The 57671-nt window shown below is 31.5% G+C and carries 54 protein-coding genes, 1 tRNA gene and 1 pseudogene (1 of these 56 running past the window's edge); 17 read left to right on the top strand and 39 right to left on the bottom strand.

Going from position 1 to position 57671, the window contains the following annotated elements:
• Positions 1–191 precede the first annotated feature (191 nt).
• The 8 genes from KPL50_RS16820 to KPL50_RS16855 all read right to left on the bottom strand — a co-directional run bounded on the left by KPL50_RS16820 (position 192) and on the right by KPL50_RS16855 (position 8454).
• Positions 192–1118, bottom strand: a complete 927-nt coding sequence (locus KPL50_RS16820; protein WP_216299707.1) for a DMT family transporter — start codon at positions 1116–1118, stop codon at positions 192–194.
• Positions 1119–1244: 126 nt separating this feature from the next.
• On the bottom strand, positions 1245–2282 hold the full coding sequence (locus tag KPL50_RS16825) for a DUF362 domain-containing protein (protein ID WP_309245191.1): 1038 nt from the start codon (positions 2280–2282) through the stop codon (positions 1245–1247).
• A 50-nt stretch (positions 2283–2332) separates the two neighbouring features.
• Positions 2333–2761: a MarR family winged helix-turn-helix transcriptional regulator gene (locus KPL50_RS16830; RefSeq protein WP_216299708.1), complete on the bottom strand. Its 429-nt coding sequence runs from the start codon at positions 2759–2761 to the stop codon at positions 2333–2335.
• A gap of 14 nt (positions 2762–2775) precedes the next feature.
• Entirely contained in the window at positions 2776–3552 is a 777-nt protein-coding gene (locus tag KPL50_RS16835) for an EFR1 family ferrodoxin (protein WP_216299709.1), read from the bottom strand.
• Between the two features lie 211 nt (positions 3553–3763).
• The gene (locus KPL50_RS16840; protein WP_216299710.1) at positions 3764–5185 is read right to left on the bottom strand and encodes an amino acid permease; all 1422 of its coding nucleotides are present in this window, start codon (positions 5183–5185) and stop codon (positions 3764–3766) included.
• Between the two features lie 516 nt (positions 5186–5701).
• On the bottom strand, positions 5702–6082 hold the full coding sequence (locus tag KPL50_RS16845) for a VOC family protein (protein WP_216299711.1): 381 nt from the start codon (positions 6080–6082) through the stop codon (positions 5702–5704).
• Positions 6083–6172: 90 nt separating this feature from the next.
• Positions 6173–6850, bottom strand: a complete 678-nt coding sequence (locus KPL50_RS16850) for a YitT family protein (RefSeq protein ID WP_216299712.1) — start codon at positions 6848–6850, stop codon at positions 6173–6175.
• 125 nt (positions 6851–6975) lie between these two features.
• The gene (locus tag KPL50_RS16855) at positions 6976–8454 is read right to left on the bottom strand and encodes an N-acetylmuramoyl-L-alanine amidase (protein ID WP_216299713.1); all 1479 of its coding nucleotides are present in this window, start codon (positions 8452–8454) and stop codon (positions 6976–6978) included.
• A 434-nt stretch (positions 8455–8888) separates the two neighbouring features.
• On the opposite strand from KPL50_RS16855, the gene KPL50_RS16860 reads away from it, so the two are divergent.
• A complete protein-coding gene (locus KPL50_RS16860; protein ID WP_216299714.1) occupies positions 8889–10328 on the top strand; it encodes an amino acid permease in 1440 nt (479 codons plus the stop codon).
• Between the two features lie 169 nt (positions 10329–10497).
• On the opposite strand, the gene pepT is transcribed toward KPL50_RS16860, so the two are convergent.
• The 4 genes from pepT to KPL50_RS16880 all read right to left on the bottom strand — a co-directional run bounded on the left by pepT (position 10498) and on the right by KPL50_RS16880 (position 14962).
• The gene (gene pepT, locus KPL50_RS16865) at positions 10498–11730 is read right to left on the bottom strand and encodes a peptidase T (protein WP_216299715.1); all 1233 of its coding nucleotides are present in this window, start codon (positions 11728–11730) and stop codon (positions 10498–10500) included.
• A 94-nt stretch (positions 11731–11824) separates the two neighbouring features.
• Positions 11825–12901 (bottom strand): Xaa-Pro peptidase family protein, encoded by a 1077-nt coding sequence (locus KPL50_RS16870; RefSeq protein WP_216299716.1) that lies wholly within the window; start codon positions 12899–12901, stop codon positions 11825–11827.
• 127 nt (positions 12902–13028) lie between these two features.
• A complete protein-coding gene (locus KPL50_RS16875; protein WP_216299717.1) occupies positions 13029–14414 on the bottom strand; it encodes a peptide MFS transporter in 1386 nt (461 codons plus the stop codon).
• 386 nt (positions 14415–14800) lie between these two features.
• Positions 14801–14962, bottom strand: coding sequence for a hypothetical protein (locus tag KPL50_RS16880; protein WP_216299718.1), 162 nt, complete (start codon positions 14960–14962; stop codon positions 14801–14803).
• A 242-nt stretch (positions 14963–15204) separates the two neighbouring features.
• On the opposite strand from KPL50_RS16880, the gene KPL50_RS27960 reads away from it, so the two are divergent.
• From KPL50_RS27960 to KPL50_RS27970, 3 genes are read left to right on the top strand one after another with little or no spacing between them, the layout of a single operon-like run.
• Entirely contained in the window at positions 15205–15333 is a 129-nt protein-coding gene (locus KPL50_RS27960; protein WP_375372939.1) for a helix-turn-helix domain-containing protein, read from the top strand.
• Complete coding sequence (locus KPL50_RS27965; protein WP_375372938.1) at positions 15299–15457, top strand: hypothetical protein; 159 nt, start codon at positions 15299–15301, stop codon at positions 15455–15457. Before KPL50_RS27960 ends, KPL50_RS27965 begins: the two co-directional genes overlap by 35 nt.
• Positions 15458–15460: 3 nt before the next feature.
• Positions 15461–15598 (top strand): cupin domain-containing protein, encoded by a 138-nt coding sequence (locus KPL50_RS27970; RefSeq protein ID WP_375372940.1) that lies wholly within the window; start codon positions 15461–15463, stop codon positions 15596–15598.
• 206 nt (positions 15599–15804) lie between these two features.
• Here KPL50_RS27970 and KPL50_RS16890 read toward each other — a convergent pair.
• The 8 genes and pseudogenes from KPL50_RS16890 to gpmA all read right to left on the bottom strand — a co-directional run.
• A pseudogene (locus tag KPL50_RS16890) lies at positions 15805–16264 on the bottom strand (glycine radical domain-containing protein); the annotation flags it as partial.
• A gap of 334 nt (positions 16265–16598) precedes the next feature.
• Positions 16599–17387: an undecaprenyl-diphosphate phosphatase gene (locus KPL50_RS16895; protein WP_216299719.1), complete on the bottom strand. Its 789-nt coding sequence runs from the start codon at positions 17385–17387 to the stop codon at positions 16599–16601.
• Positions 17388–17451: 64 nt separating this feature from the next.
• Positions 17452–18132 carry a VTT domain-containing protein gene (locus KPL50_RS16900; protein ID WP_216299720.1) on the bottom strand — a complete coding sequence of 227 codons (681 nt, stop codon included), beginning with the start codon at positions 18130–18132 and terminating at the stop codon, positions 17452–17454.
• A gap of 155 nt (positions 18133–18287) precedes the next feature.
• Positions 18288–19661: an ATP-binding protein gene (locus KPL50_RS16905; protein WP_216299721.1), complete on the bottom strand. Its 1374-nt coding sequence runs from the start codon at positions 19659–19661 to the stop codon at positions 18288–18290.
• A 2-nt stretch (positions 19662–19663) separates the two neighbouring features.
• On the bottom strand, positions 19664–20344 hold the full coding sequence (locus KPL50_RS16910; protein WP_216299722.1) for a response regulator transcription factor: 681 nt from the start codon (positions 20342–20344) through the stop codon (positions 19664–19666).
• 218 nt (positions 20345–20562) lie between these two features.
• Positions 20563–22050: a pyridoxal-phosphate dependent enzyme gene (locus KPL50_RS16915; protein WP_216299723.1), complete on the bottom strand. Its 1488-nt coding sequence runs from the start codon at positions 22048–22050 to the stop codon at positions 20563–20565.
• Positions 22051–22311: 261 nt separating this feature from the next.
• A complete protein-coding gene (locus tag KPL50_RS16920) occupies positions 22312–24069 on the bottom strand; it encodes a sigma-54-dependent Fis family transcriptional regulator (RefSeq protein ID WP_216299724.1) in 1758 nt (585 codons plus the stop codon).
• Between the two features lie 228 nt (positions 24070–24297).
• Entirely contained in the window at positions 24298–25035 is a 738-nt protein-coding gene (gpmA, locus tag KPL50_RS16925) for a 2,3-diphosphoglycerate-dependent phosphoglycerate mutase (protein WP_216299725.1), read from the bottom strand.
• Positions 25036–25459: 424 nt separating this feature from the next.
• Here gpmA and KPL50_RS16930 point away from each other — a divergent pair, with 424 nt between their 5' ends.
• Complete coding sequence (locus KPL50_RS16930) at positions 25460–26536, top strand: NAD(P)-dependent alcohol dehydrogenase (protein WP_216299726.1); 1077 nt, start codon at positions 25460–25462, stop codon at positions 26534–26536.
• A 162-nt stretch (positions 26537–26698) separates the two neighbouring features.
• Here KPL50_RS16930 and KPL50_RS16935 read toward each other — a convergent pair whose 3' ends face one another.
• Together KPL50_RS16935 and KPL50_RS16940 are read right to left on the bottom strand one after the other, a co-directional pair.
• The gene (locus tag KPL50_RS16935; RefSeq protein WP_216299727.1) at positions 26699–27817 is read right to left on the bottom strand and encodes a hypothetical protein; all 1119 of its coding nucleotides are present in this window, start codon (positions 27815–27817) and stop codon (positions 26699–26701) included.
• A 76-nt stretch (positions 27818–27893) separates the two neighbouring features.
• Complete coding sequence (locus tag KPL50_RS16940) at positions 27894–29027, bottom strand: SPFH domain-containing protein (protein ID WP_216299728.1); 1134 nt, start codon at positions 29025–29027, stop codon at positions 27894–27896.
• A gap of 224 nt (positions 29028–29251) precedes the next feature.
• Here KPL50_RS16940 and KPL50_RS16945 point away from each other — a divergent pair, with 224 nt between their 5' ends.
• On the top strand, positions 29252–29899 hold the full coding sequence (locus tag KPL50_RS16945) for a hypothetical protein (RefSeq protein ID WP_216299729.1): 648 nt from the start codon (positions 29252–29254) through the stop codon (positions 29897–29899).
• A gap of 171 nt (positions 29900–30070) precedes the next feature.
• On the opposite strand, the gene KPL50_RS16950 is transcribed toward KPL50_RS16945, so the two are convergent.
• The 6 genes from KPL50_RS16950 to KPL50_RS16975 all read right to left on the bottom strand — a co-directional run bounded on the left by KPL50_RS16950 (position 30071) and on the right by KPL50_RS16975 (position 36633).
• Positions 30071–31453: a HAMP domain-containing sensor histidine kinase gene (locus tag KPL50_RS16950; protein WP_216299730.1), complete on the bottom strand. Its 1383-nt coding sequence runs from the start codon at positions 31451–31453 to the stop codon at positions 30071–30073.
• Positions 31454–31467: 14 nt separating this feature from the next.
• Positions 31468–32151, bottom strand: a complete 684-nt coding sequence (locus KPL50_RS16955) for a response regulator transcription factor (RefSeq protein WP_216299731.1) — start codon at positions 32149–32151, stop codon at positions 31468–31470.
• Between the two features lie 19 nt (positions 32152–32170).
• The gene (locus KPL50_RS16960) at positions 32171–33358 is read right to left on the bottom strand and encodes a M48 family metallopeptidase (protein WP_216299732.1); all 1188 of its coding nucleotides are present in this window, start codon (positions 33356–33358) and stop codon (positions 32171–32173) included.
• 129 nt (positions 33359–33487) lie between these two features.
• Positions 33488–34978, bottom strand: a complete 1491-nt coding sequence (locus KPL50_RS16965; RefSeq protein WP_216299733.1) for a nicotinate phosphoribosyltransferase — start codon at positions 34976–34978, stop codon at positions 33488–33490.
• 22 nt (positions 34979–35000) lie between these two features.
• Positions 35001–35657, bottom strand: a complete 657-nt coding sequence (locus KPL50_RS16970; RefSeq protein ID WP_253200675.1) for an isochorismatase family cysteine hydrolase — start codon at positions 35655–35657, stop codon at positions 35001–35003.
• A 52-nt stretch (positions 35658–35709) separates the two neighbouring features.
• Positions 35710–36633 (bottom strand): NUDIX domain-containing protein, encoded by a 924-nt coding sequence (locus KPL50_RS16975; RefSeq protein ID WP_216299734.1) that lies wholly within the window; start codon positions 36631–36633, stop codon positions 35710–35712.
• Between the two features lie 418 nt (positions 36634–37051).
• On the opposite strand from KPL50_RS16975, the gene KPL50_RS16980 reads away from it, so the two are divergent.
• The 3 genes from KPL50_RS16980 to KPL50_RS16990 all read left to right on the top strand — a co-directional run bounded on the left by KPL50_RS16980 (position 37052) and on the right by KPL50_RS16990 (position 38882).
• A complete protein-coding gene (locus KPL50_RS16980; RefSeq protein ID WP_216299735.1) occupies positions 37052–37774 on the top strand; it encodes a YARHG domain-containing protein in 723 nt (240 codons plus the stop codon).
• A gap of 139 nt (positions 37775–37913) precedes the next feature.
• Entirely contained in the window at positions 37914–38711 is a 798-nt protein-coding gene (locus KPL50_RS16985) for a hypothetical protein (RefSeq protein WP_216299736.1), read from the top strand.
• A gap of 86 nt (positions 38712–38797) precedes the next feature.
• Positions 38798–38882, top strand: a tRNA-Leu gene (locus tag KPL50_RS16990).
• Between the two features lie 30 nt (positions 38883–38912).
• Here the strand turns inward: KPL50_RS16990 and KPL50_RS16995 are convergent.
• From KPL50_RS16995 to KPL50_RS17015, 5 genes are all read right to left on the bottom strand, one after another.
• Entirely contained in the window at positions 38913–39857 is a 945-nt protein-coding gene (locus tag KPL50_RS16995; protein WP_216299737.1) for an MBL fold metallo-hydrolase, read from the bottom strand.
• A gap of 198 nt (positions 39858–40055) precedes the next feature.
• A complete protein-coding gene (gene ppaX, locus KPL50_RS17000) occupies positions 40056–40703 on the bottom strand; it encodes a pyrophosphatase PpaX (RefSeq protein ID WP_216299738.1) in 648 nt (215 codons plus the stop codon).
• An 81-nt stretch (positions 40704–40784) separates the two neighbouring features.
• A complete protein-coding gene (locus KPL50_RS17005) occupies positions 40785–41744 on the bottom strand; it encodes a P1 family peptidase (protein WP_216299739.1) in 960 nt (319 codons plus the stop codon).
• 33 nt (positions 41745–41777) lie between these two features.
• Positions 41778–42971 carry an SEC-C metal-binding domain-containing protein gene (locus tag KPL50_RS17010; protein ID WP_216299740.1) on the bottom strand — a complete coding sequence of 398 codons (1194 nt, stop codon included), beginning with the start codon at positions 42969–42971 and terminating at the stop codon, positions 41778–41780.
• Positions 42972–43460: 489 nt separating this feature from the next.
• Positions 43461–44057, bottom strand: coding sequence for a TetR/AcrR family transcriptional regulator (locus tag KPL50_RS17015; RefSeq protein WP_216299741.1), 597 nt, complete (start codon positions 44055–44057; stop codon positions 43461–43463).
• Between the two features lie 290 nt (positions 44058–44347).
• Here KPL50_RS17015 and KPL50_RS17020 point away from each other — a divergent pair, with 290 nt between their 5' ends.
• The gene (locus KPL50_RS17020; protein ID WP_216299742.1) at positions 44348–45196 is read left to right on the top strand and encodes a hypothetical protein; all 849 of its coding nucleotides are present in this window, start codon (positions 44348–44350) and stop codon (positions 45194–45196) included.
• Positions 45197–45277: 81 nt separating this feature from the next.
• Positions 45278–46486, top strand: coding sequence for a DUF5692 family protein (locus KPL50_RS27115; RefSeq protein WP_216299743.1), 1209 nt, complete (start codon positions 45278–45280; stop codon positions 46484–46486).
• Positions 46487–46541: 55 nt separating this feature from the next.
• Here the strand turns inward: KPL50_RS27115 and KPL50_RS17030 are convergent, their stop codons facing one another.
• Positions 46542–46838: a DUF2651 family protein gene (locus tag KPL50_RS17030; RefSeq protein ID WP_216299744.1), complete on the bottom strand. Its 297-nt coding sequence runs from the start codon at positions 46836–46838 to the stop codon at positions 46542–46544.
• 442 nt (positions 46839–47280) lie between these two features.
• Here KPL50_RS17030 and KPL50_RS17035 point away from each other — a divergent pair, with 442 nt between their 5' ends.
• The 3 genes from KPL50_RS17035 (at position 47281) to KPL50_RS17045 (ending at position 50044) form a co-directional block, all read left to right on the top strand.
• Positions 47281–47595, top strand: a complete 315-nt coding sequence (locus tag KPL50_RS17035) for a hypothetical protein (protein ID WP_216299745.1) — start codon at positions 47281–47283, stop codon at positions 47593–47595.
• A gap of 69 nt (positions 47596–47664) precedes the next feature.
• On the top strand, positions 47665–48624 hold the full coding sequence (locus tag KPL50_RS17040) for an L-threonine 3-dehydrogenase (RefSeq protein WP_216299746.1): 960 nt from the start codon (positions 47665–47667) through the stop codon (positions 48622–48624).
• Between the two features lie 100 nt (positions 48625–48724).
• Positions 48725–50044, top strand: coding sequence for an APC family permease (locus KPL50_RS17045; protein WP_216299747.1), 1320 nt, complete (start codon positions 48725–48727; stop codon positions 50042–50044).
• 108 nt (positions 50045–50152) lie between these two features.
• Here the strand turns inward: KPL50_RS17045 and KPL50_RS17050 are convergent, their stop codons facing one another.
• Both KPL50_RS17050 and KPL50_RS17055 read right to left on the bottom strand, forming a co-directional pair.
• A complete protein-coding gene (locus KPL50_RS17050; protein WP_216299748.1) occupies positions 50153–51598 on the bottom strand; it encodes a DEAD/DEAH box helicase in 1446 nt (481 codons plus the stop codon).
• A gap of 55 nt (positions 51599–51653) precedes the next feature.
• Positions 51654–52508 carry a DUF1186 domain-containing protein gene (locus KPL50_RS17055; RefSeq protein WP_216299749.1) on the bottom strand — a complete coding sequence of 285 codons (855 nt, stop codon included), beginning with the start codon at positions 52506–52508 and terminating at the stop codon, positions 51654–51656.
• Positions 52509–52746: 238 nt separating this feature from the next.
• On the opposite strand from KPL50_RS17055, the gene KPL50_RS17060 reads away from it, so the two are divergent.
• The 3 genes from KPL50_RS17060 (at position 52747) to KPL50_RS17070 (ending at position 55396) form a co-directional block, all read left to right on the top strand.
• Positions 52747–53625, top strand: coding sequence for a sigma-70 family RNA polymerase sigma factor (locus KPL50_RS17060; RefSeq protein ID WP_216299750.1), 879 nt, complete (start codon positions 52747–52749; stop codon positions 53623–53625).
• Positions 53626–54102, top strand: coding sequence for a zinc ribbon domain-containing protein (locus KPL50_RS17065; protein ID WP_216299751.1), 477 nt, complete (start codon positions 53626–53628; stop codon positions 54100–54102). It begins immediately after the preceding gene.
• A 172-nt stretch (positions 54103–54274) separates the two neighbouring features.
• Positions 54275–55396, top strand: a complete 1122-nt coding sequence (locus KPL50_RS17070; RefSeq protein ID WP_216299752.1) for a serine hydrolase — start codon at positions 54275–54277, stop codon at positions 55394–55396.
• Positions 55397–55501: 105 nt separating this feature from the next.
• On the opposite strand, the gene KPL50_RS17075 is transcribed toward KPL50_RS17070, so the two are convergent.
• The 3 genes from KPL50_RS17075 to KPL50_RS17085 all read right to left on the bottom strand — a co-directional run.
• The gene (locus KPL50_RS17075; protein WP_216299753.1) at positions 55502–55768 is read right to left on the bottom strand and encodes a hypothetical protein; all 267 of its coding nucleotides are present in this window, start codon (positions 55766–55768) and stop codon (positions 55502–55504) included.
• Between the two features lies 1 nt (position 55769).
• Positions 55770–56861: a hypothetical protein gene (locus KPL50_RS17080; protein WP_216299754.1), complete on the bottom strand. Its 1092-nt coding sequence runs from the start codon at positions 56859–56861 to the stop codon at positions 55770–55772.
• A gap of 528 nt (positions 56862–57389) precedes the next feature.
• Positions 57390–57671, bottom strand: partial view of a choline kinase family protein gene (locus tag KPL50_RS17085; protein ID WP_216299755.1) — the 3' portion only. It continues 633 nt past the right edge of the window; 282 of the gene's 915 nt are visible here — the last part of the coding sequence; its start codon lies beyond the right edge, outside the window; the stop codon is at positions 57390–57392.

Here is a 57671-nt window from a genome sequence, read left to right on the forward strand (position 1 = left end):
AATTTATTACTCATTTCAACCCCACCATTTCCTGCTTTTTTTCTATTATACACAAAAATATCCTATAGGGTAGACTTTTTTTAAATTGTCTACTCTATAGGATACATTTTATTAGCTTAATCACCAGTGTTTTTTATAATTTAAGGAATTTCTAATTCGCAAATACCGTCAATCATTTCTGGAGTTTCCATTTACTCTTCCAGACTATCGTTTATACAGTTTAGCTTTTCATCCATATTTCCATTTTTTTCAACAAGAATTACTCCACGTCTATCAAAATTAATTATGAAAATAGAACCTAAAGCCATTATAATACCCAATAGTTTAACTCCTAAAATCACTTCATTAAAAAATAAATATGAAATGATAACAGAAACCACGATTTCTAATGAACATATTATACCTGCTTTTGATGCTTCAACTCCATAAGATAAGCCAGTAATATACAAAATGTATGAAAGTACTGTTGGAATTAACCCGAGTCCTATAATGCTTGCTACTATAGGCAAACTATATTTTACATACAAAAGATTTAATGGGTTAGAAAATGGCACTAAAAATATCCACCCAAACAGAAAACTATATAAAATAATGGTTAATGGGTGGTAATCATTTATAATTGCTTTACTTATAATGGTAACTAAAGCATAAGTAAATCCTGCCCCTATTCCCAGTAAAACACCTACTGAATTGATATTTAAAGTATCCAGTGAGCCCCCGGTAACAGTTAAAAAACAGCCTACAATACATAAAATAAGTGCAGAAATTTTAATTGGTGTTAGAGCTTCTTTATAAAACATCCTACCCATAATTATTAAAAAAATAGGCGCTGTATATAATAAAATAACTGCTGTAGATATAGTAGTCCTTTTGATGGTTTCAAAATATATCAAATTGAAAAGCGCTTGCGAAAAAATACCGATTAAAGCTGTATACTTTAATCCCCTTTTATCAAGTTTTAATAATTTTTTATCTTTAAGTAAAATAAAGATAAACATTATAAGACATCCTACAAATAGTCTACAAAACACCACAAGTTTCGGGTCAAATCCAAAGTTAAAAAATATTTTCCCAAACAAACCTACAGTTCCCCATAAGCTTCCTGCTAATGCAATCATTAAGTACCCCTTTATTTGCTGTATAATAAAACCCCCCTGAATAAAAGTTAATCGACTAACTCAATTTATTATATGCTCTTTTCTTACCTTATGCACTATTTACTTAAGTAATATATAGTAAAGAAGCTATTCCATTTCAACAAGTTCGTATTGTTTACTACCTAAGCCTATTTTTTCTGCATAATCAAGAGTAGCTCTTCCTCTTCTAAATACAGTTTTACCATTGTTTTTATCAAGAACATCAAGACAAGCTTTATCAATGGCTACTGGATCTATAGATGCAAATACTCCAACATCCTTTACTATTGGTTTCATATTATGACCATCACAATCACAGTTTCTAGTTATATTAAAAGCAAAGGTTATATATATATTATGCTTATCCACTGTAGCTGCATAGGCATATTCTGCAAGCCGTTCATTAAAGGACTTAGAAATTGAAGCAAACCAACTATTGGAGATAGCACCATAGGGACATACTGCCATACAAGAAGCACAACCAATACATTTGTCCTTATGGATTTTTGCTTTTTTATCCACAGTTATTGCATTCTCTGGACATATTTTTGCACAGGCATTGCAAGCCTTACACTTAAAAGAGCTTATCTTAGGTATTGAGTTTGCATGTTGTGCAAGTTTTCCACCTCTTGATGCACAGCCCATTCCAAGTTGTTTTATAGCGCCACCAAATCCAGCAAGTGCATGCCCTTTAAAATGACTTATAACAATTAGTTGTTTTTTATTAGCAATTTCTTTTCCTATTTTACACTTATTAAAATTCTTTTTATTAATCTCAATCTCTTCAAACGCTTCTCCATGTTCTCCATCTGCTATTATTATAGGAATCTCTATAAAGCCATGCTCCTTAGCAAGCTTTAAATGCTTTTCTTTTGTAGTTCTTTCTCCTCTATATAGAACATTGGTCTCTATATATGCGCTATCTATATTTTTTTCTTTTAAATAATTTACTATTCCAGAAAAGTTTTTAGGTCCTATAAAAGTCTTATTTCCCTTTTCCCCAAAATGAACTTTAAGTGGTATAAACTTTTCAAGACCTATACTTTCTTCTTCTACAAGCTTTTTTAATAGTTTACTAGCAGCATTACTTATCTCTTCAGTTTTGGAATACGAATCGATAGCCTTAAAATAAACCTTATTCACCACGAATACCCGCCCCTCTTTAATTTAAAATTATTCCCTAATAAATTAAATTTTCATTTCTTTTCTTTATTTAAAATTGAGCTAAGCTCCTCTAATACCGAAATCATTCTCTCCGCCTTTTGGGGCTCCAGTCCCCCAACAACTACAGCCTCAAATCTATCATTAATACCAGCTACATCAATGCATTTTAAGCACTTCGTAGATATAGATAAATTAACCATTCTTCTGTTTTCTTTTGGAATTTCCCGGGCAACATATTCTCTATTTACAAGTCCTTCTACTATCCTTGAAACTGAGCTTTTAGGTAGCTCTATTTTTTCACTAAGTTCATTCAAAGACAGCGTTTTATTTTCATACAACTCAAGCATTATCATCATTTCAGGAATTGTAAGTTCAAATTCTTGTGAAATTAATTTTAAACATCCCTGAATGGATTTAAATAGTGAAATTAGTTTTTCCGCACAACCACCTGAATAGCACATAATCACACTTCCCTTTACTTATGAAATATTTCCGTTACCAATATATCTGGATGATGATACCGACCTCTATTTATTGTTACTTTTTTATATTGTATTGATTTTTGTGGACACCACTGCATACAGGCAACGCATTGTTCACATTTATGTAGCCATTGAGGTTTACCCTCATTCATTTTTATATTATTAGCAGGACACACCTTTGAACATATACCACAACCATTACATTTCTCGTCTGTCCAGAAATTTTTATCTTTTTCATAAGGTTTAAAGCTAGTATAAAGCACACCACCAACAGCTTTCATTATACTTTCGCCTACCCCGGTGAATTTTACTATTTCATTATTGTTAATACTTCTAACAATTTCAGTGATTTTTCCACCTTCATTTTTAAAATCCTTCTTTTGTTTTTCCTCTGAGTAAGGTGGATACATTACTTGATAATTTCCTGGCATCTTAACTTTAAACGCTGCTGAAAGCTTGATCCCCTTGTGATTTAACAACTTTTCTAATTGGAAAATAGATGCGCCTGCTGCCAGACCAAATGTTACAATTATAAAAACATAGGCATCTTTTGGAATTTCAATTTTTTCAACAAACTCTTTAACTAGGAGAGGCATTCCAGAATTATATACAGGAAAGACAATTCCAATTTTATTCCCCGCTACGTGATTATTCACCACAGAATTTCTGCAAATTTGTATAATCTCTGTATCTTTTAATTTAGCTGAAATATCCTTTGTTACCTTTAAAGAATTCCCCGTACCACTAAAATAGTAAATTGTTGTCTTCATAGAAAAAACACCCCTATACACAATATTATTTTCATAAAAAAATAGTTCCATTTGGAACTATTCCATTGTATATAATATTATTGTAAATCATTATCACTGTCAAGTAATTAGCAAAATAAAAAAACGTATTTGATTTTTCAAATACGTTTTCTATTTGTTAAAGCATGCACTCCCACTTATAGAAATGGGAGACTTCCCTTCTAAAATGTCGTTAAACTTTGATCTTACCAGTAACTGCTGCTACTGTCATAACTATTGCCAATATAATCATTGCTGTCATTGCTACCTTTTCTCTATGAGTAATAGCTTCATTTTTTTCTCTTTTGGCTCTTAAATAAAAACCTATACCAATTGCATAAATTATGGATGCTAGCCCTAAATACCCAATTCCTACTGCATATATAACATAAATTGAATATATACATGCAAGTATCGCTATAAGTTTTTCCTTAAAATAACCACGTTCTTTACTATATACCTTAAATGCAAACATAGAAGATAATAAATATGGTATTAATATATTAGTTGTACCTATATGTGTGGCAACATAATAAGCCTTTTGTAGTGCTGGTGAAAGCATTGCAAGCATTCCTACTTGTGTTGCTATCATTGAAAATAAAAAAGCATTAATAGGTACATTTTTATCATTATTTACTTTAAACCACTTTGGCATTAAGCCATCCTGTGCTGCTGGAATATAGAGAATTTCTGTGGTTAGCAAAAGCCAGCAAAGCAAAGCACCCATAACAGAAATTAAAATTCCAACTTTAACTATAATCCCTCCTGCACTTCCCAATGCAGTTTGTGCGAGTACTGCTGCCAGTGGTGTTTGTGCTGCAATTAAATCCTTAGCTGGTATAATACCCATTGACAAGACAGATATTGCCACATAAAGTATTGCTGTAATAACAAGTGAAATTATTGTTCCTTTACCAACAGATATTTGTGATTCCGCTCTTTGAGACAAAACTACTAAACCTTCTACACCTACGAAGCACCATAAAATCGTTCCCATGGCACCACTTATCTGTTTACCTAAACTAGCGGTCTCACCACTGGATGCTAAAATTGTTTGCCAATTCGTCACATTAAATATTCCTATTTTAAAAGCTGAAAACCCAAAAATTATCACTAAACATAGCGGTATAACTTTAGCGATTGTAACTATTAAATTCAGTATTCCAGCTTGTCTAATGCCTCTTTTTATTACAAAATAGTATATCCACAAAATAATAGAAGCGAGTACAAATGCTAAAATAGGAGGCATAGTATAACCTTCTCCAATTAAACTATTAATAGTCTTGAAAATTAAAATAATAAATGCAATGTTTCCAAGAAAAGAACTTGTAAAGTACCCCCAAGCTGAATTGAAGCCTACGAAATCACCAAACCCTTCTTTGGCATAGGAATAAATTCCACCTTGTAATTCCGGTCTTTTATTTGAAAGCATGTAAAATACCAATCCTATCATTATTACGCCAAAAACTCCAATACCCCACGAAATAAGAACCGCCATAGGATTTGTTGTTGTTATTAGGTCTGTAGGGCTATTAAAAATACCTGATGCAATCATAGTACCTATTCCTAAAGCCACAAGTAACCCAAGTCCTAATTTCTTATTATCTTCTGCCATTATAAAAACTCCTCCTTCAATACGAAACTATTTATTTCAATTTGCTAATTTTTCTCCATATCCAAACCCAAACTTTATTAGCTCCATGACAATAGTCCCTATGATAGTTTCTCCGGTTTAACCTATTTCATTCTAAAAATACAATATCACCTTGACCCCAATGCCAAAACTTTAGCAAGGTTTTAAGCTATTTTTTAATAAAAAAATAATGATCCTCTCTTTCTGAAATAATCGTTGTATCTGAACCAAACAAAATTCAAAGTAAGGCGTCATTATTAGGATTATTATATCATTATTTGTCGAATATATTCAACTAATACTTACTGTATATCTACTTTATATTCCCTCCCACTACTCTTAACCAGAATCTTCACATAAGTCACTATCTCCAATTTGAGGTGTGCTATAGTTTCATGGCTTAACACGGTATATTTTTAAAGCAAAAACAGAGCAACAATAATTGTTGCTCTGCATTTGTAATACTTATATTATTAAAATTATTTTTATGCATATAATTTAAATTTCAAAACCTTCTATTAACTCTATAGCTACGCCATTTGGATCTTTTATAAATAACATTTTAATTCCTTCAGGAGTTTCAATTAATTCTGAAATAAACTCAACATTATTTTCTTTAAGAATACTAACAAGATTCTTCAAGTTATCTACTGCTATACAAACTGCCTTTAGAGCATGAGCTCCAGTTGGAGTTTCTTTTAAAGCATTAGCATTTTCAGCAAGCTGAATAATTCCGCCACCTTCCCCTTGAACAAAAACAAATTTCATTTCTGGATTTGGACTAAACCTCTTGACTTCTTTAAAACACAATATTTTTGTATAGAAATCAACTGATTCCTCTAAATCTTTAACTTCGATAGTAGTAAAAGCAACTTTCATAAAAACCCCTCCATATATTCTAATTATTAGCTTAAGTATAAACCAATATTAAAACATTTGCCACATACAACTCCCTAAATTTATTATACATCAACTAACACTTGAGTCTTTTTTCTTGTATGCTAACTTGTTTTTTATAATTTTTACATAATCATCAATAAATCTATGTTGAACTTTTCTAACATCAAATTTAAATATTTTAAAGGCAAACTGAACAAAGTAGCCTCCCCCAATAACCATAATTAGCGTTCCAAAACCTACAGTTCCCCCTAAGAAATAACCAACAACTAATACTGTAAACTCAATAAAATTTCTAATAAATCTCACAGATTTCCCGGTTTTTTTAGTTAGTGATACCATTAAGCCATCTCTAGGTCCAGAACCGAGCCCTGCGCTAATATAAAAATAACTAGCAATCCCTATAATAAACATTCCAAGGAACATCATTATTACTCTTGCTATTATATTATTAAAAATAGGCAGTAAATGATTAAGCATCAATAAGTCCATAAAGATACCTATAAACAACATATTGAATATAGTGCCCAGTCCAACTTTCTCCCCCAGTACCCAGTCTAATATTACAATCAAGAGTCCAACTATAATACTTGCTTGTCCCATTGTAATATCTGTGAGCTTTGATACTCCTTGGTGAAAAACATCCCAGGGAGATAATCCTAGACTTGCATTAATAGTGAAAACTATACCAACTGCGTATAGAAAAAGACCCATAAATAATCTTACCAAAGTTAATAGTGATTTTTTCATTTGTGAAACCCCCTATTTTAACATAATGCACAATATAATTATAAGACAATTATGTATATTAGCAAAGAAAAAAGAGTGAAATATATCCCTATATATTTCACTCTTTTTTACAATACCAAATAACTTTAAAATACTATTTTAATTATTCCCAAGCTTTTTAGAATACCTTTTGAGATTGCCTGAGCTAACTTAGTTTGATAAGCCAATGTAACTAACAGTTTTTCTTCGGTTGCATTAGAAAGGAAGGATGTTTCTACCAATATAGCCGTAGCACGTGTATTATTTAAAACATAATAACCTGCAGTTTTAATCTTCCTATCTACTCTTCCGGTCGCTTTAATTAACTCAGTTTGAACAGCTTGAGCTAATTTTTGTCCTACTGCACTACCCCTCTTATAAAAAGTCTCAATGCCACTTACTGTGGGAACTGAATAGCTATTGGCATGAATACTTACAAAATAATTTGGTTTAGCGATATTTGAAACATCACATTTAGCTTGAAGACTCTGCGTTTTATCAATTGTTCTTGTGTATACCACGTCAACACCATTCTTAGCTAATATATTTCCTACTTTCAAAGTAATTGCTAGCACTATAGCCTTTTCTTTAGTACCCATTGCTCCTACTGCTCCAGAATCCGCTCCTCCATGACCTGCATCTAAAACTACTTTGTACTTCGCACTAACTGCCTCTTTCACGTTAATTATAACTTTAACTTTCTTGTCATAATTTTCTATAACTCCTTCATAGGTATACGTACCTACCTTAGTAAGAGAAACTATATCTTGAAGCCATTCTACTCCAATCTCTTTTTTTGAGTTATTACTCATAGTAGCCAGTACAGTTTTAGGAAAGGTATATTTGTTACCAACTTCTAAATTAACTATTATATCTCCCACTGAAGATACACTAAAAATCGAATCGTAATTAGTATCCGTATTTGCAAAGCCGGCATATTTCATTAACCCATTAGCTATAGCCTTTGCAACGTTATTTTGATAATCTTCACGAGTTAATAATATCTCTTCTTCTGGATTACTTAGGAACCCTAATTCCAAAACTACCGCCGGACAGCTTGTCTTCTTTAATAATTCAAAACTTCCTTCTTTTATTCCTCTATCACTAGCATCTGTTGCTTTTATAAGTTCGCTTTGCATTAAACCTGCTAACAGCTTATTTTTATTACTAACATCAGATAGGTAATATGTTTCAATTCCATTTGAAGTATTTAGTGAATAGTAATTAGTATTTATACTTAAAAACACATCAGCGTTTGCATTCTTTGCTATTGCAGCTTTTGCATCATCCTCATTAAGACTGTTCCAAGATACTGAATCACTGTCTCTAGTATATACTACTTTGAATCCTCTAGTTTTTAGTATATTACCTAGTTTTAACGCCGTATTTAAATTTATATCCTTAGCCTTAGCACCATTTTCACCAGTAATTTCTTTAAAGTACTGTGCGGGATCAATGCATACAGTGAAATCACTTGGTTTTGTAGGTCCGTCTGTATACGTGCTAGCCTTCACTATTATTTGCATCGGTATACACAATGCAAAGGTTAAAATCATAAATATAAATGCTTTAAAGATATTTTTCATATAGCCCTCCCTGAACACCCCATAGTTTTCATATTTAAAATTAATTTACATAATTTTAAATATGATTGTAAATTTTGGCATCAATTTGAGTTAAGTATACTACACTTTTCTTCTCTTCTCTATGATTTTTAAATGTTTTTTAGTTTTTTTTAAAATAACTTTAAAACATACATTAAATTTAACTTTAGAGTGAAACCTTTGATAAGAATCTCTATTTCTAAGAAAATTAACTGTGCACAAAATATACAAAAAATTTAGTAAGAATTAAAAATGGTATATAATAATTCATATTTCAAAAAAAACGACATGAAATCTTGTAGAAATATGCAAATAATGTTATTCTATACAGGTATCAAGGAAAATTCTGGTGAAATATAGTCCTTGTAATCGATTAAAAGCAATCATTAAATAATTAATTGGAGGGAGTTCATAATATGAACGAGACAGGAGTTAAAAAGCTTACTTGGCAAAATCTTGCCCTGATGGCTTTTGTTATGGTATGGGGATTTGGAAATGTTGTTAATAACTTTGCCAATCAAGGTTTAGCAGTTGTTGGATCATGGGTACTTATTATTTCATTATATTTTATCCCTTATGCCTTAATGGTGGGGGAATTAGGTTCTACATTTAACGATGGAAAAGCAGGAGTTAGTACATGGATCAAATCTACAATGGGACCAACCCTGGCTTATCTCGCAGGCTGGACTTATTGGGTAGTACATGTACCATATTTAGCACAAAAACCCCAGTCAATTTTAATTGCATTAGGCTGGGTAACGACACAAAACGGGAAATTTATTAAAGGTTTTAGCCCACTGGTGCTACAATCAATAACATTATTGCTATTTCTCTTTTTCCTATGGTTTGCTTCAAAAGGTGTTAATTCATTGAAGAAAATAGGAACTATAGCAGGGATATCAGTATTTGTAATGTCAATGCTATACATAGTGATGATGATTGCAGCACCTTCAATTACAGGTGCAAAAATTGCAACAGCAAATATTTCCTTAAAATCATTTATTCCAGATTTTAATTTTGCATACTTTACTACAATATCTATGCTTGTCTTTGCAGTAGGTGGCTGTGAAAAAATAGCACCTTATGTTAACGATACAAAAAATCCCTCAAAAAACTTTCCTAAGGGAATGATTGTTCTTGCAATAATGGTTGCAGTATCAGCACTACTCGGTTCAGTTGCAATGGGAATGATGTTTGATGGAAATAACATTCCTGCAGATTTGAAAATGAATGGACAGTATTACGCATTTAAAACATTGGGGAACTACTATGGAGTAGGAAACTTATTTTTAGTTTTATATGCAATTGCGAATATGCTTGCTCAGATTTCTGCATTAGCATTCTCCATTGATGCTCCACTAAAAATATTATTTGCAGAAGGAGATAAAAAATATATTCCCGCTATTCTAATGAAAACAAATAAACATGGAGCACCAATTAATGGATATAAAATGACTGCAGTTTTAGTTGGAATTATAATAATTGTACCAGCTTTAGGTATTGGAGATATGAATACCTTATACAACTGGTTATTAGATTTAAATTCAATTGTTATGCCAATAAGATATTTGTGGGTGTTTTTAGCATATATGGCTTTAAGGGGCTTTACTAAAAATAAATTCTCTTCTGAATATAAATTTATAAAGAATGATAAGGTTGCATTCGTAATAGGTTTATGGTGTTTTGTATTTACTGCTTTCGCATGTATTATGGGAATGTTCCCAAAAGTAGCACCAAACACACCAGAGTATACTTTCCAACTTATGCTTAATTTATTAACACCATTTGTTCTTTTAGGACTCGGACTTATCTTGCCTTTAATTGCAAAGATATCAAATAAGAAAGAACAAATCTAGAGCTACAGCATTTAAAATATGTAGAACAATTTATTGGCTTGTCACAATAGCTAAGCCAATTTTATACTCATTAATCCTCAATATTGTCTAATAAAAAAGAAGTATCTTAGTTAATTAAGATACTTCTTTCTATTTTATTTAAGATAAATATTACATAAATGAAATTGTTTCAATATGATTTTACAGCATATAGCTCAACTATCTTCAGTAGTACTTCAACAGCCTTTTCCATAGCAAATGTAGGTATGAATTCATATTTGCCATGGAAATTGTGCCCACCTGCGAATATATTTGGTGTAGGCAGTCCCATAAAAGAAAGCCTTGCACCGTCTGTACCACCTCTAAAAGGCACCAATATAGGAGTTATCCCTACTTCCTTCATAGCTAAAAACGCCGTATCTACAATATGTTTAACTGGCTCTATCTTTTCTTTCATATTAAAATATTGATCCTTAACTTCTATCTCAACTGTGCCATTACCATATCTATTATTTAATTTATCTGATATATTTTTGATGAATGCCTTCCTATCTTCAAACCTTTCTTTATTAAAATCCCTTATAATATATTGAAGCTTTGCTTCTTCAACTTCTCCATTAATATTAATCAAATGATAGAATCCTTCATAACCTTCTGTTCTAGCTGGTGTCTCATTTGGTGGCAAAGAATTCATAAATTCATTTGCTATAAGTGAAGAGTGAATCATTCTCCCTTTCGCTGTACCTGGATGAACATTTCTTCCATGAACACAAATCTTTGCTACTGCAGCATTAAAAGTTTCGTACTCTAATTCACCAATAGCACCTCCATCTAGTGTGTATGCAAATTCTGCATCAAATTTTTTCACGTCAAAAAAGTCTGCACCACGGCCTACTTCTTCGTCCGGTGTAAATGCAATTCTAATCCTTCCATGTGGAATATGAGGATTTTCTATTAGATATTCTGCCATAGTCATTATTTCTGAAATTCCAGCTTTATCATCAGCTCCTAATAATGTAGTTCCATCAGTAGTGATAAGAGTTTTCCCTATATAATTCTTTAATTCCGGAAAATCTTTTGGTGATAATACTATATCATTTTCTTTATTTAATATTATGTCTTCCCCATCATAATTTTCAATAAATTTAGGGTTAATATTTTTTCCTGAGATATCTGGAGCAGTATCCATATGAGCTATAAACCCTATAATTGGTACAGCTTTTTCTATATTTGATGGTATTGTAGCCATTACGTATCCATTATTATCTACACTTGCCTCTTGTAGACCCATTGCTTTTAATTCCTTAACTAATTCTGTGGCAAGTTTCATTTGCCCAGCTGTGCTTGGGACAGTGGTGGATTCCTCATCAGATTTAGTATCATAGCTCACATATTTTAAAAACTTTTCTACAACTGTTGACATATACACATCTCCTTAACCTTTATGACGGTGCATTAAAAAAATAATAATCAAGTATGATAGTCAAGTTTTATCAAAATCTACTCTACAGTAATTGTTAGTCTATGCATATAAGGTGTTTTGGAGACTTTGACAATACTTCTATTCCATCTTCAGTAATAACAAGAAGATCCTCTATTCTTACTCCACCAAAACCTGGTATATATATTCCAGGTTCATCTGTGACCACCATACCTGATTTCAGTTGTTCACGGCTTCCATACCCAATACTAGGTGCTTCATGAACTTGTCTTCCTACACCGTGACCAAGTCCGTGTCTAAAGTATTCTCCATAACCTTTTTCTTTAATATAATTTCTTGCAACTTCATCTACTTCAATAGCAGGCATATTAGGCTTAAAAGTTTTTAAAGCTAATTCTTGCGCTTCAAATACAGTATTATAAACCTCAATCATTTTTTCAGAAGGTTTTCCGATTACAATTGTCCTTGTCATATCGGAACAATATCCTTCATAAACACAACCAAAATCAAGAGTTAAAAATTCATCTTTAGTGACAACCTTCTCAGTAGCTTCCCCATGAGGTAAACTTGATCTAACACCGGATGCAATAATTGAAGGAAAGGATAATTCTTGTGCCCCCAATTTTTTCATATGAAATTCAAGCTCAAGCCCTATCTCTCTTTCTGTCATTCCTGGCTTGATAAATTTAACCATATGTTCAAAGGTCTCATCTGTAATTTGCGCTGCTCTTCTTATTAGCTTTAGTTCAGATTCATCCTTTATCGTTCTTATATTCTCAACCATTTTCTCCATAGGTACAAATTCACACTGAACTTTGCTCTTATAAAGGGTATAAGTGCTAAAGGAAAGTACATCTTCTTCAAATCCAAGTCTTTTTATGTTATTGTCCTTAATTAATTCACCTAAAAAATTTGCAAAAGGAAAATTTTTATTGTATTCTAATATTTCATAATCCTTAACCTGTGAGTTTGCCTGTTCAGTAAATCTTGAGTCTGTAATAAAAAATGTCTTATCTTTAGTTATAAGTGAAAAACTCTCATTCCCTGTAAACCCACTTAAATAATTTCTATTATGGTCGCCTACAAGAAGAACAGCATCAATACCCTTATCATTCATTAAAGCCCTTAGCTTTGATACTCTTTCTTTATACATATTAATTCCCCCTATCTATTTTATTGAAAACCCACGTATCTTGGTATATCTAAATTATGAGGGCAAATTTTCATTCCCCCCCTAGAAATTTAGATTAATATTTTAAAAAATCTTTCCTTATTTAGAATTATTCAGTAAGCGCTGAAATTTTCTTGTTACAAGCAAATAATACAATTGCACCTATAAAAAGAATTGCTGATATAATTACAAATACTTCCATAGTTCCTAGTGATGATATTGCTGTTTCTACATAGCCAGATGCTTTATTAGCTATAAATGTAGCGAAGAACCATACACCCATAAGTAATGCTAGATATTTAGGAGGTGCAGTTCTACTTACAACAGATGTTCCTAATGGTGAAAAGCACATTTCACCTATAGTTTGAAATAATGTAAAGCCTAGTACCCAGAATATGCTAGAATTAGCACCAGTATTTCCACCTCTTACAGCCTCTGCTCCTACCATAATTAGAAAGCCTAGACCTAAGAATATATTTCCTAGAGCTATTTTTTGAGTCATAGTAAAATCTCCACCGCTTCTTGTATTAGCAAGCTTCCTCCAAATTATTACCATTATTGGTGCCAAAATTACACAAAGCAATCCATTTAACATGGTTGTACTCCAGGTTGTAGGAACTAAAAAACCACCTATATTATAATTTGTATATTTATCTACATACAACAATAGTGAAGCATCTGACTGTAAATAGAATGTCCAGAAAAAGATTGAGAATAATGCTAAAATAAATATAACAACAACTTTATTTTTTTCTTGTTTAGTTAATGGCCTATTGGCTAATTCTATAGCTGCTTCATCACCAGAGGGTAAGGCGAATTTATTAGGCTTCTTTCCAAGATCACCTAATTCCTTGCAAGTATAAGCGAATACAAGCCCTGAAATCAAAGTAACTATTGCTCCTAATAAGTAACATTCCTTAAAACCATAAGTCAAGACTTGTCCAGCCACATTCCTTGTTGCAAAGGTTGAAGTATAAAAAATACCCATTACAAGGGAACCAACTAACACTCCTCCATTAACAAAGGAATAAGTGATTGAGTAAGCCATATCTTTACGCGGATCATCCTTTTCATACAAATCACCAGTTAAGGTATTTATGTTCCCTTTATAGAAACCTGTACCTATAGATACAACTATAATAAGTGCATTTATCCAGGCGGCACTTGTTGCAAAATAACCTAATGCCCAACCTGCACTCATAAGAACTGAGCCTATCATAACACAATATCTTGAGCCTAACCATTTATCAGCAACGATCCCACCTATTATTGGAGCTAGATAAGTAAATGCGCCTAAGTTTGCAGCTATAATTGCCGCATCTGCTCTAGTAATGCCTAAACCACCTTGAATTATTTGTTTTGATAAGAAAAGTATAAGAAGTGGTTTGCATCCATAGTATGCAAATCTTTCAAAGGCCATGGCTAAACCTATTCCGTAGAGTGCTTTAGGATGCTTTACTTTTGTCGCTAATATCACAGAAGTTTGTTCATTCATAATATCTTCCCCCTTAAAATAATATATAAGATTGAGTTAAAAACTCATATCCTTTCTTGAAAAGGTTTACAAAATATAAATATTGTCAGCGCTAACAATATTATCATAGGATATTATTGCTAAGAAGTCAATAATTATATTCATATTCACAAAAATAATTTCATTCAAGAATAATTTTAATAGTTATTTAGCTTATATATGAGTAATTCGCCATAATTAAAGTGGCCGCACTATAATGTTTTTTACATTCGAATAACTTCCAAAATGTTTTTACCTAAAAATATAGCAGAAAGAATAACCCCAAAGATGGGGATAGCAGTATATATTAAATTAACTATTTGCCACAAAAACATTTATTTTTGGTATAATAGAATTGTCAAAAATTACTAAACCAAAACTAAATGAACTTTTGTTATAAACACATTCATACTTAAAAGATAAACTGAGTTGGCATTATATGTAGAATCGTAACCTTCTGCATATAATTTAATTTCAAGAGTTTCAAGAAAAGATTGATATTCTTTGTGAAAATAATAAACAGTTAGCATAAATAATACCCCTTAAATTGAAACAATATAAAACTTGAATTAATTCTGAGGTAAAGTTGATTTTTGTACAAAAACCAATTAAGACATATTAGTGCCTTGAGAGTTTTCAAGAGTGCACCTAATAACAAAGTGAGGTGGATTATTATGACTTCGGATGTCGGTAAGAAAATAAAGGAATTAAGAATCAAAGGCATATAACCTTAAGGGACTTAAGCGCAAAAATTAATTTATCCATTGGCTATATATCACAACTGGAAAGGGGGTTAACGACTGTAGCCGTTGATTCCTTAATCAACATTGCTAAAGCTCTAGATGTTACATTATCGTATTTTTTAGATGAACCAAAATATAAAGGATTTTATTATCCGTAGTTATGAAAGAGAAGTATTTCAAGTCGAAAACAATCAAATTATACAAATTCAATTGACAAATGACATTGAAAGAAAAGATTTACTTCCAAGGATTTTTGAAATACTTCCAACAATAAACAATTAAGATATAACTTCATATTCACACCTTGCCGAAGAGTTTGTGTATGTTCTAGAAGGAATTCTAACTTTATTAATTAACAATGAAAGACATGAATTATTTCCTGGAGATAGCACCCATCACAGTTCTAACCTTGAACATAGCTGAGCAAACAACACTAATAGAACTGTAAAAATATTAACAGTACATACACCAAATCTTTTTAAAAAATAATTATATAAAAAGTACCTATAGCCAAACACTCTTTTAGTGCCCAGCCTATAGGTACTAGATCAAACCCAGCATAGGCTTTTTTAATTTTTCCATCCTATAACTCCTATTAATTTCTTCATTAGTGTATTTTCATCATTTTTCTAACAGCCACATCCACCAAAGGATTGATCTGTCCTTCCAATTATCTCATCTTGAAGCAATATCTAGGTTATTAAAGTAATCACTGTATCCTGCAACTCTTACTATCAAATCATTATAGTCATCAGGATTTTTTTGTGCAGCGAGTAGAATATCACTACTTACAATATTAAATTGAATATGATGACCATCTAATCTAAAGTATGACCTTACCAAATTTGATAAATTATTTAAGCCATCTTCACCTTCTACAACAGCTGGTGTAAATTTTTGATTGAGTAATGTTCCTCCAGTTTTTAAGTGATCCATTTTCGCTGCAGATTTAAGAACTGCAGTTGGTCCGTTTACATCAGCACCTTTGTCAGGAGAAATACCTTCAGATACAGGCATAAAAGCTTTTCTTCCATTAGGAGTAGCTCCAATAACTGAACCAAAGTAAACGTGACAGGTGGTAGGAAGCATATAATTGCCTTTCAATTTCTGCTTTTAATTCAGCTCTTTCAGGCGATCCCGGCATATAGCCTTTTATAGATTCGTTTTGCGGAAGTTTAATTTGAAAATATGCGTTATTCATATCTATAAATTCCCCCTAAATTTTTCTCTTAACTATAAAGTAATTGTTAATATTCTTAATTTTTGTAATATTACAATTACTATTATAATACGTGAAAACGTTCTTGTATATATATATTATATGTTTATGAAATATATTTCATGATAGTGAAAATTATTGCATATAATAGTATACATTAATCCTTTAACTTTTTTAATAAAACTGAAAATAGGTCAGAGGATATTATTTAAATCTAATAAAATATGTAACTAAAACAAAAGCACCTAAAACAAATCTATATATAGCAAATATTCCAAATCCCTTAGTTTTTAAATAATTCAGTAAAAACTTAATACTTAAAAATCCTACAATTGCTGCTGTTAAAACAGCTACAATAAATGGCGTTTTATCTATTGCAACATTTCCTATTTTTGTTGCATTATATAGTGCATCGCCAATTATTATGGGAGTTGAGAGTAAAAAAGTGAACTTAGCTATAGCTTCTCTTTCTATTCCTAAATAACGACCTGCGGACATGGTAATACCTGATCGTGATACCCCTGGTATTATTGCAAACACTTGAGAAATACCAACTATAAGACTTCTTTTAAGTCCAATATCTTCTAATTTAATTTTTTCCGCACTATTTTTATCAGCATAATATAATATTGCACCTAAAATAATAAGTGTAACTCCAATAAGAGCAGGATTTCTAAAGACTACCATATATTTATCTAATAAAACTCCGAATAAACCACCTGGAATTGTAGCTAAAACCAATAGCCAAAATAACATTCCATCCTTTGATTTCGGCTTCCGAATTCCAGCATTAATTAATTTAATCCAATCTTTCCAAAAGAACATAATTACGGCTGCCGCAGTTCCCAAATGTAATGCTACATCAAAAGCAACCCCTGGATCCTTCCATCCAAAAATCCATGGAATTAATACTAAATGAGCTGTGCTAGATATTGGGAGAAACTCACCAATCCCCTGTACTATTCCGTAAATGATAGCTTGTAAAATATTCATATAATTTCTCCTCTACTTTAAAATTTTATATATTTTTATAAAAAACAACTAATTTTTCATGGAACTATCTACTCTCTGTACTAAGAATATCATTCTTATTATCGTTACCTTTTTTCCTCTTTTCTTTTATAAACATTATAATTCCAGGTAGTAATGAAATAATTATTATAGCTATTAAAACATAAGAAAAATGATTTTTTATAAACGATAGATTACCAAAGAAGTAACCCCCACCTAAGAATAAACTTACCCATAATCCCCCACCAATCAAATTATAAGCTATAAATTTCGAGTAATTCATTTCGGAAATACCAGCTACAAAAGGTGCGAAGGTTCTAATTATAGGAATAAATCTTGCTATCACTATTGTCATTGAACCATGTTTTTCATAGAACTTCTGAGCCTTTATTAAATATTCTTTGTTAATAAACCGCACTTCTTCCTTCGCGAGTATCTTTTTCCCAATCCTTTTACCAATATAATAATTAGCAGTATCTCCAAGTACTGCAGCAAGATATACTACTACTAGAAGTGTAAATATATTCATTGATCCAATTGCTGCCAGGGTTCCCGCTGCAAATAACATTGAATCTCCTGGTAGCATTGGCATAACAACCAAACCTGTTTCAATGAAGATAATACTAAAAAGAATAGCATATGTTAATATGCCATACTGCTGTATTATTAAAGCTAAATATTTATCAATATGCATTAATCCATTTATTAATTTAATTAAAATATCCATAATTTTTCCCCTTTCGTTACAATTGATTCTGCAATCTTCCAATTTCTATATTGTATATATGAAAGATTAAAATTAGATTAAAAGGGTCTGAGATTTAGCTTAAGAATTATTATATCAATAATAAAAAACACCTAAATAACAGATAAATCTGAAATCTAGATGTTTAATATTATGGTTATCTTTGTTCCACTGTCTTCGTCACTTTCTACATTTATAGTTCCCTTATGCATCTCTACAATCCATTTAGCAATCGATAATCCAAGCCCAGTACCACCTTTTTCTTTAGATCGAGATTTATCTACAATATAAAATCTTTCAAATATATTTTGGATTTCGCCTTTTGGTATTCCAACGCCACTATCACTAATCATAATTTTTACCGTTTTATTCACAATCTCTGAACTTATATCAATTTTCCCTTGTTCTGGCGTGAACTTAATACTATTTTCAGTGAATATTCTGAGCATCTGCTTCATCATTTTATAATCTGCAAATATACTTACAGGATCATTTCTGTGGCTTGATATAATATGATTAGAGTCTATAAGTACACTTTCACTTACCACTTCAGAAATGAGCTCATTTAGCCAAAATTCACTTCTCTCTATTATTTGATTCCCACTATCACCCTTTGCAAGAATTAATAGTTTTTCAACTAAATTTTCCATATTACTACTTTCTAGCACAATAGCATGAATAGACTTTTCTAATGCTTCTTTATCATCTTTTCCCCATCTATCAAGTAGGTTTGCATAACCTTGGATAACTGCAATAGGAGTTCTAAGCTCATGGGATGCATCAGATACAAATTGAATTTGCCTATCAAAAGCTCCCTGGAGCCTATCTATCATTTTATTAAAAGTATTCCCTAGTCTTTTAAGTTCATCATCGGGACCTGTGACCTCTATTCTTTCCTTTAAATTATTAATGCTAATATTGTCAGCAGCCTTAGTTATATAGTCTATTGGCTCCAACATTTTTTTGCTTATACTATACCCAAGTAAAATTGAAGCAATAATCCCTATAAAATCTGCTATTGCCATAAGTGCAAATAGGATTTTCAGGAAGTCATATTCATTCTCCATATTCTTCACTATTTGAATATACGCTGGCCCATATTTCACATTTTCAATTTTTAAATTTTTAAATACCAAATGCTTATCATTCTCTTTAATTTTTTTAATTTTATCAAAAGGTTCTTTAATTTTAATACTATAATTAAATTCCCTTGATATATTTAGTACCTTCCCCTCTTCTTTTAGTATTCTTATGGATATATTTTCTTTAGATGGAACATCTGAAATTAATTTTTTATCGGATAGTTCTACTTGTTCTGTCTTTGACATAGCCTTATTTAAAACCATTATTTTAACATCTTCAATTTGCTTATTTGCCTGACTATACAAGTAATATTTTATTCCGTATAAAACTGAGGCATTTAAAATCAGTAAAACTAATGAGAACATCACAGCATAAACTACAGTTAATTTCACAGATACTTTTGCACTTTTGATAATTTTAAAATCCATAACTATTCACCTTTAACAACATATCCAACACCTCTTATAGTAGTTATAAGTTTATCTTCAAATCCATCATCAATTTTACTTCGCAAATACCTTATAAACACATCTACTACATTAGTATCACCTATGTAATCATAACCCCATACCTTCTCAATTAATTGCGATCTTGTGAGCACAACATCTTTATTTATCAGCAGCATCTCTAAAAGGTCATACTCCTTTTTTGTAAGTTCAATTTCCTTGCCATTCCGCTTAACATTATGAGCTCTATTATCCATGACAATATCTTTTACTTTGATTTCATCCCTGTTATTGCTTATGGATTTATTCCTTTCATACACTCTAATTCTTGCTAATAGTTCCTCTATTGCAAAGGGTTTTGTAAGATAATCATTTGCACCTACATCAAGACCCAAGACCTTGTCTGATATATCACCTTTTGCCGTAAGCATAATTATAGGTACCATTGAGGATTGTCTTATTCTTCTGCAAACCTCAATTCCATTAATTCCAGGTATCATAATATCAAGAAGTATTAAATCATATTGATTTTCCTCTGCGCTATTTAGACCTTCTCGTCCATCGTAGGCCAAGTCAACATCATATCCTTCATGATTTAATTCCATTTCAACGAACATTGACATTAGTTTTTCATCTTCAACTAAAAGAATTCTAAAATCCTTCAAATTACCACCTTCTTTTTATAGTAAAATAGTGGGCTAATAACCCACTATTTAATAATATACTCTATTTTTATTACAATTAATAGTTTATTTATTTTTTTACTGAAACTACAGACAGTGTTGGCTTGTCTATATTTTATGTAATCAAAGGGATATACTAATAAACTTTTTATATAAAAATAGAAGCTATTGCATCTAAGCACTAGCTTCTATTTTATAGATTACTTTGTCTTTATAAGACCAGTTCTTTCATTGAATTGTTCAATTAATTTATCTAGTTCTGGTCCCATCTGATGTAACTTTCCCCAATAATTATCATAGTCATACCATTGTGCATTTAACTCATCCAAATCGTACTTTTGTTGTTCAATCCAAGTGTAGTACTTAAGGTTGTGAATGCGTTTTTTACTTTGGTATGTTAACTCTTCCATGCTGTCTGTTCTAACACCTAAAACACTTCTGTTATGGTCTATGGCAGCATCAACTTCTGAATAATCTCTGCCTCTTTGTGTTTGCATTTCTGCTAGTCTTGATCCATACATTTCTGCAGAATCTGTAAGAACAGTCATCACCATATCATTTTCCGTTAACTCATAGTATTTAGCAAATTTAATACAGGTTAGGATATTTGCGGCACCAGATATACCAACATATGAAAGTTTAGAAATTAGCTCGTCAGAAATACCTTGCTCTTTTAAATATGCTTTTCCAGCTGGTTCATTAAATAATTTAAACATAGCCAATGCATCATTATCGTCAATAGCAACAACCATATCTGTATTGCGAACATTATGAATCCAAGGAATATGTTTATCACCAATACCCTCAATTCTATGATCTCCAAAGCCATTATTTAATAGCGTTGGACATTGAAGCGCTTCACCAACTGCAATTTTAGCATTTGGGTATTGATCTTTCATAAAGTCTCCACTTCCAAGTGTACCTGCGGAACCTGAAGTTAAGCATACACCAGCAAGTCTTCCATTTTCACCAGCTTCAGCTTTAACAATGTCGTTCATAGCATTGCCCGTTACTTCATAATGCCATAAATGATTGCCAAGTTCACCAAATTGGTTAAATATAACAACGTTATCTCTAGTATTTCTAAGTTCCCATGTTTTATCATAAATTTCTTTTACATTACTTTCACAACCAGGAGTTGCAATAACTTCTCCAGCTACTTTTGAAAGCCAGTCAAAACGTTCTTTACTCATATTTTCAGGTAATATAGCAACAGCTTTACATCCAAGTAACGCTGAGTTGTATGCTCCACCACGGCAGTAATTGCCTGTTGATGGCCAAACTGCTTCATGAAAAGTAGGGTCAAATTGTCCAGTAACTAAACGTGGAACTAGGCAAGCAAAACTTGCTCCAACCTTATGACATCCAACTGGAAAATACTTTCCAACCATTGCAAAAATTCTTGCTTTAACGCCTGATATTTCTGAAGGGATTTCTATATAGTTTGGCAAATCATTGTATAATCCGCCCTCTTTTACAGGTTGATTTTTCCAAGAAATTCTGAACAAATTAACAGGATCAATATCCCATAAACCAGTAGTCTTCAATTTTTCTTTGATCTCTGCAGGTATCTTACTAGGGTCTTTCATCTGAGCAAAAGTTGGTATAACAACATTTCTCTCTTTAGCACTCTCTACGGTTTTTTTAAGTTGCTCCTCATTGATAGTTAAATCTATTAAGTTTTTCACTTTAACCCCTCCTCTGTGTATATTGTTTTTATTTGTTATCTTCAAAATATTTTATAATCAAATTGTTTTAAACTATAATTCTATATTAGCAATAATTGTGCCAAATTCATTACTGTACTACATAGCCACTGCCAATGATTAGACTACCTATTTTGCTAAAAACTTACATAGTTTTTATCATATTGATAAAAATTATCATTTTGATAAACCAAAACTTTTCTGAATTTTCAATCATTCAAAGTGTAAATAAAATACAAATTATCATTTTGATAATTTGTATTCTTCAATTTTTCTATACAATGTTGCTATTCCTATTCCAAGTTTCATAGCTGCATTTTTTTTTCCTTCAGTACTTTCACCATATTTCTCCAGTGCATTTTTTATTGCGTTCTTTTCAAGATATTTTAACGTATATATTTCATCTTCGTTATTAAAAATATTAGTTTTATTATGAAAAATACTTTTAGGTAAAATCTCTTTTGTTATTATCCCATCAGTACCCATCATGTTAATAATATATTCAACAGTATTCTCTAGTTCTCGTACATTACCTGGCCATTCATAGTTATAAAATATTTGCCATATGTCATCCCCTAATTTTATATCCAAGAAATTTTTATTAAATAAATTGCAATATTTCTGGAGGAAAGTTTCTATAAGTATTTTTATATCTGCCTTTCTTTCTCTTAGAGGCGGTATTTCAAGAGGGATTACATTTAATCTATAGTATAAGTCCTCTCTAAATTTGTTTTCTTTTATGGCTTTTACTAAATCTTTATTTGTTGCTGCAATCACCCTAACATCAATATCTATAATTTTATTTGAGCCTATTCGCACTATGGTTCTTTCTTGAAGCACCCTAAGTAGTTTAGTCTGGAGGTAAAGAGGCATATCTCCTATCTCATCTAATAATATAGTACCTTTATTTGCAAATTCAAATTTGCCCATTTTCCCCATAGGATCTGCCCCTGTAAAAGCGCCTTTTGCATATCCAAAAAGTTCGCTTTCGAGTAGCATGTCTGGTATCGCCCCACAATTTATAGCAATGAAAGATTTCTCCTTTCTGTTACTTTCATCATGTATAGCTCTTGCAAACAACTCTTTTCCGGTACCACTTTCTCCAGTTATAAGTACTGTAGATGATGATATCGCAATTTTCTTAACATTTTGCTTTAATTTTAGAATTTGTTCTGATCTACCAAAAATGTCCTTACTTTTTATTACCTTATTAAAAGCAGCAAAATTTGATAACTTCTCTTTGAATTTTTTTGCATCTTGAAAGAAAAACATCCTATCATATTGAGCTTCATTAAATTTTATAGAATGCACACTTCCAATAACAAAAAAAACCTCTTTATCTACCATTAGCTCATATTCTTGAAGGTCAAAAACATTATCACCGCTTACTTTAATTTGCACTTTATGATTTGTAAAATTTCCTGATAAATTTAATTCTTTTAAACCGTTTTCATTAATCTGAGTAATACAATTATCTTTGTTTATTATAATTACACCTTGCTCAGTTTTATCAACCACAAAATTCAGTAGTTGAAGCAAGGTCTGTGATTTCATTTTTTCTCTTTTTTCATAGGCGGTACTGCTTATAAACTCAGAAATCTGCTGCAGAAAAGCCATATACACATCAAAGTTCGCCATTAGATGTTTTTTTTGATCGTTGTTAATGCATATTAGCCCGATCACGCCAATAGTCTCCTCATTTAATTTTATAGGTGTACTCATTTCAAATTCTTCACCACAAAAATCTCTTTTAGGACAAGGTATGCAAAGTTTATCTTTTCCTGGATCATATATAATCTGGGACTCTCCAGATTTTATAACTTTTTTATAAACGTATCCCTCTTTTGATATATCAACATCTATTTTTTCATTATAAATGCCTGTTCCTGCTATTCTAATTAAATTATCATCTACTATTTCAACTTCTACCTGAAGAATCTGGGATATAATATTTGCATATTTAATTACTGCTTCTTGTATGTTCTTCAATATGGAGTTCAATACTTTTATTCCCCCTTCTAAAACAATGAATTAACTTAATATAATGATAATTCAAACTAATCTAATGCTAATTTTAAGCTTTTTGTATATTTAAGTAAAGAAAATAAAAAAAATCTATATCTTTAATTTTACTAGGTAAATTAAAAAATAAGCTTTTTCATAAAAAAAACTGCTGAAATATATTTAAATATTTCAGCAGTTTTTCGTTGTTATCCTTCACTAATTGTCTTATTCTTTAAATGTTTTTGGGATTGCCTCTTGTGGCATTTTACCATCTCGCTCCAAATAATAGTGCCTAATAGGCTTCAAATTATCATCTAATTCATATACGAGTGGAATTCCTGTAGGTATGTTGAGGCTTACTATATTATCACTAGATATATTATCCAAATATTTCACTAAAGCTCTTAAAGTATTTCCATGTGCAGAAATTATAATCTTCTTGCCCTCTTTAATTTTGGGTGCAATTTCCTGAAACCATTCTTCCATTACCCTTTTTATAGTATCCTCTAAATTTTCAGTCGTAGGAATTTGGTCTTCTCTTAATTCACTATATTTTAACTCCTTACCTGGATATCTGTCATCAGTTTTCAAAAGTTCTGGTGGTCTTACATCCACATACCTTCTCCATTTATGAACTTGCTCATCGCCATATTTTTCTGCAGTTTCCGCCTTGTTTAAACCTTGCAAAGCGCCATAATGTCTTTCATTGAGCTTCCATGACTTATATACAGGAATCCACATTAAATCCATCTCATGCAGTGCAATCCATAGAGTTCTAATTGCCCTTTTTAATACAGAAGTATATGCTATGTCAAAGGTATAGCCATTTTGTTTAAGTATTTCGCCTGCTTTCCTTGCTTCAATTAAACCATTCTCTGATAAATCTACATCTGTCCAACCGGTAAATCTATTTTCTTTATTCCAAAGGCTTTCGCCATGTCTTATTAATACTAACTTAATCAATTTAATCACTCCTTTTATAATTTAAATATTACTATTATATATTTTTAGGTTATTATACTACATTTTCATAAAATTAAAGTGTCTAATTATAATATACTCCAAATCATTATACATATCCATTAAAGCTAAAAACTTCTCTAAAGAAACCCTATTAATATTATTAAATAATTTTATTTACCTTTCAATTATAAGATTGTCTTATTAGTATAATGAGCTTTTAAAGATATTATAGTAAAGACTCTCTATTAGGGCTTAAGCTAATAAAATATAAAACAAAGGAATTAAGACTTGAATCTTAATGTTATTACAAATAATATCATAAAATTAAATATTTACCTTTATAATGCCTTGCAATTGCTATTTTTATGTTAAAGTTGTACAATAGTGGTATTAATAAACAATTATTGAAAGAAGGGATTATATTATGAAAGCATTAGCTTTAATAGAACCAAATAAAATTGCTTGGATAGAAAAAGAAAGACCTATTGCAGGACCATATGACGCAATTATTCGTCCTACTGTAATTGCTCCCTGTTCCTCAGATGTTCACACTGCCTTCGAGGGTGGCGCACAAAAACCTTCTGGTTTTGTACTTGGACATGAAGCACTTGGGGAGATTGTCGAAATTGGCGATTTGGTAAAAGACTTTAAAGTGGGCGACAAAGTTGTTGTTCCTGCTGGAACTCCTGATTGGCGATCAAGAGGAATTCAAGAACATAACTTTAAGCACTCTAGCGGTCCATTCTCAAGTTTTATGTTATCTGGAACACGCGATGGAGTTTTTGCTGAATTATTCATGGTAAATGATGCGGATAATAACATGGCTCTGCTACCAAAAGATGTCTCTGTTGATGATGCTATTATGACCGTTGACATGGTTACTACAGGTTTTAGTGGTGCTGAAATGGCTGACATTAAATTCGGTGATTGTGTTTGTGTTATTGGTATTGGACCTGTTGGTCTAATGGCAATTGCAGGAGCTAAACTTCGTGGTGCTGGTCGTATTTTTGCAGTGGGCACCCGTCCTAATTGTGTAGCTTTAGCTAAAGAATACGGTGCAACAGATATCATAAGCTACAAAGAAGGTAATATTGCCAAACAAATTCTTACTCTTACTGGTGGACGCGGAACTGATGCAACTATCATCGCAGGCGGCGACGCTGAAACCTTTGGTTTAGCAATTGCAATGACACGTTTTGGTGGTGGAAACATCGCAAACATCAACTATTTTACAGGCTCAGACTATTTACCAATTCCTACTTTAGCCTTTGGTCGAGGCATGGCAGGTAAAACCATACGTGGTGATCTTTGCGAGGGTGGACGTGTTCGTATAGAGCGTTTACTTAATATGATTCGCTATGGTCGTATTGAGCCAGGCAAAATGATTACTCATAGGTACTATGACTTTCATAAGCTTGAAGAAGCATTCTACGTTATGAGAGACAAGCCAAGGGATTTAATTAAGCCTGTTGTTTACATTGATTGGAGCAAAGAAAACTAGTATTCCATATAAATAAAATTATCTTAGCATATTTCACCTAAGGTTTTATATTCACCTTTACATTTTTGACCAAGTGCCTGGCACTTTATAAAGGACTATCTCTTTTGAGTTAGTCCTTAATTAATATATAAGTTTATTTTTTCCAGCGAACCTGCACCTCATCTACCTATTTGAAAGATAGAAATATGCTCCCCCACCCACAGCTATAATGGCTAAAATTAGTAACATTACTTTTACAACACTAACTGGAGATTCTCCATCAACTTCACCGGTTTGCCCGTTTATCATAAATCTGTATACTTTAACTTTATAAATATACGCAGAAATCCATACAGGTAGCAAAATATGTTTGAATTTTACTGCATCATAGGAAGTTGAAAAGCTTAAGTTTCGCACTTCATCTCCACCTATTTGCTGCCGAATCTCGTCCCTTAAACTACTTTCTATTTTCTCCTCAGCTAAATTCCAACCTGATTTTAAATCTATGCTATATCTTTCAGCTAAAAAACCGGATAAAAATTCTGGTTTATACTGGACCAGCTCATTTAGATTATAGGGTTCTAGTTTACTTATTATATGTTTATTAATTTGAGATGACGCATTAATTAATATATCATTAAAAAACTTAGAATAATTACCGGATGTATAACTCCATGAAGTTTTTCTAACTTGCTTTGTAACCTGCTTTCTTTCAGCACCCTGCCCAACCCATTCAGTTTCAGTTACATAGTAGTAGGTGCCTCTTTCTGCAGTATAATCTGAAAACGTCTCACTATCATATGTCCAGAAAGGTATATATACGCCATTCATTTTGTTCATGTTATAACTATATTTAAGTGCTCTAGGAGCAAAAAACAATTTCTTTATCCAGTTTGAAAATAATTCTCCCGCTTTATCTTTGGATATAACAAAGGGTATTAGTGATTCAGGGACTATACCTGCTGCTGCTTCAGTTTTTATTATATGTGAAGAACCACAAAAGGCACAAAACTGTGCTGTGCTATTTTCATCTAGTATGGTCTCTGCAGCACAACTTTCACACTTAATTATTCTTTTTTCATTTCCCCAATTCACATTTTCAGTATTCTCTGCAGTATAAAAATCATTTTCAATTATATTTGTTTTTTCAAAATTAACTTCACTTTCATTTGAACAATACAAACATACTAATTTTTGCTTTTTAGGCTCAAATACCATATTACCGCCACAGGTCGTGCAAAGAAAACGTTCTGTTTGTTCCTGCTTAATATCACTATTTTCAGTGCTGGGTGTTTCCACCATAAAATCTCCCCCTAATATATTTCTTAAATAATATTCAGTACACTATCATATTTTTTCATCCTACTATTTGGGAAGCCTAATTATTTGCACTCCCACATTCTGGGCAGAACTTAGCATTTGGAGACATTTTAGCGCTGCACTTTGAGCAGAGTTTTTCTAAATTCTGAGCCTGACCACATTCTGGACAGAATTTTGCATTACTATCAATATCTACTCCACATTTATTACATTTATTCTTTAACTGCTCTAATGGTTTTCCACATTCCGGGCAAAATTTATGATTATTTAACACTTGTGAATGGCAGTGAGGACATTTAACTGTACTATTCACAGAAGTATCTTGCGATGGTGAATTTCCTTTTAGTGACTCTGCCATAATATTTCCAATAGCAGCCCCAGCCCCTATAGAAACTCCTGCTCCAGCAATACCAGAAGTATTTTGAGCTGCATCTCTTATTGCTTCTGCCGCCTGATACTGAGTATACTGATTTAGATTTCCAAGCACCCCCATAGAGGTTCTCTTGTCCAGCACTTTTTCAACCTCTTCTGGAAGAGATAAATTTTCTATTATTAGTGTTTTAAGTTCAAAGCCAAATTCATAGAATTTAGGCTGTAATTTATTTTTAGCTTGCTCGCTTAACTCATCATAATTCATAGCAAGGTCCAGTGCAGGTATTTTAGCTTCACCTAGTAAATCTGTAATACCTGATAGAATAGTACGTTTTAATTGTCCTGAAATGCTTTCGATATCAAACTGCTGATTAGTTCCAAAAAGCTCTTTTAAAAATATCTCAGCATTAGTAACTCCATATGAATAAATACCATACCCTCTTAATCTAAGCATACCAAATTCACTATCACGCATCATTATAGGATTTGAAGTACCCCATTTCTGGTCTGTAAATTGTTTTGAATTAACAAAATACACTTCTGCTTTAAATGGAGAATCAAAGCCAAACTTCCATGATTTTAGCTTAGTAATTATAGGCATATTTTGGGTAGATAAAATATATCTACCTGGGTAAAATACATCTGCTATAACACCCTCGTTAACAAATACAGCAAGTTGAGATTCTCTTACAGTTAATTGTGCTCCCATTTTTATTTCTTTGTTTTCTACTGGAAATCTATATACCATTGTATCTGTAGTGTTATCAGTCCATTCTATTACCTCAATAAATTGATTCTTAATAAAGTCAAATAGTCCCATATTTTCCCCTCCTGTATCACTTTCTCACTTTCAATAAATTCATCTATATTATAATTTTCTATACTCACTTCCAAAATCCCTTTTTTACAATATTATTTATATGCCATATTTACCTTCTTTACACCTTATAAAAACTAGAGTATATTATATATCAACTAAAATTATTTTTGATTTTTGATATTTGGCTCAAAATTATTAAAAAACCATAAAAAGGGGAGATAACCATGGGAAATTTCATTACACCTAAAAATACTAGCTTTGAAGAAATTCAATTTAATATATACGACTCAGAAATTTCATATTATGGTGGCAGTCAGTATTGGTTCCCAAAGAAATTTCATAAACTTAGCGGTTGTGGACCTGTTGCTGCTGCAAATATAACTGCATATTTAGCTCAAACCTTTGCTGATAAATATAATGCACTATATACTTATAAGGGTATTGTAAGTAAGGTAGATTTTACTCTGCATATGATTGAACTCCGAAAATACGTAAAGCCAGGAATCTTTGGACTTACCTCTGTTCGAAAGTTCTCAGATAGTGTTTTGTCTTTTGCAAGTAAAAGAGGCATATCTTTAGCTTCCCATATTCTAGATGATAATGCTTCTACTATTCAAGACGCTATAAACTTTATTTCTAATGCACTATCTCAAAGACTTCCCGTTGCCATCCTAGTTCTTAAACATCCACTAGTTGAATTTAAAGAATATACTTGGCACTGGATGACTATAACTGATTTAAAACTTAATTCTAAAGATAATATATATTATATATCAGTCTCCACCTACGGAGAGCGTCGAGAGATCAATTTAGACTTACTTTGGAATAAAAGGCGTCCAAAAGATATAATTAGGCTAGCATATTTCACGTAAGATTTAACATTCAAGCGCTTCATGTAGCTTAGAATTGAATGGAATAGATTTCATAGTTACCAAGTTTAAAATTAAATATTTTATATATTAAAAGGGAGTTCATAAAGTGAACTCCCTTTTTTCATTAAAGTATTACAATTTAAAACTTCTCATTGAATTTTGGAGATCTGCTTATTTTCTAGGCAATTTCACTTCAACCTTAGTTCCCTTTCCATATTCACTTTCAAAATTTAATTCACCCTTATGTAGTTTTATTATTTCATTTGATATTGCAAGTCCCAGTCCACTTCCTGATTTTTTTGAATTTCCTTTATAAAACTTTTTAGCAATATTTTTTAAATCTTCTTCACTTATTCCTATACCCTTATCCTTAATGGTTATTCCTATATTTTCCTCATTCTCTTTATAGGATATACAAATTGCTTCCCCATCATTTGTAAACTTTAATGCGTTATCTAGTATATTGATAAAAACTTGCTTTAGCCTGTTTTGGTCTCCATCAATAAGTGCAGTTTGCTCAAAGCTTCCAGTTAACATAATTCCACTTTTCTGTGCTCTTGGCTGAAATTCCATAATTATATTTTTTAAAAGTTTGCCTATATCAATTTCATCTATATGAAGAGTAATCCTGCCAGATTGAAATCGTGAAAAGTCTAAAAGCTCCTCAACCATTAATGCTAATCTTTCACTTTCTTCAACTATAATATTAAGTGCTTCTTCTTTTTTAACCTCATCAATAAATTCTTTCCTTTTTAATGTTAAAGCCCAACCTTTTATAGATGTTAATGGTGTCCTAAGTTCATGTGATATTGATGAGATAAATTCATTTTTCAATTTATCATTTTTTAATATTTCCTCAGACATGTAATTTAAAGTATCCGCCATCACACCTACTTCATCATTATATTTTTTATCTACTTTTATTGAAAATTTACCACTGGCCATTTCATTAGCTGCATTTGTTACAACTTTTAAAGGTTCTATAATAGTTTTAGACATAATGAAACTGAGTATTGCTGTGACTAAAATAACAAGTACTCCTATTAACACAAATATGAAAAATATATTTTTAAGCAGTTTATTTACCATTTCCATTGATGTTATAAATCGTATAACTCCAACCTTACTACCATTTGATGTTAAACCTTTTGAAACTGCCATTACACTTTCGCTACTCTCTTTATATTTGCCCTTGAATACTGCTATTTCTCCATTTAGTGCTTCATCAATATCTGGTGATTTTATCTTTATTCCAGTTGATACACCTTTACTATCGCTAATTACTACTCCATTTGTGTCCACTATTTGAATCTGCGAGTTTGTTAAATAAGATAAATTATCCATTATATCATTAGATGCCTTTGAAATATCTGTACCCACAGAGTATTTTTTGAAAAAGTTACTTGATATCTCAGCTTGATTTTTTAATGTACTTTCAATGGTGCCTATATAATATTTTTTTATACTAATCATAAATATAGTCTCAGATGTAACTACAATTAAAATTATAAGTATTAAGTAACTTACTGTAAGCCTTGTCTTAATACTTCTCAATACACAACCTCCCCTCATTTTCCAAACCTATATCCCACTCCCCAAACCGTTTCTATATAAACGGGCTTTGATGGATTATCTTCTATTTTCTCTCTAATTCTCCTTACATGGACATCAACAGTCTTTATTTCTCCAAAAAAGTCCTCTCCCCAGGCCAAATCTAAAAGGTTTTCCCTTGAAAGAGCTTTATTTATATTTTCCATCAATACCTCTATAAGAGAGAACTCTCTAAAGGTGAATTCTATTTCCGCATCATTTTTATAGAACTTTTTTGATGATTTATTAAGTTTCAATTCTATATAAGTGAGAATATCTGAATTATCATTATTTCTTTTTGTTTTTCTTAAATTAGCATTTATTCTTGATATAAGCTCCATTGGATTAAAGGGCTTGACCATGTAATCATCTGCACCGATATCAAGTCCTATTATCTTATCCATATCCTGTGCCTTTGCTGTTAACATAATTATACAGCAATCGTAACCCTTTCCCCTTAATCTTTTACATACCTCATAACCATCTATATTAGGTAGCATTATATCAAGGATTACTACATCAGGTTTTTCAGTTTCATATTTAATCAGTCCTTCCTCCCCAGAGGATGCTTCTATAACTTTAAATTTACTTAAAGATAAATTTAAAGTTATAAAGTCCCTAATATGTTTTTCATCCTCAACAACAAGAACCTTTTCATTCATTAACCCACACCCCGAATTATTATTTTATTTCATTCAGCTCTACATGGTCTTTTACAGTTTCATTTTTAAAATACTCCTTTTTTTCAAGGCTTTTAATTACGTCCAAATATTTTTGATAATATCCCATTCCCTTATCATCTTGTTTTAGTTTATAGTATGATTTTGCAAGTTCCAAATAAATATTTGATAAAGTTTTTTCATCGTTCATATAACTAAAATCATTTTTATCATCTTTAACCATATTATTTGCTTGTAGTTTCTTAAGTTGTTTTGCTGCTACATCTTCCGAAACAATCTTTGCCTCATCATATTTTTTAAGCCCATTTAGTGCCTGTGCCTTTATTAAATAAAATTCAGTGTCAGTAAAAAATTTAAAGGTTCCATTTTTATCATTATTTGCAGCAATACCTATCTTTATAGAATTAATAGCATCATTATACATATTCGCTTTTACCTGTGAATCAGCTAAAAAGTACCAGTGTGCAACATCCTTAGAATTCTTAGCCATTATATCTTTATAGTATTTTACTACACTTTTGAAATATTGTGGATATAAATCTTTAGCATAAGTAAATTTTTCACCATCAAATCTAATTAAGTCAATTCCATAGGATTTATCTGGTCCATATACTGACCATCCTGCAAAAACAAATCCCTTTTTATCATTTTCTAAAGAAGTATTTAGTATCTCCATCTTATTCCATATTCCTAAATCTACTTTATTCATTTCATCATCATTAAACGTAAATAAGTTATATGTCGTCCCTGCATGGGTAGAAATAAGATTTCCAAACAGCAAGGTTTTTTTACCATTTCCATATAAATCTATAAATTCACTTTTTAATATATTATTTCCTTGATTTTTGTACTCATAAATCTTATTCCATTTTCCGTCTTTTTCTTTAATTACCACAAACCCCTTTTCAAAGGCTTCTGGAATATCAAAAAATCCTATAATCTCATCTTTTTTATCATTATCAACATCCACCTTAATAACAGGTTTCCCTGTAGCTATCTTTAATACATCCACTAGCTTTGATTTATTAGGTAAAAATTGTTTTGCTATTGAATTTATGTCTTCCTTTTTAACCTGTGATTCTAAAATTTTAGGTGACACTATTAATTCACTTGGACTTGGTGCACTACACCCCCCTATAAACATTAAAGACGCCACCAGCGAAAACGTTAATATAGCTTTTCTATTCATATAAAACACCCCTTAATTATTTTTTCCTGTCTATGTTTCTATTCTAAACCTTATTTAAAATAAGATAGTTACATAGAAATAAAAAATGGTTACAGAAAAATAAAATTTCTTGGAGTATAAGATAGAATTCTATGCTTCATATTTCTCCTCTGAATTTTTATACCTTTCAATTAATTTCTGTTTAACCATCCAAAGTTCCTTAGATAAATCTACATAGTATTTTTGAGGATTAGAAAATCTCCTAACTTCTTCCCATATGCTGTCTACTTGAGTCTTACAATAAGTCCTTATTTCCTCAATTGTTGGTAATTCATATACACATTCTCCCTTAAGGAAAACTGGAACTTGAAGCTTTTTAGCATAAAAATTAGTGACCTTTTTCTTCTTCCAAATAGAAACTGGATCAAATATAATATAAGGCTTTGAATCATTTATAACCTCGCTTGCCAATGTTATAACATCAGCGATTGCCATATTAGTTTTCTTATCATATAATCTCCAAATCATTTTATATCCTGGATTAATAATTTTTTCTTCATTTTCACTTAATTTAATTCTAGGCGAAATTTCTCCACTTTCTTCAACAGCCACTAATTTGTAAACCCCACCAAATACCGGTTCTGATTTAGCGGTAACCATTCTTTCACCAACGCCAAATATATCTATTTTAGCATCTTGGTTTAGTAGATCTGTAATTATATATTCATCTAAACTATTTGAAGCTACTATCTTACAGTCTGTAAGACCTGCCTCGTCGAGCATAATTCTTACTTTTTTTGAAAGATATGCAAGGTCACCACTATCTAGTCTAATTGCTTTTAATCTCATTCCAATTGGTTCCAGCACATCCCTCGAAACTTTAATAGCATTAGGAATACCACTTTTTAAAACGTTATAAGTATCAACAAGCAAAGTACAGGAGTTTGGGTAGGTTTTTGCATAGGTTTCAAATGCCTTATATTCATCTCCAAATAATTGTATCCAGGAATGAGCCATTGTACCAGTTGCAGGAACTCCAAACATAGTTTCCGCCATTACTGTGGCGGTACCTGTTACACCCCCTATATAAGAAGCCCTTGCTCCCATTATAGCTCCGTCAGCTCCATGCGCCCTTCTTGCCCCAAGTTCCAAAACTGGTCTTCCCTTTGAAGCCCTAACAATTCGGTTAGCCTTAGTAACTATTAAGCTTTGGTGATTAATTGTTAATAGCAGCATTGTTTCAATAAGTTGTGCATCTATTACCTTTGATTTAACAGTTACAAGTGCTTCATTCGGAAATACTGGTGTTCCTTCAGGTATTGCATAAACATCTCCAGTAAATTTAAAAGTTAATAGGTATTGTAAAAATTCCTCTGATAGAATCCCTTTGCTTCTTAAGTATTCAATATCTTCCTGGGTAAATTTAAGTTTTTTAATAAAATCAATAAGTTGCTCAAGGCCTGCAACTACTGAGTAACCTGCTCCATCCGGATTCTTTCTGTAAAACATATCAAAATATACAATAGTGTCTGAAAGTCCATTTACAAAATATCCATTTGACATTGTTAACTCATAGAAATCCATTAGCATTGATAGATTTCTTTCATCTTTAATATTGAAGTTGTTTAATATTTTACTCAAATAAATCACTCCCTCTTAATTTCTATATTATACTATCTACTACTTCTATACCATTTGATTGCATTTCCCAGAGAGAAATAACTTTCATTAAATTCCCATCGTGGACTCCAAAATCAAAGGTTTCAACTGAGTCCACGGGAACTATAATTCTTCTGCACAGGTTCTTTTGATTGAAATATGTCTTTAAGGTTGTAGCAAAATGACTTATACAAATGTCAACTTCACAGCCTACAACGATATAATTTTCAATGTTCTCCTCGTTCTCATCAAGCCATACTTTAAATTCTGGTGCATGAAAACCATTAGTACTATTTTTAGATATCATTGTAGTATTACTATGAGAGGTAGCAGCTGCTTCCCTTAACTCTTTAATAAGCTCGGATTCTATGCTATCTTTCAAACAATGCTTAGCATAATTATTAAACTCCACTGAATTTTCATTATGCTGATCTAAAAAGAATATTTTTTTAAACCCATTTGTTCTTTCGTTAATAGTTACTAAATTATTTATTATTTCTGTAACTCTTTGTGATGATAATGCACCTTGGTTTACAAATCCATTTACCATATCTATCACAATTAGTGCTGTTTTTTCTTTTGAAAGGTCTCCTAAATTAAGTATTTTACCACTTATTTCCTTTTCCATATCAAATATTTTATTTATCATTAAAGCCATCATATAAAATACACCTTCCTATTTTTATACTTAAATTAGTATAATTCATTTTCCATTATTCATCAAAAAAACTATGTTCCCAGCTTTCATTAAACCTATAGCAAATGGCAGGTCTTCCTGATGTCAATTTTTCCTTTTCAGTCTTTATTACCATTTTTTTAATTTTTCTTCTAAAATTAGCTCTTGAAAATGGCCTTTCTACATTTAATATCGATTCATAAACCTTTTGAATTTCTCTTAATGTAAAATATTCAGGTAAAAGAGTAAATGCTATAGGTGTATATTCTATTTTATTTTTTAATCTTTCAATAGCACAATATACTAAATCAATATGATCAAAGGCAAGTTCCTCTTTACTCCACGCTAAAAGCTCATATGAAGGTACTTTAATTGAAATAATACCATTATTAACAAATCGCTCAGTGACAAGATACCCTATCTTAACCTCACCATCATCAGAAACAAAAGTTAGATTGTAGGTATCAACTCTCTCTATTCCTGAATTATTAGAGGAAATAAAATCTTTTCTTACAGTAAACCATTGTGCACAAGTAGCGTCATCTCCCGCTACTTCCTTAATATTAGTTTTATCTGCTAAGGCTAAATAAGCTATTGAAATAACTCTCATTCTTGGGTCTCTTTCTAATGAATCACCGAAAGTTTTTAACTGTTCAAAATATATACTCTCAACATTAGTTTCTTCCTTCAGCAGTCTATAGCAAGCGGTGCTTAAGGCTTCATTAATATGTATAAACCCTCCTGGAATAGCATAGCATCCCATGTATGGATGGTCTGCCCTTTTTATTAAAAGCAATTTAAGTGCTTTATCAGGGTCTTTTCCCTCTACGGGTACATCATCTACAGTAAAAAGTAGCATATCCACTGTACTCGCTGCACTTTTATAATTCCCTGGTATATAACTTTCTAAAAATTCCTTTTCTGTTAACCCATCTTTATTTTTTACATCTATACTTCTCATAATCATTTTTCCTTTCTTATCTGTTATTTGTTATTTTTATGACTATGCAAATCTCTTATTCTTTGTACTACTTTGATACTATCACCTTAGCACTATTATAGTACAAAGTCAAGATATTTTACATTGTTTTCTATATTTAATAATGTGCTCAAAAGAAAAATAGACATATCATTTACTGTATTAAGTATCCTATAGCTATCTTGCATAAATCATACATTTTCAATTGGTTATTACAAACAAAATTATTGCGAATAAATTGAATTTATACATTATTCCTTATATTTAGATTTTATAGATGCTTTATTAAATTAATATAAACTTATTATGAATTGTTGACTTTTCTATGTTATAACCTTTAAAACCTGCCTTTGTTTTAGTATAATAGTTATTATCCAGCTTAGTGAGGAGATGATAATTTATGTATTGTTCTAAATGTGGCTATCAGTTAGAAGATGGCACGAATTTTTGCAGAAAATGTGGTAGTAAAAATATATATAATAATTTAACACCTAATGAAAAAAAATCAAACTTAGATTTAAATACTACTTCAAAAGAAACTAATAATATAGAAAATAACACTATAGAAATTAAGCCTAAAGAAGTTACTAGTAAGCGAGCTAATTCAAAAAAAATTGATACTAAACAAACTAAACCTAAAGGTTTTATTGTCCTTGGTATTTTAATACTATTATTATCTGTAGGCTTTGGTAGCTATTACATTTCGGTTACAAAATTTTTCTCTGATAATTCTAAAAAATTGGAGGATACAACGCCAAAAAGTAAGGTTACCCCTACTGATGCTCCCCCTAAAAAAGATGCTATTATAAAACCAGATGTTCCTGCACCTACAGATAAAACTGATATAAGCAACATGGATTCCCCTGATTATTATATCTTTCCTAAAAGCGGAAGTGAAAAGCTAATAGAAGCTGATGTTTCTAAATTAATCAAAGAAAACTTAACCTTAGCTAGAAATGAAATTTATGCTAGACATGGACTTGTATTTAAAGGTGAACAGTTTAAGAGCTATTTCAGTAAAAAATCTTGGTATACACCAAACCCTAACTTTAAAGGTTCTGATGGAGAACTAACTGATGTAGAAACATATAATATACAATTAATTCTAAAATATGAAAATTAGTCATATCATTCATTAAAGATTTACAATTTTGCCACCTCTTTGTCATTAAAATGTATTATCCTATAAATACAGTATATTTTAAATTGAATATAAAGTTCACAAGTCACAAATAAAATATACATATTTGGAGGAAATAATAATGAAAAAAATAAAAAAAAATAAATTTAATAAAATTGCTGCACTAGCAATCATAGTATCTGTATCTAGTTCAGGATCACCAGCTTATGCACTTACGACCTCAAATAATAAATCATCAAATACTAATACTTCAAATTTACAACATTATAAAAATGGTGTTAATATTATAGGGAAATTAGATAACCTTGTTACCGCGGGCAGTATTAATAAATTCCAAAAGGCCGCTGTGATAAATTATCTTGTAACTTATAAACAACCAATGCCAAACTCAAATATTGATAAATTATCCACTACTGGAACAGTTACTAAAGCTGAAGAAGCTATTATATCCAATCTTTTTGAAACTTATAACCTTTCTATTTCAAAAGCCATTAAGGATAATTTCAGCTCTAGGTTAGGCACACTTGTAGACTTAGACACTATTACCGAGTTCCAGAAAAAAGAAATTATGAATTTATATCCTACTTCTAAAACCGACACAGGGGAATTGCTAGATATTAATACCCTTGTTAGCAGTAACACTATAACTAAAGATCAAGAAACTACTGTATTAAATAGCTTTATGTATTGTAAAAAATCAACCTCTAAAACTATTAATGACATTTTATTGTCCAAACTTGATAAGTTAATTTCATTGGGAACTATCAATGCTGTTCAAAGGGCAGCTGTAATAAATCTTGCTAAAATTCCCAATAATGATTCACAAAAACTAGAATTGCATAGAAGGCTAGATACCCTTGTCGCTGTAGGCACAATAACTAAAGACAATGAGAGCAAAATAATAAATGCTTTAGTTTAAAGTAAATAAAATAATGTATTGACATATATATGCATAGATGATAATATAATTTATGTTGATGGAACGTTTTCATTAACGTCATCTATGCAGATGTGGCGGAATTGGCAGACGCACTAGACTTAGGATCTAGCGCTTTACGGCGTGCAGGTTCAATTCCTGTCATCTGCACCAAAAAAGCATTCATTTTATGAATGCTTTTTTTTATTCTTCTTTATCATCTACGTATAAACAGGTATCCGGTGTCCTTGCCACGTGGATGGCACTATATTTTAGAAATCCCTCATCCATATTTAACTCTAGCATTCCTGTTTCATTTAAATATTCAACATAGGACCTTAGCATTCTTACTATGATGGTATATCTATATCTGCTTTTTATATGAATATTAAAACTTTCAATGACAGCTTTCAGGATATCTTCCATTGTCATAGAACCCTGTATAACATTATATATTGTTGATGCTCGAGCCTTATAGAAATTTATATTATCAGTTATCAGTTCTGTAATATCATCATACATACCTTTGTGCGCCACTACATATTTGCTATATTTAAAATCATAAAGCTTTACTTTACTTTTCAAATCCTCACTAAGGATATAGGCGTAGGGCATTTTAGCACCCCTCATAACTTCATAGCTTATAAGACTATCTGCTAGATACGCAACATCATCAGGAGTAATGATACATATATGTGCCGGACTGTGACCTGGTGTATGAACAACCTTAAATTTACTCCCCCGAACTGCTATACTATCCTGGTTATTCAAAATCATAATGTCTGTTTCACAAACCATATGTCCAAAATGCTCTGTAACTTCAGTTAATGTTTGGCTATTATAATAAAGCTTGAGATTGACTGTGGAACTGCAAATAAGAGCTTCATAGGCTGGCATAGCTATAATACAGTTGTATTTTTTCTTGAAAAATGTATTATTGCCTATATGGTCTATATGAGCATGAGTACATATTATAGCAACTACCTTAAAATTGTTTTCTTCTAGAAGCTTATCTATTCCTTCTCTTTCTCCTTCTGCCCAACCTGAATCCAACATAATAATTTCCTCATGATTAATTTTATAAAAAGGTATGTACGTCATACCCGTATCAATACAAAATGTATTTCCCTTTATTTCTTTTATTTTCATATATTATATTTAGCGATAGTGTAGTTACAAGTACACAAAAACACCAAATAGTCACTTCCCTTCTTTTTATGAGCTTTTATTTTATTATTAACTAAAGTTTTCTTTTTTAGTAAAATTACTATAATATTTAGAAATAACGATAAATATATCAGAGTATAGAACGATGTATGATATAGTGGATTAATCCGTTACTTCGGATTAATCCACTAATTTTTCAACCAATGACACCAGTTCTTCCATGCTATTTACAACATAATCAGGTTCATACTTAAGGAGCATATCCATAGGTAGTGCACTCCAACCAACAAGCACAGACGCAATTCCTGCATTTTTTCCGCACAAAATATCATAGGGACTATCTCCCACAAGTAAGGTTTCCTCTGGTTTTCCTCCCAATTCTTTTAAAGCCATTAATGCTGGGGTAGGGTCTGGCTTATGTACATCCGTACTATCTGCTCCTACAATAGTTTCAAAATAATCCTTAAGTCCGAAATGGTTTAATCCCCTCAAGGCGGAATCATTTAAACGAGAAGTGACAATTCCAAGCTTATAGCCTTGCCTATGAAGCTCTATTACCCCTTCCTTTATCCCGCTATGGATGGAAATTAACTTTTCAAAATTTCCAATTTGAAAATCACGATAGGTTTTAATCCCCTCAACTCCTGCATCCCCAAGCTCTCTATCTAATGTAACTTTTAAAATTTCCCCAAAGTTTTTGATAATCTCCACGTTATTCACTTGTTTGTTTAAGTGTTTTTGATAAGTATGTTTAAATGATTGTATAATTAATTCATTTGTATCTAACAAAGTCCCATCCAAATCAAACAAAATATTTCTAATAGCCATAAATTTTTCTCCTTTTTAACTCTAATATCAGAGTTACTATGATATTTTATATTTATTCTCAATCTCTTATTTGCATTTGTTTTAAAAATTCTTATAGGCCTTATATCCTTCAATAGGTTCTGCTTCTTTAACTCCTCTTAATACTGCTTCTTCTACTACTCTAGCAGCTAATAATCCTACAAGATTCACATCCACTTCAATCTCTCCTGTTCCAAGCGCAAATATAGTATCCCCATCAAACATGGTATGAGAAGGTCTCATTGTTCTAGCATATCCATCCTGTGCCATAGATGCAATTTTCTTTGCCTGAGCTTTTGTAAGCTTAGCATTAGTTACCACAATACCAATGGTAGTATTCATAATAAATGGATTCTCTAATTCACCATACCCACTTATAATCAATTCTTCTGAATTAACAAACCCATCCTTAGAATCATTTAATGTTCCTACAATTATAGTACCAGTCTTTGGATCCACTACATCACCCATGCAATTAACAGCTACTACTACGCCTACCTTTAAATCGCGTACTTGCACGGCATAGGTTGAAAGGCCACCCTTCATAGAAAATTCTGATCCTTTATATTTCCCAACAGTTGCCCCTAGTCCGGCTCCTACATTACCATATATCTCCTTTTCATTTTCTGAATTAACACAGGCTTCATAGCCCATCTTTCTATCTGGTCTTACCTTACTATCACCAATACTTAAGTCATATAACACTGCTCCTGTTACTATAGGTATCTTTGTTAATCCCGCCTTAAAACCAATATCCTTCTCTTCTAAATACTCCATTATTCCAGTAGCTACATCAAGTCCAAAGGCACTACCTCCTGAAATAAAAACTCCATGAACCACATCTACAAGATTAACTGGATCTAGAAGGTCTGTCTCTCTTGTGCATGGAGCCCCACCTCTAACATCTACTCCTGCAGTTACACCCTCTTTTGCAATAACAACAGTACAACCTGTTACAGCTTTTTCATTTTTTGCATGCCCTAGTTTAAATCCCTCTATCTCATTAAAACTAATTTCTCTCAAGTGAATACACCCTTTCTTTAGAAATTCAGGAAACTATTTCAAACAGCAATTCTTATATTTTTTACCACTTCCACAAGGACAAGGATCATTTCTACCAATTTTAGTATTTAAAGCCTGCTTAGTATTATCTGGAACGGACTGCAGTTGACTTTTTTCTGCATTACGTACCTGAGTTGGACTATGCCCTTTTAAATACCATTGAATAGAATTATTATAAACCGAAGTAAATATCTCTGCCACTTGATTTAGCTGTTCTAAATCTTCCATTTCAAAACTCGATAAAAATTCTTTTAATATCTCATTAAAATCATATCCGATTTTAAAATTAAATTTAATGCCTTCAATGTATCCCATAACTTGCTGTTTTGAAACTTCAAAATTATCACACAGATAATTAATTAGTTTTCTATCATATTCGTTCCACTCCACGAAATCAACTTTAGAGGCTTCTATTACTTGCTTTTCAGTAAGAGAAAAATAATCTAAATTGCTTTTCATTTTATGCTGAGAAATTAACTCATCTATACTCCTAATATCTTCTAAATACCAGTAATCCTTATGAAAATTCACTTCATTATCTTTTATGGAACTTTCATATATAATATTAAAAATATTAACCATACCCAAGTCTTTTTTAATATAATTAGTTATCATATCATAGGTTTTATGGGAAGGTATTGCACCATAATAAAATAAAAGCCCTCTTAAAAGCATATTTACCTTTTCATTTTGCTTTATTGCACCCACAATGGTTATGTCGTTTATTAATGAATTAATACCTTCTAATATATCTTCAGGTATAAAAATATAATTTTGATCATTGTTATCTTTAAAGCAGCCTATTATACCAAATCGTTTTAAGTAAGAAAAGCCCTTAAATAACTCCTCTTTATATTTTAATATCCCCTTATGTTTTACCATGTTTTTAACTAATTTATATTCAATATCAGTAAATTTTTTTAATATTTCTGAGAGTAATCCTTTAATATTACCCTCAAGAGCCTCAGCAAGCTTTTGCTTATTTAATGAGCTGATACCTGAAATATGTAAATCTTTCCTTATATCATCTAAATCATTTTTAGTATATGTAGCAAGAGTTTCATTTAATGAAACCTGTTTGTTTAAGTTTGAAAAGCCTTTATAAAAGCTTTTAATTCTTAATTCTTCTAAATATTCAATAGAGTGCTTAAAGTTGTTTATTAAATTATCTAGTTGATTACGGTTCATTTATATCACCACCAATTACTTTATTATATCGTTTTTTCTTACCTTATGCACTATTTACCTAAACACTACAATTAGTATTCTATAAAACCAATTCAAATCCAACACCATTTTTTTGAATTTTTAACTATTCACACAATATTAATTATTATTTAAAAATAACTCTTTACAAATACATATTACCATGTTATTATATATTTACAAACAAGATTTAAACCAATATAAAAAGTGGAAATGATTCCACTTAGATATTTACTTTCATTAGAGATACAAAATAATTTGCTAATAGAAAGGGGATAGTCCAATGGTCCATATTAAATTTTTAGAGGGTAGTACAAATTTATAAGTAAGAGGTCTTTAAGATATGTAAAAGACATAGAACAATACTTTAATTGAAAAAATAATTACTATGCTCGACTTAGTTAAAAATTAAATATAGTATATATTAAAAGGTAGTTCGTAAAATGAACTACCTTTTTTCTGTTGCATATTTTATATTCCAGCCAATTGGTCCAAAAACTTTGGAATCCCATCTTTAAGAATCTGATGATAAACTTTTAAAATATCACTCAATTCCGCAGGATTCGCTCCCAGTAGAGTTTGCATGACAATACCATCTATAGCGCCAATAAGCAGAGATGACAATGCCTTATTATATTTAGTAGGTGCCTTCCCGTACATATGCTGCATTAATTCTTCTGTTCTACCTACCCATTCTTGATATTTCTCCTTGAATTTTTCTTTAAGTTCAGAATTACCCTGAATGGCTTCCTGAGCCAGATATAACTGGATACGATTTTCATCAGTCTTTTCAAATCGTTTTACTATATTTTCAAAAATTTCTTCAACAAGCTCCTCGCGACTGCGTTTTATCCCCTTAGATTTCTCAGCTATTCGCAGTGTTTCCGAAAGGCTCTCATCCATAACTTCATAGAGAATATCTTCTTTGCTTTTGTAATAATGGTATATAGCCCCGGTGCTAAGACCTGCTTCTTCAGCGATCCCTCTCATGGTGGCACCCGCTATACCACTTCGACTAATTACACTCTTAGCCGCTTGGACAATTCGTGATTTCCCCTCTATTGACATGCGTTATTTACCTCCAAACCTATTGTTTTCCCTCCCATTATAGCATATTGCTTACATTTCATCTCCTCTATAAAAATACAAGATTTCATCATATTTTATAATATAGATTTTATTTACAGTTATATATTGACAATGACATTAGAGATGCTATACTAATATTATACCGAACGCTTGTTATGTTTTCGTTTACATTTAAAAATAAAATTACATTATTAATCTTACTTCGCAGTGTACTAAATATTAGTATTCTGTGTATTTTGGGTTCATTGAAAAAAAAGGGGGACATTATTATGAATATTCCTGTATGGAAGTATATACTTTCCATGGCTTCGTACTTTACCCTACTCCTGGTTATCGTAGGTTGCATGCGTAAATACTATAAGTTTTCGAATTGGTTCTGGCTTGCATCGCTATTAACTTTTCCAATTTGGCTTATGTCAGGAGGGGTAGTAGGCTGGTTTCGTTGGTTTAAAATCATAAGCGTTATCCTTCCCACCATATTTTTAGGATTTTCTCGAGTTGCCGCCTATGAAAAAAAGAAAGGCAAGTTCTGGACAGCCCTTCAAAAAGACTGGGTGCTTGGGGTACTCTTCGGTGTTCTATTCCTTAATATTATGGAAGCCACTGTGAAAGATCTGCAAACGGGCAACTACTTTAACTCACTTTGTGGTTTCCTACTTTGCGTAACCATGCCCTATGCTCCAAAGTTTTGGAAGCTATCCACAGAGCGCGGCGACCGTGGCGATCTACTCGCATATACTACAATTGCTTGGAACTTCCTATATACTACCTGGAATTTGTGCTTTGTGTATGGTGAGAGTCCTAATTTCTTTGCAAGTTCAGTATGTATCCTTTTGGCTGCAGAGATATATCCGCTTATCAAAGGACGTCCAGAACTTTACATTACTTCTAGGGTATATACACTAGCAACACACATGCTATTTCGTGCCTGCCTGCCTAACCTGTTCCCTGCAGTAATGGATTCCTCATCATGGTTTAACCCAAATATTTTGAAATACTGGGGTATCATAAATGCAATATTGATTATACCATATGTATTCTGGCACACTTGGCAGCTTCACACAGGAAAATCTGAGACCCGCTTCCGCCGTGGACACGTTGAATCCATAAGTTCATAAACTACTTATACCCTTGAAGTTTAAAATATAGGGGTTATACTCTAAGCAAATTTGCTAATAAATATTGGGGGGCGTTTTTCTGTGAAAATAATTAAAATGTCTGTTAAGACCTTTGTCATAAGCATCTGTTTATTTATGATAATGGTGTCTTCAGTATCTGCTAAACCTAGTAATGGGTTTACTGCTAATAATCATAAGGCGTTAGGAACTTGGCAAGGTATTGTAGATGGGAAACAAGGAGAGGGGTCATTTTTTTATCGGTTTAGTTTTCGTGAGGATGGAACAGTTACAGTTATCAAGCAATATGGCGGTCATGACGAAAAGGAAGATAAAACCTGGAAGAAAAATGGTGATAATCTTCAAATCATTAGTGGTCCAAATGCTAATATAGTTGATTTTGATAAAGGTGACCAAGTTCTATTTAAATTTATTGATGCGAATACTATTGAATATAAAGATGGTTTTTACGAAACGGATTTTAAAGAACATAAAAATGGTATAGCATTCGTTCATTGGATATTAATCTTAGTAGTTTTGATGGCTCTTAATGAAATTTTTAGAAGGTTTAAATTTCCAACTATTATATTTTACTTTATTTTACCCTTTGCACTAATACCATTATGGGCTAGTCATGGTGTCAGTTACTGGTTTAAATGGGCGAAAGTATATTCAGTTGTAACGGCATGTATATGGTTCACCTGTATGAGATATACAAAACTGAGCAAAAAGGTATTTCCTAGATTAATTGCTGGAATGTTTATAGCCCTCAATATTACTGAAGCTGTAACCCAGGATTTCTCACTAGGATATGCACCAAATATTTTAAATGGAATTGCAGGTATTCTTTCTATTATCACACTCTTCTATGGATGGAAGGGTATACATATCGATAATAGCAAGCAGCATGACATGGTTTGGCCTAAGATGACTATTTTGTGGATACTCGCTTATGATGTTTGGAACTTTGTTTTCGTATATCTTAACTTCCCAGGCTCTGCATCAGCACAATTCATGGTAATTCTTTCTTGCACTATTCCATCACTCTTTATTAAAAAGGGTACTTGGCTTCAGGCTCGTGCTTTTACTTTAGCAGCATGGTTTATGTATTATTTTACAGCACCTCGCTTTACAGAATCAATGCAGCTTCATGTACCTAGAAATGCCTCATTAAGCATGATCGTAGCATTAATCAGTATCGCTTTAAATATTATATGTGCTGTAGCCTTCTTTAGAAATATACGCAATGATAAGAAAGCTTCTAATGTGAACCTATTTGGTTTTACCGAATAAGTCGAATAAAATAGCAACAGAAACTACAAAAGTTTTTGTTGCTATTTTTTTTCATTTAATCCAGTATTCTTTTTCTTTTACGAGTGGCACTTTCCTTATGTATAATTATTAGATCTCCAAGCAGTGTTCCAAACATAGAAATGAAGGTATATATAAAACACCAAATTAGAAAACTTGAATTAAATACAGTAAATGTTACAATCAACCAAATTACACAGTTAATGATTAAAATAATAATCATTTTCTTAAATATAAGTTGCATTATTAATGACGTTAGAACAACTAATAATGGGAATGTAAATAAGATCATTGACATTGATTCATTAGTATAAATATTAAAGATGCTAAACATATCATAATCACCACCTTCATTTATCCTTATAATTAAATTTTACTTACTTTTTTATATAATACAACTCATGAAACTCATAACGCATATTTTAGTACACAAACGGAATATATTTGCATAAACTTCTTGACTTCTTTAAACCCATCTTGAACTTCCCATTCATTTTTAGCTACACTTAAACATTAATAAAGGCTATATATAAATCCCCTGATTCTTTCTTTTATACTTAATAGTTTTATATAAACATTGAAAGGATACTCCTTAGCATCATGGTAAGAGTACCTGTTATAAAACAGGTATTTAAATATTTTTCATCGATATTCTATAATATATATTGATAAAAAAATAGAAAAAAATATTTATAGATAAAAAAATTGTATATTTTACAGGATTAAAAACAATTCTATATAATATATAATAAATTAAATTTGCGAGGTGTATCCCTATGCTAACAAAAACTGATTCAATCTGCTTAACTTGGCATGAAGTTTTAATAAAGAATGGAATTAATCCAAGAGTATCAAAATCATTGATTGGTTTTACATCATGGAACCAAAAGGAACTTCCTGATAAACTTGGAAAGCATATTACTGATATATTAAAAGAATATAGTGGAAAGGTAATTGTAAAAGATGTTATTGGTACTAAATATAACGATATCGGATTATTATTTTTAAATACTGAAATACCCGAAGATGTGGCAACTAATGTTTTTGATACGATTATGAAATATGAGCAAGAGGATGTTTATGATATTTAACAAATAAATTAAGTGAAACTAAAAAGTATAAGATTATATCAATAATAAATTAAATACGGAGGGAAACAAATGAAAAAAATATTAGTAACAGGAGCATTAGGTCAAATAGGCTCAGAATTAGTAATTAAAATGAGAGAAATTTATGGTAATGATAATGTAATAGCTACTGATCTAAGAAAGCTAGAGGGCAGCCCAGTAGTTACTACCGGCCCTTTTGAATTATTAGATGTAACTGATCATAAAACTATGCTTGAACTTGCTAAAAAATATGAAATAGATACATTAGTTCATTTAGCAGCTTTATTATCAGCAACAGCTGAAGCGAAACCTCTTCTCGCTTGGAATTTAAATATGGGCGGACTTGTAAATGCTTTAGAAGTTGCTAGAGAATTGAATTGCCAGTTCTTTACACCAAGCTCTATAGGTGCCTTTGGTCCATCTACACCTAAAGATAATACTCCTCAAGATACAATTCAAAGACCAACAACTATGTATGGTGTAAACAAAGTTGCAGGAGAATTATTATGTGATTATTACTTTAAGAAATTTGGAGTTGATACAAGAGGCGTACGTTTCCCAGGACTAATTTCTTATGAAGTTCTTCCAGGAGGAGGAACAACTGACTATGCTGTTGATATATATTATGAAGCATTAAAGTCAGGTAAATACACTTCATTTATTAGTGAAGGAACGAAGATGGATATGATGTATATGCCAGATGCAATAAATGCAATTATTAAAATAATGGAAGCTGATGGATCAAAATTGATTCACAGAAATGCATTTAATATAACAGCTATGAGTTTTGAACCAGAAGAAATAGCTGCTGAAATTAAAAAACATATACCAGATTTTACTATGGATTATAATGTAGATCCAATAAGACAAGGAATTGCTAATTCATGGCCAAATTCAATTGATCCAACTTGTGCCAAAAATGAGTGGGGCTTTAAAACTGAATATGATTTGGCAAAGATGACTACTGATATGCTTGAAAAATTAAGTGCTAAAGGAATTGGCGCTAAATAACATTAAAAATAAGGCACATGAAAATAAACTCGCCTACTGTTCTATAACAATAAATTAATAAAAAGGTACATTATAATAATATGTAATGGAGGAAATTGAAATGGAAAAAAGCACATTAAAAAAAGAAATTGGCTTATTATCAGCAAGTGCAGTTGTTATAGGCATGGTTATAGGTTCTGGAGTATTTTTTAAACCTACGGCTATTTATACTGCAACGGGAGCACCGGGACTCGGAATGATTGCATGGATTGTAGGAGGATTAATAACTATAGCGGGAGGACTTACGGCAGCCGAAGTGGCAGCTGCAATACCTAAAACTGGTGGAATGATAGTTTGGCTTGAGGAAGCATATGGAGAAATTTGGGGATTCTTATTGGGTTGGGTTGAAACAGTAATATCTTTCCCAGCCAATATAGCTGCACTTTCAATAATATTTGCAACGCAAGTTGTTTCTTTGTTAGGTTTCAATGATGGAATGATAGTTCCAATTGCAATATTAGGAACTATATTTTTAATAGGTATGAACAGTTTAGGTGCAAAAGTTGGTGGAAATATTCAATCTATATTTACAATAGCTAAAATGGTTCCCATATTAGGAATTATTATTTTTGGATTTATTAACGGTAATGGCGGGGTGGTAAGGTTATTTCCAATATCAGTTGCTACCCACCCAATAGCTACAAGTTTAGGTTCAGCACTTTTGGCGACAATGTTTGCTTATGATGGTTGGATACACATTGGAAACATATCAGGGGAATTAAAAAATCCAAAAAAAGATTTACCGAGAGCAATTGTTGGTGGACTATTATTTGTAATGGCTGCCTATATATTGATTAACATGGCATTTCTATTTGTAATGCCTGCCTCTGCACTTGCAGCAACAAAAACACCAGCTACAGATGTAGCAACAATACTCTTTGGAGCAGCTGGTGGAAAAGTTATTACCGTTGGAGTTTTGATATCAATTTTTGGAGCTTTAAATGGTAATATACTAACAGGAATGAGAGTACCATATGCTATGGCACTAGAAAATAAATTACCAGGCAGCAAATGGTTAGCAAAAGTAAATCCTAAAACTGGTACTCCAATCAACTGTGGTATATTAATTGGAGTTATTGCAATTTTTATGACATTACTTGGAAATTTTAATCAACTTACAGATTTATTAGTATTTGTACTTTGGATTTTTTATGTTATGACATTTATTGCAGTAATGGTTCTTAGAAAGGAGCAACCAGATCTTGTAAGACCTTACAAAGTACCTTTATATCCAGTAGTTCCTTTGATAGCTATAATAGGTGGAGCTTATATAATAATAAACACAATGTTTACTCAACCTATGAATGCAGGATTAGGCCTTTTAGTTACAGTAATAGGATTACCTATATATTTTATGAAAAAAAATATATCTTCTAAATAAAAAGTTAAAGCAATTTCAAAATAATTTATATAACAAAAGGCAATCCATTAGTAAATTAATTTTTACTAATGGATTGCCTTTTTTGCTTCAATGCCTTATTTGTAATTTTTATATGTCCACTTTACTTACAGTACGAGGCCTTCCTTTGATAGGTCTATTTTGTAATTGTTGGAAAACCAATTCACCTTTATTATTTAATATTTCTACAAAAGTAGATATATCAACTATATTGATAATTCCTATATCATCCTTTGTCATTCCCTCAATACTACAAAGAGTACCCACGATATCCATGGCCCTCATCTTTGTTTTCTTACCTGCATTAATATGTAATTTCATGATTTCTTTGCTTAGCTCTGCGCCTTTTGCTTCTTTAACTTCAGGTCTTGTATTCATCTTATCTTCAAATTCTTCTTTGGCATCATCTACAGTTTCCACTTCTGGTCTTGTCTTAAGTGGAATCTCTTTACCGATATATTCTTCTATATCATCTAGGTATCTATTTTCATTTTGGGTCACAAAAGTAATTGCGCGGCCCAGCTTTCCTATGCGACCAGTTCTTCCTATCCTATGAACATAGCTTTCCTTGTCTTCCGGTATATCATAATTAATTACAAGAGTAATGTCATCTATATCTATTCCTCTAGCTGCAACATCTGTAGCTACCAAATATCTAAAATAACCACTCTTAAAATCATTCATTACTCTTAATCTATCACTTTGTTCCATACCACCATGTATTTTCTTACAAGTATAATGAAGCTTAACCATCTCATTATAAACCTCATCTACCTTTATTTTTGTATTGCAAAATATCATACAGCTATCTGGGTTTTCTACTACAGTTATATCGCTTAAAAGCACTATTTTACCCTGTTCATTTACGTCATATCTTTCTTGACATATTCTATCTGCCGCTTTATTTTGGTCCTCTATGTCAATGCGGATAGGATCTTTCATATATCTTTTGCATAAATTCTCTATATCTTTTGGCATTGTAGCTGACAATAACATAGTCACACGCTCTTTTGGAAGGCCCCTTATTATTGTTTCTATCTGATCTACAAATCCCATATTAAGCATTTCATCAGCTTCATCTATTACAAGATACTTTATATTTGATGTATCAAAGGTCCCCTTATCTAAATGATCCATAATACGACCAGGTGTTCCAACTACTATATGCGTTTTTTGTGCAAGTTCTTTTTTCTGATTATAAAAAGGGGACTGCCCATAAATTGCAGCTACTTTAAGTCTTTTAAATCTACCTATATTAAAAATATCTTCTTTGACTTGGATAGCAAGTTCTCTTGTCGGTGTAATCACTAGAGCTTGAGGTTTATTTTCTTCCCAATCTACGAGCTGACAAATAGGAATGCCATAGGCTGCAGTCTTCCCGCTTCCCGTTTGGGACTTTACTACTACATCCTTTTGTGACAGCACAGCAGGTATAACATGTTTCTGGACTTTTGTTAAATTTTTAAAGTTCAACATAGTAATTGCTTTTAATAAGTCACTGCTTAATTTAAAGTCTTCAAATTTTTCTTTTATCATATGATCCTCTCTTTTCTTATATTTCCACAACTGTTAACATCTCTAGGTTGTTTAGTTATTTTTTTCTTTGTTTCTTTTTAGTAGCTTTTACCTGCTTTTTATTTTTTTTGTTTTTATTATTTTTATTCATCTTATTAATGCCTTGCATGAATTGTGATTTAGGCTCACTACTACTCTTAGTAAAGCATCTCCAGCACCCTAACTCTTCTATAGTATCCACAACAAATGAATATCCTTCATCTTTTAATTTTGGGAATTTTGTTTTATCATGAATTTTAATAGCCCCATCCACTTCTTCTAAAGATATGCATTCCTCATCTATTAGTTCATCCTCATATGCTTTTTTTATGTGTTCATATAATTCACTAGGACCGACTTCACAGGAATCATATATAAGCTCATTCCAAACTTGTGAAAATTCTCTCTCAAGTTTTCCTTCAAATAAAGTCTTATAGTATTCAATAACTTCACCTTGAGATATAACACCCTCACCGAGTAGTACAATAAAGGATTTAATAGCAGCACATCTAACATATTCATTAACATTGCTATCTTCCACTAATCTCTTTATTGGCTCTGTGTCTCCCCCACAAACTGAAGCTAAAATTTTATGTAAATCCTCTGTAAGAAAATCACCAAAAATATCATCTGGAATTTCCTTTGGTAAACTAATTAAATCTATAATTGGCTTAAAACTTTGCTTTTCTCTAAACTGTGCCAATAAGAAAGTTGCATATATATGTGCAAAATAATTAGGTTTATCTAAAATCTCCTCATAATTTTCTTTGGCATTTTTTAATATCTCAAGTAACTCAGGTATAAATTCTTCCCTGCGGTTAATTATCTCCTTTAATTGTACTTCTGGAAACTTCCCGTTATTATACTCAATTTCTTTAATTAATTCATTCATTAAATAAAACTCCTTCTTCATTTGAATTTAAACTAAATTCCACATTAATACTCCCATATTGGGATTAAGCTTGTAAATGACTCTACTTTACACTTTATTATATCCTGTTTTCTTATATTGTGCACTATTTACCTAAACGCTATAATTAACATTATACAGATTTAATTAAAATATTTTAATTCATTTAGTGAACCTTTTATATTCTCATACGTAGTAAATAGTGAAAGGGGGCAAGGTTTTGGATGATAAGTTAATTTGGATAATTTTTGATACTGATAAAAATCAAGGCCTCCACCTGTTTATAGAGAAATACAAAACTCCTCTTTATAAGCTTTGTGTAAATTTGCATAAAAATAGCACTAATGCTGAAGATTTATTTCAAGATACTTGGATAAAAGCTTTTAAATATATGAATGACTTTGACAGAAGTAAAAATTTTGAACCTTGGCTCTTTACAATTGCTGTTAATCTATACAGGGATACTTATAGAAAGGTTAAAAGATGGTTTTCAAAATCTATAGATTTCTTTGATATTAATGAAAAAAACATTGTAATGGATAATATAAAGGCGACTACTTATCTTCCTGAGGAATCTTATGATAATTCCCAAAATAAAGAGCAGTTACAAAATGCTGTCAATAATTTAAAAGACGTATACAAAATGGTAATCATACTATTTTACTACAATGGACTAAAGCAAAATGAAATTTCAGAAATTCTAAAAATACCGGTAGGAACTGTAAAATCTAGATTAAATAAATCTAAAAAATTATTAAAAGAATATATGGAGGCAATAACTATGGAGGATAAATATTTAGAAGATCTTCTCTTTGAGCTGGGTAATGAAGATATTAATCTTCCTATAAATTTAGTTCAAACTACCAAGGAAAAAATAAATAACAAGCACTTTTTATCTATACTATGTATATCAATTTTTTTAAATCTTATTACACTTGTAAGTTTAATTGTTATTGTATATTTTAAGTTTAATTTTAAAGGTGTTATAGGATTATTTGTTTTATGGAGTTTTATTTCAAGCTTATCTATATTACCTGTAGTATTTATCAATGGACAGTCCAAATTAAAATTCACAAGCATTATACGAGGAGTGATTTAAATGAAAAATTCAAAAAAAATATTTTTTATTCTTATAACATTGCTTTCCCTATTCATTTTATCTATTGTTATTCTAGGTATATTTGGTGTAGCCTCAGATTATAGTTATGCAAATGGAAATATCGCTGAAATTATTCCGCCACTTATAATACTACCTTTAATGTTTTTATTATTCTTTGGAACAATTTATTTAATTGGTCGTTTTGTATTTAAAGATTCAAAGCAAAGAGGTATGGATCCTTGGCTTTGGACCACAATAGCAATATTTGTTCCAAACCTTATGGGTTTAATAATATATCTCGTAGTAAGGAATTCCTACACTAAGAAAATCTGCTTAAGCTGTGGAAAAACTGTAGATGAACACTTTATGAATTGCCCCTTCTGTGGATATAAACTTAAAGAGAATTGTAATTCCTGTGGAAGCGCTGTAGATCCCGAATGGAATGTTTGTCCCAAATGTGCGGCTAAATTAAAGTAAATATTAAAAAGGGGCTGTCTCAAAATGATTATAAAATCATTTGAAGAGGCAACCCCTTTTCTAATTAATTCATGCCACATTTCTATGAATATTTAAACTTGCTAATATATCTCCCTCATGTTAAAATTGTATTTTAAGTTAAAAAATGTATTTACAGAGGAGATGTAGTTACATGAGAAAAACAGCAATATTTAGTATCATTGCAATTTTATCCACGTCTCTATTTATGGGTTGTGGAGCAAAAAATAATGATAAGGTTTCCGTTGTTACTAATAATAAGGATTCCGTTGTTAATTCTGAAAATGAAAAATTAAAAGAAGTAAGTTCAAAAACCGATACATTGTTTACTGATTTCTTTGGAGCAGGTAAATTCAGTGGGTATGTGTATGTTACCAAAAATGACTCCATTATTTTAGACAAAGGTTATGGAAAGGCTGATTTCGAAAAGGGAATAAGCAATACATCTCAAACTAAATTTGATTTGGCGTCTTTAACAAAGCAATTTACTGCCCTTTCTGTATTGCAGCTCCAAGAAAAAAAATTGCTTAACGTGAATGATAAAATTGATAAATATTTACCTCAGTTTCCACATGGAAATGAAATAACAATTCATCAATTATTAAATCATACTTCTGGATTGCCAGAACATCCTGATAAATTTGATATAAGAAAATTTAGACCTTCAAGTAAAATAGACACTGCAGTTGCAAAAAAAATGGAAGTAACTCTAGACTTCGCACCAGGCTCAAGTTTTGGTTATAGCAATACAGGATATATTTTATTAGGTTATATTATCGAAAAAGCATCTTCTAAAACTTTAGATGATTATTTTGCTGAAAATATTTTCAATCCACTAGATATGAAAAATACCGGCTTTCAAAATGAAAGCTCTTTTATTGATAACTTGGCTGTAGGGTATTTATCTTATAAAAAAGATAAAGCAGAAACATCTTGGACTGAAACAAATATTGGAGTAGTTCGTGGGTCTTCAGGGCTCTGTTCTACAGTAGAAGATTTGATAAAATGGGATAAGGCTTTGACAAATAAAAAACTTATAAATAAAGAATCCTATGATAAAATGTATACACCTTATAAAAATAATTATGGCTATGGCTGGTATGTATTTAAAGATTCAAATGAAAAGACTTACTATGAGCATTATGGAGTAGGTTCCGGCTATAGAAGTTATATACTTAGAAATGTGGAAGCAAATACTACAGCTATAATTGTAAGCAATTTCGGAGATGTGCCTTTTGGGGAGATAACCTCTTTATTAAAGGATTATATTAAATAGAAAGAGCTATCTCTAAATAGAAATTAATTTCTATTTAGAGATAGCTCATTTTTATTGCTTTTCTTATGGAATAATTTGAAAAGAGGATATCTTTTCTAAAAATCATCAGTCTTTAATGTATTTATTAATTGTAGCTGCGCCTTCTTTGTTTGCATGATAGTAAACTTTTAAGACCTTTTCCTTATTCATTTCAAACCTTGTTTCTTCAAGAAGGCCATTAGCTTCAGCTGTCATTAATGCTGTGATTACATCATCTCTATTAAGTGCTTTGAAATTACCATATTCACCTTTTAAAACTTCAATAACCTCTTCTGCACAAGCTTCTTTAACTTTTGTAAAATGTTTTAAAATAGCATAATTAAGAGCTTTCATACTAAATTACCTCCTTTTTTCTAAACAAATCCATAGGATTCATAGAGATTACTAAGATACCAACCATCATTAATACAGCAGCAGCCCAAGCGATAGGAGGTAATGACCAACCATCTAGACCTGCGAATATGCCAAGTATTATCCAACAACAGAATGGACCCCAGAAGGAATATGTACCATTACATGCCATACCAAGAGCGGCACCACACATACTGTTGCCCTTATACCAGCTCATATATGAAACAAATGCACAAAGACCAGCTAAAGCAAACCAAATCATAGCAGGACCACTTGTAAATGCCTGAACAACAAGATTAGTTGAAAGACTAACACTTCCTGCCATCATACCCAAAACAGGAATTAAAATAATTAAGTTTGAAATACCTGATATTGTCTGACGAATAGTAATACCAATCTCAGAGTCAATCATAGATGTCCCGTAACCAGCTACACAACCTTCAAAACCCCAACCAAGAGCCGCTATGAAAGCAATACAAACACCTAAGAACATACCTTTTGGTGCATCTCCAGCAATACTTGTACTACCAATCATAAAGCTAGCAACAACACAAATAGCAATACCAAACATCATACGCTTGGTTAACTTTTGTTTGTATAATATTCTACCTAAAATTGCACCAATAGCTGGACAAAGGGCAGTAATAGGAATAACAATTGATCCAGCCATCTGAAGACCAACAACATATGCTGTGCTGGAAATAGGGCCTCCTACAAGAGCCGCTAAAATCATTACACGACCTGGAGTAGTATTGATACATCTAAAGAAATCTCCAAGTTTACCTTTAACCCCTGCATAAAGTAATGCCCAAACAGCACTACAAGTATCATTTACCGCACTACCAATTGCACCTAGTAAATATGTAACAGCAAAAGCAGATAACCCTGCTGTATTAAGACCGTACCAGTCACCCCACGTTCCCTTAGACATACCTAAGGTCAAAAATGCTGAATAGAATCCATACATAAGACCTGAAAATAAAGCGATTGAGATTCCTTTTTTGAAAAATTGTGATGATAACTTCTTTTTAGCAGCAACTGCAGACGCATCAAGTGATACTTTCACTTCGCTCATAAACAAAAACCCCCTCTTTGAAATATTTTTAATATAGTAGCATTAATTTATAATTTATAATGAGCACTTTTTTAATATGGCCATTAGAAATTTCTTTGCATAATTTTATATAACTTTAATTACCTTAGAATTTAACTTTGCCTAGCAAGGAATTAGAAACCGTTTTCTTAAAAAAAATCCGTGCCTAACTCTTAGAACTGAACCCATTCTTAATATACCTTAATAAGACGCTTTTTCATGGCATAAAGTGCAATTTTTTACTGGATTATATCCGCCATTTTTCTGAAGTTTTTGTACTATCGTTATTTTATTGCACTAATAGCTTAATTATAAGACTTTAACTGAAATTTCATTCTTTTTTCAATCATACCGCCCAGACCTACTCAGTTAGGAACCTAATCTTTATTCCATTTTTCAGCATAAAAAAATAACCCCATTGAATGGACACAACTCTTTTTTAGTTGTGTCCATTCAATGGGGTGTATTTCAGATATCTAAACATATTTTCTATATAGCGGTTATGGCAATCTAATTTTTTACCATATCGGCAATAGAATAATCTGATGAAACAGTGATTGCGTTGACATTCTTCTGAAAACGTTGGTATCTTACACTGCAATAGTCCAAAAAATCGTCTCCGCTATAGTGTCTAATCATGGCCCATACCATCCAAAGTAAATCCTGCGCTACCATATAGCATTTTATTTTTAATACTTCTTCAGGTGTAGGAGCCTCTTCATAATATTCTAAAAGAAGATATTCAATTGCATCTTCGCTTAGTCTAGATTCAAGAATGTACGCAGCCACATC

This window comes from Clostridium sp. CF012, from assembly GCF_018861755.1.
Lineage (GTDB): Bacteria > Bacillota > Clostridia > Clostridiales > Clostridiaceae > Clostridium_AD.

Excerpts from the sequence above, each read along its gene's own strand:
- KPL50_RS17075 (WP_216299753.1), bottom strand. The coding sequence starts at position 55,768 with ATGAAAGCTCTTAATTATGCTATTTTAAAACATTTTACAAAAGTTAAA.
- KPL50_RS17070 (WP_216299752.1), top strand. The coding sequence starts at position 54,275 with ATGAGAAAAACAGCAATATTTAGTATCATTGCAATTTTATCCACGTCT.
- KPL50_RS17050 (WP_216299748.1), bottom strand. The coding sequence starts at position 51,598 with ATGATAAAAGAAAAATTTGAAGACTTTAAATTAAGCAGTGACTTATTA.
- KPL50_RS16830 (WP_216299708.1), bottom strand. The coding sequence starts at position 2,761 with ATGTGCTATTCAGGTGGTTGTGCGGAAAAACTAATTTCACTATTTAAA.
- KPL50_RS16895 (WP_216299719.1), bottom strand. The coding sequence starts at position 17,387 with ATGAATATTTTACAAGCTATCATTTACGGAATAGTACAGGGGATTGGT.
- KPL50_RS16900 (WP_216299720.1), bottom strand. The coding sequence starts at position 18,132 with ATGGATATTTTAATTAAATTAATAAATGGATTAATGCATATTGATAAA.
- KPL50_RS17065 (WP_216299751.1), top strand. The coding sequence starts at position 53,626 with ATGAAAAATTCAAAAAAAATATTTTTTATTCTTATAACATTGCTTTCC.
- KPL50_RS16870 (WP_216299716.1), bottom strand. The coding sequence starts at position 12,901 with ATGTATAAAGAAAGAGTATCAAAGCTAAGGGCTTTAATGAATGATAAG.
- KPL50_RS17030 (WP_216299744.1), bottom strand. The coding sequence starts at position 46,838 with ATGTTTAGCATCTTTAATATTTATACTAATGAATCAATGTCAATGATC.
- KPL50_RS17015 (WP_216299741.1), bottom strand. The coding sequence starts at position 44,057 with ATGTCAATAGAGGGGAAATCACGAATTGTCCAAGCGGCTAAGAGTGTA.
- KPL50_RS16935 (WP_216299727.1), bottom strand. The coding sequence starts at position 27,817 with ATGGTGGAAACACCCAGCACTGAAAATAGTGATATTAAGCAGGAACAA.
- KPL50_RS17020 (WP_216299742.1), top strand. The coding sequence starts at position 44,348 with ATGAATATTCCTGTATGGAAGTATATACTTTCCATGGCTTCGTACTTT.
- KPL50_RS16835 (WP_216299709.1), bottom strand. The coding sequence starts at position 3,552 with ATGAAGACAACAATTTACTATTTTAGTGGTACGGGGAATTCTTTAAAG.
- KPL50_RS16855 (WP_216299713.1), bottom strand. The coding sequence starts at position 8,454 with ATGAAAAATATCTTTAAAGCATTTATATTTATGATTTTAACCTTTGCA.
- KPL50_RS17010 (WP_216299740.1), bottom strand. The coding sequence starts at position 42,971 with ATGAACCGTAATCAACTAGATAATTTAATAAACAACTTTAAGCACTCT.
- KPL50_RS17035 (WP_216299745.1), top strand. The coding sequence starts at position 47,281 with ATGCTAACAAAAACTGATTCAATCTGCTTAACTTGGCATGAAGTTTTA.
- KPL50_RS16840 (WP_216299710.1), bottom strand. The coding sequence starts at position 5,185 with ATGGCAGAAGATAATAAGAAATTAGGACTTGGGTTACTTGTGGCTTTA.
- KPL50_RS17055 (WP_216299749.1), bottom strand. The coding sequence starts at position 52,508 with ATGAATGAATTAATTAAAGAAATTGAGTATAATAACGGGAAGTTTCCA.
- KPL50_RS16875 (WP_216299717.1), bottom strand. The coding sequence starts at position 14,414 with ATGAATGAACAAACTTCTGTGATATTAGCGACAAAAGTAAAGCATCCT.
- KPL50_RS16860 (WP_216299714.1), top strand. The coding sequence starts at position 8,889 with ATGAACGAGACAGGAGTTAAAAAGCTTACTTGGCAAAATCTTGCCCTG.
- KPL50_RS17080 (WP_216299754.1), bottom strand. The coding sequence starts at position 56,861 with ATGAGCGAAGTGAAAGTATCACTTGATGCGTCTGCAGTTGCTGCTAAA.
- pepT (WP_216299715.1), bottom strand. The coding sequence starts at position 11,730 with ATGTCAACAGTTGTAGAAAAGTTTTTAAAATATGTGAGCTATGATACT.
- KPL50_RS16945 (WP_216299729.1), top strand. The coding sequence starts at position 29,252 with ATGGGAAATTTCATTACACCTAAAAATACTAGCTTTGAAGAAATTCAA.
- KPL50_RS16845 (WP_216299711.1), bottom strand. The coding sequence starts at position 6,082 with ATGAAAGTTGCTTTTACTACTATCGAAGTTAAAGATTTAGAGGAATCA.
- KPL50_RS17040 (WP_216299746.1), top strand. The coding sequence starts at position 47,665 with ATGAAAAAAATATTAGTAACAGGAGCATTAGGTCAAATAGGCTCAGAA.
- KPL50_RS16880 (WP_216299718.1), bottom strand. The coding sequence starts at position 14,962 with ATGCTAACTGTTTATTATTTTCACAAAGAATATCAATCTTTTCTTGAA.
- KPL50_RS16940 (WP_216299728.1), bottom strand. The coding sequence starts at position 29,027 with ATGGGACTATTTGACTTTATTAAGAATCAATTTATTGAGGTAATAGAA.
- KPL50_RS16980 (WP_216299735.1), top strand. The coding sequence starts at position 37,052 with ATGTATTGTTCTAAATGTGGCTATCAGTTAGAAGATGGCACGAATTTT.
- KPL50_RS16955 (WP_216299731.1), bottom strand. The coding sequence starts at position 32,151 with ATGAATGAAAAGGTTCTTGTTGTTGAGGATGAAAAACATATTAGGGAC.
- KPL50_RS17045 (WP_216299747.1), top strand. The coding sequence starts at position 48,725 with ATGGAAAAAAGCACATTAAAAAAAGAAATTGGCTTATTATCAGCAAGT.
- KPL50_RS16930 (WP_216299726.1), top strand. The coding sequence starts at position 25,460 with ATGAAAGCATTAGCTTTAATAGAACCAAATAAAATTGCTTGGATAGAA.
- KPL50_RS16850 (WP_216299712.1), bottom strand. The coding sequence starts at position 6,850 with ATGAAAAAATCACTATTAACTTTGGTAAGATTATTTATGGGTCTTTTT.
- KPL50_RS16995 (WP_216299737.1), bottom strand. The coding sequence starts at position 39,857 with ATGAAAATAAAAGAAATAAAGGGAAATACATTTTGTATTGATACGGGT.
- ppaX (WP_216299738.1), bottom strand. The coding sequence starts at position 40,703 with ATGGCTATTAGAAATATTTTGTTTGATTTGGATGGGACTTTGTTAGAT.
- KPL50_RS16960 (WP_216299732.1), bottom strand. The coding sequence starts at position 33,358 with ATGAATAGAAAAGCTATATTAACGTTTTCGCTGGTGGCGTCTTTAATG.
- KPL50_RS16905 (WP_216299721.1), bottom strand. The coding sequence starts at position 19,661 with ATGGATTTTAAAATTATCAAAAGTGCAAAAGTATCTGTGAAATTAACT.
- KPL50_RS27965 (WP_375372938.1), top strand. The coding sequence starts at position 15,299 with ATGAACCAAAATATAAAGGATTTTATTATCCGTAGTTATGAAAGAGAA.
- KPL50_RS16985 (WP_216299736.1), top strand. The coding sequence starts at position 37,914 with ATGAAAAAAATAAAAAAAAATAAATTTAATAAAATTGCTGCACTAGCA.
- KPL50_RS16820 (WP_216299707.1), bottom strand. The coding sequence starts at position 1,118 with ATGATTGCATTAGCAGGAAGCTTATGGGGAACTGTAGGTTTGTTTGGG.
- KPL50_RS16970 (WP_253200675.1), bottom strand. The coding sequence starts at position 35,657 with ATGATGGCTTTAATGATAAATAAAATATTTGATATGGAAAAGGAAATA.
- KPL50_RS16975 (WP_216299734.1), bottom strand. The coding sequence starts at position 36,633 with ATGAGAAGTATAGATGTAAAAAATAAAGATGGGTTAACAGAAAAGGAA.